Genomic DNA, 56,617 nt, shown 5'->3' with positions numbered 1-56,617 from the left:
TCGATCGTCACGACCGTGTAGTCGTACGTCGTCCCGGAGGCACCGGAGACGTCCCAGCAGACGCCGTTGATCTGCCGGTCGCCGGCGTAGTCGGGGGCGTCGCCGGTGTTCCAGGTCCAGTACGTCTTCGGATCCGTCAGCGGCAGGTCCCGCGAGTCGTTGGGCTTGCAGCCGGTCACCTGGGTGCTCTCGCCGGTCGCCCGGTCGGTACGGGTGATCCGGTAGGTGAGCAGCGGTTCGCCCTCGCCGAAGGTCCAGGGGTCGGCGCTGCTCCACTCGATCATCACGCCCTCGTCGAACCGGCCGGCGGTGGTCGCGAACGCGGGGATCGCCTCCGTCCGGTCCGTCATCGTCAGCGGGATCTCCGCCGGGGCGGCGGCGTTGCCCTTGGCGTCCACCGAGCGCACCGCGTAGCGGTAGGTGTCGGCGACCGCGGCCAGTTGGCGCGGTGCGAGGTCGGTCTCCTTCGTGGTGCCCTCGGCGGGCAGCGCGTCGAGCCAGCCACCGGTCGCCGGGTCGAGCTGGAGGACCTGGTAGGCGGCGGCTCCCGCGACCGGGGACCAGACCAGGTGCGGGACGCCCGAGCGGTACTCGACCCGGACGTCGGTGACCGGTGCCGGTGGGGTCAGGTCCGAGGTGGTGAATTTGGTGGGCGCGGAGTACGCGGACCAGTTCCCGGCGGCGTCCCGGGCCCGGCCCCGGTAGGTGACGGCGCTTCCGTCGGAGGGGTAGGTGGTGTCGCAGATCGCGCCCTTGGTTCCGGTGTGGACGGTGATCCACTTGGCGGTCGCGGTGTCGAGGCGCTGCATCTCGTACCAGGCGATGTCGGCCTGGTTCGCGGCCGTGGTGACGAGCTGCGGGGCCGCGTAGGGCGCGAGGTCCGGGCAGGAGTCCCATTCGACGAATGGGGCGGCGGGCGGGGTCCGGTCCACGGTGGTGGCGGCCGTGTCGGCGCCGCCCGCCGACTGGTTGCCCGCCTTGTCGTAGGCGCGGAGTTCGTAGTAGTACGTGGCGCCGGTCGGGGGCGGGGTGTCGGTGTACGAGACGGAGGTGGTCGTCTTCAGGGGCTGGGTGCCGAACGCGGTGCCCTTGAGGCGCCGGTAGACCCGGTACCCGGCGAGGTCCATCTCCCGGTTCTTCGACCAGGTGAGTTTCGCCTTGTTGCCCGCGGAGTCGTAGGAGACCGCCGTGCCCGTCGGGGCGAGCGGCCTGACCTTGTCGACGGTCGCCGAGGTCCGGGGCGCGTACGTGAACTTCACGGCCGCCTTGCCGGTCCAGTTGACGTAGTCGACGCGGAGGGTGTGCCGGCCGGACGGGACGGTGACGTGGACCGTCTTCTTCGCCGTCGTCGAGACGTTCTTCCACACGTCGATCCTGCGGGTGCCGTCGAGGTAGACGCGGATGCCGTCCTGGGCGGTGGCGGTGAGGGAGAAGGGGCCTCCGGAGCCGAAGTCGCGGGTCACCGACCAGCGGACGGCGAAGTTGTCCTTCGGGAGGCCGGTGGCGGGGGCGCCGGTCCAGGTCTGGTCGACGGCGTTGTCGCAGTCCGTCCGCTTCGGGGTGCCCTTGAAGGTGGTGTTCGCGAAGAACTGCCGTTTGTAGACCGGGGAATCGCAGGTCGTGGCGGCCGAGGCGCTCGCGGTCGCGCCGGCGAGCAGGCCGCCCGCGACGGAGAGGGCGACGGCGGTGGCCGTCGCGGGTCGAGCTCGGTTCATGCGTCTCCCAGTCGGATCGGACACGGCGACAGATGGCCGTTGACGATCACGACTCGCGAGGAACGGACTTGGTTGTGCTGATCTTTGCCCGTTCATGAACTCCCGTTGAGTGGAGGGTCGGTAAAGAGCGTTTGGATGGGATTCCGCAACGTCTCCACATACCAAACGGAACGTGGTGTTGCCATCTCGTTAAGTAGTTCCGCTTGACGCCGGTGGCCGCAGCCGCGTTGGCTTTTCAGTCACCTGGGTTGCAATGCTGCGCCCACGTCCGGACGGCACCAGAAGTGAGCTCACCAATGCGTCGTATCGCCATATCCGTGGCCGCGTCCTCGCTGGCCCTGCCCCTGGCCGCCTGTGGCGTGCTCAACTCGTCGGGGAGCAGCTCGGACGCCACCCCGGCCAAGGGCAACGACATCACGGTGGGCGTCCTGATGCCGGAGAAGACGAACACGCGGTACGCGGAGTTCGACTTCCCGATCATCAAGTCGACGGTCAGCGAACTGACCGACAAGAAGGGCAAGGCCGAGTACCAGAACGCGGGCGGTGTCGCGAGCGTCCAGGACAAGCAGATGCAGAAGATGATCGACCAGAAGGTCGACATCATCATCCTCGACTCCGTCGACTCGCACCTCATCCTGCCCATGGTGAAGAAGGCCAAGGCCGCCGGCATCCCCGTCATCGCCTATGACCGCCTCGCCGAGGGGCCGATCGACGCGTACGTCTCCTTCGACGGCGAACTCGTCGGCGAGGTGCAGGGCCGCTCCCTGGTCGAGGCGCTGGGCAGCGACGTGGACACCTCCGACAAGGTCGTCATGATCAACGGCTCGCCGACCGACCCCAACGCCGGGGTGTTCAAGACGGGGGCGCTGTCCGAGCTACAGGGCAAGGTGACGGTCGCCGCGAGCTACAACACCAAGGCGTGGGACCCGAAGGTCGCCCAGGAGGAGATGACCGAGGCGATCGGCAAGCTCGGCAAGGACAACATCGCGGCGGTGTACTCCGCCAACGACGCGATGGCCGGCGGCGTCATCGACGCCCTGAAGGCGGCGGGCGTGACGAAGATGCCGCCCATCACCGGCCAGGACGCCGAACTCCCCGCCGTGCAGCGGATCGTGACCGGCGAGCAGTACATGAGCGTCTACAAGCCCTACCCCGACCTGGCGGAGGCCGCCGCGAAGATCGCGGTCGCCAGGGTCCAGGGCAAGGACATCGAGTTCGACGCCCTCACCCGTGACTCGGTGGACAGCCCCACCAACAAGAAGATCCCCTCGCAGCTGGTGTCCGTGGTCGCGCTGACGAGGGACAACATCGCGTCGACGGTCGTCGCGGACGGGATCTACAAGATCTCCGACATCTGCACGACCAAGTTCAAGTCGGCTTGTGAGTCGGCCGGGCTGAAGTAGGGCGGAGGCCCGCGCCGCCACCTCGAAGGCACGGAGTTCACGCCACCCGCGTGAACTCCACCGTCACCTCCGGCGGTCCGCCCGCCACCCCCCGGTAGATCCCCTTGTGCGGGGTCACGTCGTCGTAGTCCCGCCCCCGCCCGACCACCACATGCGACTCGTCGGGCCGGGTCCGGTTGGTCGGGTCGTAGCCGCACCAGTCGCCCGCCCAGTACTCCACCCACGCGTGGCTCTGGCCTGCCACCGGGCGGTGCAACTCCGCCTCCCGTTCGGGGTGGAGGTAGCCGGAGACGTAGCGCGTGGGCAGGCCCAGGCCGCGGAGGAGGGCGATGGTGACGTGGGCGATGTCCTGGCAGACGCCCGCGCCCTGTTCCCAGGCCTCGGCGGCGGAGGTGTTCACTCCGGTGACGCCGGGGAGGTAGGACACCCGGTCGGCGACCAGCCCGGAGACCGCCACCGCCGTCTCGTGGGGGTCCAGTCCTACGGCCGCCTTGCGGGCCTTCTTCAGCAGCTTGGGCGGGACCGTCGTACGGACCGTGGGGCCGATGAACTCCAACAGGCGGGAGTTCGTGGTGCGTTCACCCACCTCCTGCCAGCTGGGCGCGGGTCCGAGCGCGTCCGCCGGGGACGTCTCGACCAGGCTCGACGCCGTGATCGTGAGGTCCGCGTGCGGGTCCATCAGGTCGAAGCCGGTGACCTGGGTGCCCCAGTAGTCCCAGTACGACCAGGTGGGGGTCGTGGGGTTCACCGTGACGCGCGCGTCCAGTGTCGTCTGGCCGGGGAGCGTCAGCGGGGTCATCCGCACCTCGTTGTGCGAGGAGACCGCCGCCTGGGCGTACGACACGCGCGTGGTGTGGCGGATGCGAAGCCTACGGGTCATCTCAGTCATCTCAGGCTCCTTCCTGGGCCCATTCGACGGGGCCCTGGTACGGGAAGAACAACTCCGCGACCGCCTCCGCCGAGGCCATGCAGGCGTGCTGCAAGTCCTTGAGGAGCGCGGGGAGTTGTTCTTCCAAGGCGTGCGAGTCCAGGTATTCGAGGCGGGTGCGGAGGCGGCCGATGGGGCGGCGGGCCGGGTCCTGGCGCTGGCGGCCGAGTGCGGTCAGGCACTCCTCGGCCGTCGTCAGCGCGTGCAGTGCCGAGCGGGGGAAGTCCCGGTCCAGGAGCAGGAATTCGGCCACGCGCGGGGTGTCGCCGAAGCCGCCGTAGACGCGCGCGTACGCCTCGTCGGCGCCCGAGGCGCTCAGCAGTGTCGGCCAGTCGGGGGCGTGGGCGGCGTCCAACACCCTTACGGACAGCAGGCGTACGGTCATGTCCACCCGTTCCAGGCTGCGGCCGAGGACGACGAAGCGCCAGCTGTCGTCGCGGCTCATCGTGGAGTCGGCGAGGCCGAAGAACAACGCGGCGCGGCGGCGGACCAGTTCCAGATAGGCGTACGGGCCCGTACGGCGGGCCGCGAGGCGTTGGTCGGCCAGCGCGTGCCAGGTGGAGTTGAGGCACTCCCACATCTCGGACGAGACCGCCTCGCGGGCGCTGCGGGCGTTCGACCGGGCCGCGCCCAGGGCGCCTTCGATGGAGCAGGTGGAGCGGGCGTCGAACGCGAGCTGGTCCAACACCTGCTGCATGTCGACGCGTTGGCCGCCCGCGTCGACCCCGAGGATCGCGTACAGGGACCGGCAGGCCACGTCCTCGTCGCGCCAGGGGTCCTCCAGCATGCGGTGGAGGTACGCGTCGAGGATGCGGCCGGTGGTGTCGGCGCGCTCGACGTAACGGCCCGTCCACGTCAGGGCCTCGGCTATCCGGGAGAGGATCACGTCGTTCACTGCTGCTGCGCCCCTTCCTGTACGACCGTGGGGTTGCCGTCGGGACCGTGCTGGCGGGGTGCCACCTCGGGCGGTCGGCCGTCCGTGGTCAGTGGCTCGGGCTGTTCGGCGGGGCCCTCGGCGAGCACCCAGGTGTCCTTGGAGCCGCCGCCCTGGCTGGAGTTGACGATCAGGTTGCCCTCCTGGAGGGCGACGCGGGTGAGGCCGCCGGGGAGGACCCAGACGTCGGTGCCGTCGTTGACGGCGAACGGGCGGAGGTCGATGTGGCGGGGTGCCATGCGTTCACCCGCGAGGGTGGGGGAGGTGGAGAGGGCGACGGGGCGCTGGGCGATCCAGCCGCGCGGGTCGGCGGCGACGGCTTTGCGAGTGCGTTCGAGGGTCTTCGCGTCGGCCTTGGGTCCGATGACGATGCCCTGGCCGCCCGCGCCGTCCACCGGCTTGACGACCAGCTGGTCGATCTGGTCGAGGATCGCCGCCAACTGGCCCGGCTCGTCAGGGCGGTAGGACTCCACGTTGGGGAGAATCGGTTCCTCGGAGAGGTAGTAGCGGATGAGGTCGGGGACGTAGGTGTAGAGGAGCTTGTCGTCCGCGATGCCGTTGCCGACGGCGTTCGCGAGTGTGACGTTCCCGGCCTGGGCGGCGTTCATGATGCCCGGGCAGCCGATCACCGAGTCGGGGCGGAAGTGCAGCGGGTCCAGGAAGTCGTCGTCGAGGCGCCGGTATACGACATGGACGGGCACCTCGCCGCGCGTGGTGCGCATCCACACCCGGTTGTTGCGGCACGTCAGGTCGTGTCCCACCACCAGCTGCACGCCCATCAGCCGGGCGAGCAGGGCGTGTTCGAAGTAGGCGGCGTTCCCCGGCCCCGGGGTGAGGACCACGACCCGGGGGTCCGTCGTTCCGGCGGGCGCTGCGGCCCGCAGTGCGGCCAGCAGCCGTCCCGCGTAGCCGTCGACGGGGACCACGTGCTGCTCGGCGAAGAGGGACGGGAAGATGCGCGTCATCGCTCTGCGGTTCTCGATGACGTACGAAACCCCGCTGGGGACCCGCACGTTGTCCTCCAGCACCCGCAACTCCCCGGCCTCGTCCCGGACGAGGTCGATGCCGGCGACGTGGATGCGGACCCCGCCCGGTGGTTCGACGCCCTGCGCGGCCCGGTGGAAATGGGCCGAGTTGAGGAGCAGCCGCCAGGGGACGACCCCGTCCTCGAAGGCGCGGCAGTGGGAGTAGGCGTCGGAGAGGTAGGCCTCCAGCGCGCGTACGCGTTGCGCCACGCCCCGCTGGATCAGATCCCACTCCAGCGCGTCGATGATCCTCGGCACCAGGTCCAGCGGCCAGGGCCGTTCCTCGCCCGCGAAGGCGTAGGTCACACCACGGTCGGTGAACGCGCGGGCCATCTGGTCCGCGCGGAAGCGCAGTTCACTCGGCTCGATCGGTTGGAGTGCCGCCAGTACCGGCTCGTAGGCGGTTCTGACCTCACCCGGCCGCACAAACATCTCGTCCCACGCATCGGCCAATGCGTATGCGTCAAATATGTCCGCCATGAGGGGACGTTAAGTGCGGTACGTAACACGACGATCTCTGAGTGATTTCCGGCAGCTCACGCGGAAAGTGATACGGCGAAGCGGCCGGCGGCCGTGGCCGGGCACCCCCCAGCTTGTTGCAAGGTAACACGCGGAGGTGGGGAGATAGTGAGCGATATCGGTGGTTTTCGGGGCCCGTTCGAAGGGGAGACGTGTTGCGGAGCAGGTCGGGTCCGCGCATAGTTGCGCTGCAAAGAGCCGGGAACCGGGGGTGGGATGGGCAATGGCCGGGCACGGGACGGACGCGCATCCACATGGTGCTGACCGACTCTGCGACGCCGGGGACCTCGTGTACTCCCGGGCCGTACGGCGGGGCCGGGTGCCGCGCACGGACGCCGAACCGGTGCCGTGTCTGCTGGAGCTCGCCCTCCTCCACCCGGACCCCGACGACATGGACTGGCTGGTGCCGACCTCCCCGCAGGAGGTCATGACCCGGCTGTTGCGCGGGGTCTACGACGAGGTCAGCGAGAGCCACCGGCGGGTGGGTTCGGCGGTCGACGCCTTCGAGCGGTACGCCGGTCTCGGCCGCCGTATCGAGGCGTCCGGGGCGCTGGAGGGCGCCGCGATCCGCGTCCTGGACGGCCTCGCCCGCATCCAGGCGGCGATGGACGCCGCGACCGAGGCGTGCACCGGCGAGGTCCTCACCGTCCAGCCCGGCGGCATCCGTCGCGAACCGGAACTCACCGAGGGTCTGCACCGCGCCCTGGCCCTGCGCTCGCGCGGGGTGCGGATGCGCGACCTGTACACCCATGTCGCCCGGCACGGCCAAGGCCTGCTGAACTACCTGGAGTTGATGGGCGACGCGGTCGAGGCCCGGACGCTGGACGAGGTAGTCGACCGCCTCATCCTCTTCGACCGCACGGTCGCCTTCATCCCCGCCAACGCCGACCACACCATGGCGCTGGAACTGCGCCACCCGGCGCTGATCGACTACTTCGTCACGGTCTTCGACCGGCTGTGGCGCCTCGCCATCCCCGTCGCGGCACCTCTCCCCGACACCGGCATCGAGGGCATCTCCCACCGCGAACAGTCCATCGCGGCCCTGCTCGCGGAGGGCCACCAGGACGCGGTGATCGCGGAACGGCTCGGCATAAGCGTCCGCACCTGCCGCGCCCACATCGCCCGGCTGTCGGAGACGCTCGGCGCGGCCAGCCGTACCCAACTCGGCGTCCGTATCGCCCAGGTGGGCCTGGACGGCGCCGCGTCACGGATGCCGGACCTGCCCGCCCAGCTCACCCCGGCGGATCGAGAATCTCCGACTGCCCTATGAGGTAGCCGAGTTGGGCGCGGCTGTCGCTGCCGAGGGTGGCGGCGAGTTTGGCGATGTGGACGCGGGCGGTGCGGATGTTCATGCCGAGGCGGTCGGCGATGACGGCGTCGGTGTGGCCCTCGACCAGCAGGCCCGCGATGGCGCGCTGGCGGGTCGTGATGCCGTTGAGGGAGGGCTGCCGGACCGCCTCGGCCTCGGGGTACAGAGGCGTGGCGAGGTGCCAGAGGCGGTCGAAGACCGTGACGCAGAAAGCGACCAGGGAGGGATGGCGGACTTCCAGGGCCAGCGTCCGGTCCGCGTTGGCGGGGAGGAAGGCGACCGTCCGCTCGATGACGATGAGGCGGTCCGGGACCACCTCCAGGGTGCGCGCCTCGACGTTGCCGCGGAGCTGTTCGTAGCGCGCGAGCACGGACGGTGCGTGGCGCAGGGTGTGCTGGTAGAGCGTGCGGAGGCGGCCGCCGCGGTCGAGCAGGGCCTGGTCGCGCGCCAGCGCGTCGACGTGGATCTCGGGGGGCGTATGGCTGGTGTGGGTGACGTGCGGCTGGATGGCGAGGACCTCGCCCGAACTCACGGCCAGTGCCTGGGTGATGGCGGAGCCGATCCGGTCCAGGCCGCTCAGCACACACAGCGTGGGGACCTGCTCCGGGCCCGCGCGGTGGCCGTCCATCCGCAACAGGGGCTCGAAGGTCTCCGCGAGCCGCTGCTCGCGCCGGCGCTCCTCTGCGACGCGGTCCTCCATGGTGCTCAGCATCCGGTGGAAGGCGACCGCGGGGGTGACCGGCTCCAGGCGCCGTGGATCCGTGACGGAGTGGGTCAGCAGCCCGAAGTCGACGAGACAGGGCGCCCGTTCGGCCTCGGAGCTGCTCACCTGCCCTTCGCTCAGGGCCTTTTCGTACACCTCGATGCCCGCCGCGCACAGGTCTGCCACGTCGTGCTCGGGGTGCGGCGGCATGTTCACTCCACCGCTCCTTCCTGTTTGAGGATTCCCGACTGCCCTATGAGGTAGCCGAGTTGGGCGCGGCTGTCGCTGCCGAGGGTGGCGGCGAGCTTGGCGATGTGGACTCGGGCGGTGCGGATGTTCATGCCCAGGCGGTGCGCGATGACCGCGTCGGTGTGGCCCTCGACGAGGAGTGTCGCGATGGCGTGCTGGCGGGCCGTGACGCCGTTCAGGGAGGGCTGTTGGACCGCCTCGGGGTACATGGGGGTGGCGAGGTGCCAGAGGCGGTCGAAGACCGTGACGAAGTGGGTGAGCAGCGCCGGGTGGCGGACTTCGAGGGCCGTCGTGCGGTCCGCGTTCGCGGGGATGAACGCCACCTGCCGGTCGATGACCAGGAGCCGGTCGGTGACCTCGTCCAGGGTGCGGGCCTCGGCGTCGCCGCGCAGGTGCTGGTAGCGGGCCATGGCGTACGGGTTGTAGCGATGGGTGTGCTGGTAGAGGGTGCGGATACGAGCGCCGCGGTCCAGCAGGGCCTGGTCGCGGGCGACAGCGATGGCCTCGGCCTTGGGGGTCAGCCGTCTGTCACGGTTGCTGCTGGGTTGGATGGTGAGCAGTTCGTCCTTGGCGTCCGCTATGGCCTCGGTGATCGCCGTGTTGATGCGGTCCTTGTCGTCGAGGACGGTGAGGGCCGGTGGGTCGGTGGCCGCCGTATCGGAGCCGTCGAGCCCCACCAGTGGGCCGAAGAAGGTCTCCAGGCGTTCTTCGCGGCGGCGTTCGTCCGCGATGCGCTCCGCGGACCTCCGCAGCAGCCGGTGGAGCACGGACGCGGGGGCTACCGGTTCCAGTCGGTCGGGGTCGGTGGCGGTGGGTTGCAGCAGGCCGTGGTCGATCAGGCACGGGGCCGTGTCGGCGTCCGCGCGGTTCACCTGGCCTTCGCGCAGGGCGAGTTCGTACAGCTGCGTTCCGGCGGGACACAGGTCGTCCACACCGTGTTCCGGATGGCGCGCGGATGTCACTCTGCCGCTCCCTCCTGCCTGAGAATTCCGGACTCCGCGATGAGGTAGCCGAGTTGGGCGCGGCTGTCGCTGCCGAGGGTGGCGGCGAGCTTGGCGATGTGGACTCGGGCGGTGCGGATGTTCATGCCGAGACGGTCGGCGATCACCGCGTCGGTGTGGCCTTCCACGAGGAGTCCCGCGATGGCGCGCTGGCGGGTGGTGATGCCGTTGAGGGAAGGCTGTTGGACCGCCTCCGGGTACATGGGGGCGGCGAGGTGCCAGAGGCGGTCGAAGACCGTGACGAAATGGGTGATCAGCGCCGGGTGGCGGACTTCGAGGGCCTTCGTGCGGTCCGCGTTCGCGGGAATGAAGGCGACCGTGCGGTCGATGACGATGAGGCGGTCGGTGACCTCGTCCAGGGTGCGGGCCTCCGCGTCGCCGTTCAACTGCTCGTAGCGGGCGAGGACGGCGGGCAGATGGCGGAGCGCGTGCGGGTACAGGGTGCGGATGCGACCGCCGCGGTCGAGGAGGCCCTGGTCCTGTTTCAGGGCGTCGAGGCTGAGTTCGAGAGACTCGGGGTTCCGTCTGCGCGGCTGGATCGCCAGCACCTCCCGGGACGCCCCGGTCATGACGTCGGCGATGGCTCCGTTGATCTGGTCGAAGGTGCTCAGGACGTTGATCGTCTCGGTACCGGTGGTGGCCGGTCCTTGGCCGTCGATGAGCATGAGCGGTTCGAAGGCCTCGGCCAGTCGCTCCTCGCGGCGCCGTTCGTCCGCGATGCGCGCTCCCGAGGTGCGCAGCAGCCGGTGGAGCGCCACGGCGGGGGCTACCGGCTCCAGCCGGTCGGGGTCCGTGGCGGTGGGTTGCAGCAGGCCGTGGTCGATCAGGCACGGCGCGGTGTCGGCGTCCGCGCGGTTCACCTGGCCTTCGCGCAGGGCGAGTTCGTACAGCCGCGTTCCGGTGGGACAGAGGTCTTCCACGCCGTGCTCCGCGTGGGGCAGGGATGTCATTCCGCCGTTCCCTCCTGTTTGAGGATTCCCGACTGCCCTATGAGGTAGCCGAGTTGGGCGCGGCTGTCGCTGCCGAGGGTGGCGGCGAGTTTGGCGATGTGGACGCGGGCGGTGCGGATGTTCATGCCGAGGCGGTCGGCGATGACGGCGTCGGTGTGGCCCTCGACGAGCAGGACGGCGATGGCGTGCTGGCGGGTCGTGATGCCGTTGAGGGAGGGCTGTTGGACCGCCTCGGGGTACATGGGGGTGGCGAGGTGCCAGAGGCGGTCGAAGACCGTGACGAAGTGGGTGAGCAGTGCCGGGTGGCGGACTTCGAGAGCCGTCGTGCGGTCCGCGCTCGCGGGGATGAAGGCGACCGTGCGGTCGATGACGATGAGGCGGTCGGTGACCTCGTCGAGGGTGCGGGCCTCGGCGTCGCCGCGCAGCTGCTGGTAGCGGGACGCGGCGTACGGGTTGTAGCGATGGGTGTGCTGGTGGAGGGCGCGGATACGGCCGCCGCGGTCCAGCAGGGCCTGGTCGCGCGCCAGCGCCTCGACATGGGCCTCCGGGGCCGTATGGCTGGTGTGGGAGACGTGCGGCTGGATGGTGAGCAGTTCGTCCGTGGCGTCCGCCAGGGCCTCGGTGATCGCCGTGTTGATGCGGTCCCTGTCGTCGAGGACGGTGAGGGCCGGTGGGTCGGTGGCCGCCGTACCGGAGCCGTCGAGCCCCACCAGTGGGCCGAAGAAGGTCTCCAGGCGCTCCTCGCGGCGGCGTTCGTCCGCGATGCGCTCCGCGGACCTCCGCAGCAGCCGGTGGAGCACGGACGCGGGGGCGACCGGCTCCAGTCGGTCGGGGTCCGTGGCGGTGGGTTGCAGCAGGCCGTGGTCGATCAGGCAGGGCGCGGTGTCGGCGTCCGCGCGGTTCACCCACCCTTCGCGCAGGGCGAGTTCGTACAGCTGGGTTCCGGGCGGACAGAGGTCGTCCACACCGTGTTCCGGATGGCGCGCGGATGTCACTCTGCCGCTCCCTCCTGTCTGAGGATTCCTGATTCCGCGATGAGGTAGCCGAGTTGGGCGCGGCTGTCGCTGCCGAGGGTGGCGGCGAGTTTGGCGATGTGGACGCGGGCGGTGCGGATGTTCATGCCGAGGCGGTGGGCGATGACCGAGTCGGTGTGGCCCTCGACCAGCAGGCCCGCGATGGCCCGTTGGCGGGTGGTGATGCCGTTGAGGGAAGGCTGTTGGACCGCTTCCGGGTACATGGGGGTGGCGAGGTGCCAGAGGCGGTCGAAGACCGTGACGAAATGGGTGATCAGGGCGGGGTGGCGGACTTCGAGTGCGAGGGTGCGGTCGGCGCTGGCGGGGATGAAGGCGACGGTGCGGTCGATGACGATGAGGCGGTCGGTGACCTCGTCCAGGGTGCGGACCTCGGCGTCGCCGTTCAACTGCTCGTAGCGGGCGAGGACGGCGGGCAGATGGCGGAGCGCGTGCGGGTACAGGGTGCGCATACGGCCGCCGCGGTCGAGGAAGATCTGGTCGCGGGCCAGGGCTTCGACGCTGAGGTCGGGAGGCTTGGCGTTCCGTCGGCGCGGCTGGATGGCCAGCACCTCCTGGGCGGCCTCGGACATGGCCTCGGTGATGGCCTCGTTGATGCGGTCGAAGGTGCTGAGGACGCTGATCGTCTCGGTGTCGGCGGTTCCCGACCGGCGGCCGTCGACGCGCATGAGCGGCTCGAAGGTCTCGGCCAGTTGTTCCTCGCGGCGCCGTTCGTCCGCGATGCGCGCTCCCGATGTGCGCAGCAGCCGGTGGAGCGCCACCGCGGGTGCGACCGGCTCCAGCCGGTCCGGGTCGGTGGTGGTGGGTTGCAGCAGGCCGTGGTCGATCAGGCAGGGCGCGGTGTCGGCGTCCGCGCGGTTCACCCGGCCTTCGCGCAGGGCGAGTTCGTACAGCTGCGTTCCGGCGGGACACAGGACTTCGACACCGTGTTCCGCATGGGGCGCGGATGTCACTCTGCCGCTCCCTCCTGTCTGAGGATTCCTGATTCCGCGATGAGGTAGCCGAGTTGGGCGCGGCTGTCGCTGCCGAGGGTGGCGGCGAGTTTGGCGATGTGGACGCGGGCGGTGCGGATGTTCATGCCGAGGCGGTGGGCGATGACCGCGTCGGTGTGGCCCTCGATGAGCAGGACGGCGATGGCGTGCTGGCGCGGGGTGATGCCGTTCAGGGAGGGCTGTTGGACCGCCTCGGGGTACATGGGGGTGGCGAGGTGCCAGAGGCGGTCGAAGGTGTTCACGAAGTAGTCGATCAGCGTGGGGTGACGGACTTCGAGGGCGAGAGTGAGGTCCTTGCTCGCGGGGATGAACGCCACCTGCCGGTCGACCACCAGGAGCCGGTCGGTGACCTCGTCCAGCGTGCGGGCCTCGGCGTCACCGCGCAACTGCTGGTAGCGGTACAGGGCGATGGGGTCGTAGCGCTGGGTGTGCTGGTAGAGGGTGCGGATGCGGCCGCCGCGGTCCAGCAGGTCCTGGTCGCGGACGAGGGCGAGGGTCCGGGCCTCGGGAGTCGGCCGGGTGTCGCGGCTGGTGCTGGGCTGGATGGCGAGCAGTTCGTCCGTGGCGTCCGCCATGGCCTCGCTGATCGCCGTGTTGATGCGGTCCCTGTCGCGGAGGACGGTGAGGGCCGGTGCGTCCGTGGCCGCCGTACCGGAGCCGTCCAGCCCCACCAGCGGGCCGAAGACGGTCTCCAGGCGCTCCTCCCGGCGGCGCTCGTCCGCGATGCGCTCCGCGGACATCCGATGCAGCCGGTGGAGTACGAAGCCGGGTGCGACGGGCCGTAGCCAGCCCAGGTCCTCGATGTCGGGTTGCAGCAGGCCGAGACCGACCAGACACGGTGCCTCGTCGGTGTCGTCGACCCGCACGCGCCCGGCTTGCAGGGCACGCACGTACAGGCTCAGGCCTGCCGCGCACAGGTCGTCCGCTCCGTGTGTGTGCGCATCGGTCACAGTGGGCCGTCTCCTCCCGGTGTCGGGTCGTCCTGGTTGAGGAGCCCCGACTGGGCTATCAGGAAGCCGAGTTGCGCGCGGCTGCCGCTGCCCAGGGCCGTGGCGAGCTTGGCGATGTGGGCCCGGCAGGTCCGCACGTTCATGCCGAGGCGGCGCGCGATGGCCTCGTCGACATGGCCCTCGACAAGGAGCTTGGCGATGGAGTGCTGGATGTCCGTGATGCCGTCGGGGGCGGTTTCGTAGGGTGCGCCGGCACTCAGCGGGACCGCGCGGCTCCACATGAACTCGAAGACCTTGATCAGGTAGCCGACGAGGCCGGGGTGGCGCAGTTCCAGGGCGACCTGCCGGTCGTCCCGGATGGGGATGAAGGCGACGGTCTCGTCGCAGATGATGAGCCGCTCGACCAGTTCGTCGATCGTGCGGTACTCCGCCTTTCCGCTGACGAAGCGGTCGACGTAGGCGAGCCGCTCGGGACTGTACCTGGCCGTGTGCTGGTAGAGGGTCCGGATCCGTACTCCGCGGTCGATCAGGGTCTTGTCGCGCCCCAGCCCTTCGATGACCCTGCGCTCGGGGTGCCGGGCGCTCGGCTGGATCGTGAGCATCTCGTTCTGGCACTGGGCCGTCGCCAGGTCGAGGGCCGAGTTGATGCGGTCGAGCCCCTCCAGCACCGTGATCGAGTGGGTGGGGGCCGCGGTCTGGGCGCTGAGCGCCATGAACGGTTCGAAGACCTCGGCCAGCTCGATCGACGTGCGCCGACGCTCGGTGATCTCGCGTTCGAGGGGGTTGAGGCGCTGGGCCAGGGCGACCGAGGGCGGCACGGGACTCAGCCAGTTCGGATCGTCGGGATCCGGATACAGGAGGGCGTGTTCCATCAGGCAGGGAACCGCCTCCGCCTCCGCGCGAGCGATACGTCCTGTGCGCAGAGCGTTCGCATAGACCCGCCCACCCTCGTCACACAGTTCAGTGATGGCGTGGGGATGTACCGCTTTAGGTCGATTCGTTGTCAAATCTCCACCCCCCAGGGTCCTGAACGTGCAGGAACATGATGCACCGATCGTGTGGCCATGATGTGCCTGAATGAGCCATCGTCTTACCTGACGGGGGATGGAGGGGACCTTCAAGTGAGGACGAAGCCGACTATGCGTAAGAGAATGCTTCGCTCGGTGCTTGTCGCCGCCTTCTTCGCCGTGGTGGCCGCGGGAACGCTGGGTGGCCCAGCCGTGGCGAAGGGTGACACGCGAGCCGACAGTATTTGGTCAGTGACGGTTGCGACTGCTGTGCCCGTCAGTGAAGGCGCCACAGTGGGCACGGACGACAGTATTTGGTCGTGACATGACTACTCCTCCAGACGACCGCAGCTTCCGCCGGGAAATGGCCACGGCCTACCGTTCCGGCTGGCACTTCATCGACCTGGCCACCGCCATCCCCCACAGCGGTGACTCGCTCATGGTGACCGTGTTCGGCGAGCCGGTCGTGGTGACGCGGGACGAGGACGAGGACGTGCGGGCGTATCGGTGTCTGCGACGGCCCCGGGGGGCGCCGCAGCCGGTGCGCTGTGCCATCCGGTACGGAATGATCTTTGTGAATCTTGACCAGCGAGACCATCGGCTGGTGGAAACGGATGCCCCCGACGTCCAGACCATCTCAGCCACCCCCCGCAGTGCCTGACGCGATTCCCCCGTCGTAACAGATCGCTCAGGTGCTTCCCCCCGCAGCGGCGTCACCGTGACCTGAACACGGTGACGCCGCTGCAGTTTGGGCGAAATGTCAGGGTATGGGACCGGCTGTAGTGGCCTGAACTGATCGCTTCAGCCCCGCCCCAGCGCCCGCGTCAACTCGATCTCGATGACGACCCGTGACGGGTTCGGCGACGGGGTCCGCCCGTAGCGCCCGGCGTACCGGCGCTCCGCCTCCGCGACCCGGTCCGGCTCCGCGCGGACGAAGGCCCGGCCCTCCAGCGTCGCCCAGCGCCGCCCGTCCACCTGGCAGACGGCGACCCGTGCCCCGAGCGGTCCTGCGGCCAGCACGTTCGCCACCTTCCTGCTCGACTTGTTCGCGATCACCCGAGCCAGCCGCGCCTCCGGGTCGTATGTCACTCCGACAGGTACGACATGCGGGCCGCCGTCGGGGCGCGGAGTCGTGAGGGTGCACAGATGCCGTTCCTGCCAGAAGGTGAGGTACGGCAGGTCTGGATCGCCCGGGTCGACCGGATGTGAGGCCATGGTCCCGGAACTTAGTCCATGGTCCCGGAACTTGGTCCCCCGATCCGCCCCGCCACCGCCTTGAGTGGAATAGACTCAACTTTGTGCACGTTGGCCGAGTCAGTCCGTGCATGAAGGCCGTAGGAGGAGGAGTACCGGAACGTGGACGCCGAGCTGACCAACAGGAGCCGGGAAGCGATCAACGCGGCCAGCAGCCGCGCCGTCACCGGGGGGCACGCCGATCTGACCCCGGCGCACCTGCTTCTCTCGCTGCTCGCGGGGGAGGACAACGAGAACATCACCGACCTGCTGGCCGCCGTGGACGCCGACCAGGCCGCCGTACGGTCCGGGGCCGAGCGCGTGCTCGCCTCGCTGCCCAGCGTGACCGGGTCGACCGTCGCACCCCCGCAGCCCAGCCGCGAGCTGCTCGCGGTGCTCGCGGACGCCGACGAGCGCGCGAAGGAACTCGGCGACGAGTACCTCTCGACCGAGCACCTGCTGATCGGCATCGCCGCGAAGGGCGGCGCCGCCGGAGACGTACTCTCCCAGCAGGGGGCCAGTGCGAAGAAGCTGCTGGACGCGTTCCAGAAGAGCAGGGGAGGGCGCCGGGTGACCACACCCGACCCCGAGGGGCAGTACAAGGCGCTGGAGAAGTTCGGTACGGACTTCACGGCCGCCGCGCGCGAGGGCAAGCTCGACCCCGTCATCGGACGGGACCAGGAGATCCGGCGGGTCGTCCAGGTGCTGTCCCGCCGCACCAAGAACAACCCCGTCCTCATCGGCGAGCCCGGCGTCGGCAAGACCGCCGTCGTCGAGGGGCTGGCGCAGCGGATCGTCAAGGGGGACGTGCCCGAGTCCCTCAAGAACAAGCGGCTGGTCTCGCTCGACCTCGGCGCGATGGTCGCGGGCGCGAAGTACCGCGGCGAGTTCGAGGAGCGGCTCAAGACCGTCCTGGCCGAGATCAAGGACTCCGACGGCCAGATCATCACCTTCATCGACGAACTGCACACCGTCGTCGGCGCGGGCGCCGGGGGCGACTCCGCGATGGACGCCGGCAACATGCTGAAGCCGATGCTCGCCCGCGGCGAACTCCGCATGGTCGGCGCGACCACGCTGGACGAGTACCGCGAGCGCATCGAGAAGGACCCGGCGCTGGAGCGCCGCTTTCAGCAGGTGCTGGTCGCGGAGCCGTCCGTCGAGGACACCATCGCGATCCTGCGCGGCTTGAAGGGCCGCTACGAGGCGCACCACAAGGTCGTCATCGCGGACAGCGCGCTGGTGGCGGCGGCCACGCTCTCCGACCGCTACATCACCTCCCGCTTCCTCCCCGACAAGGCGATCGACCTGGTGGACGAGGCGGCCTCCCGCCTCCGCATGGAGATCGACTCGTCCCCCGTCGAGATCGACGAACTCCAGCGCTCCGTCGACCGGTTGAAGATGGAGGAGCTGGCCCTCGACAAGGAGACCGACGCCGCCTCCATCGAGCGCCTGGAGAAGCTGCGCCGCGACCTCGCCGACCGCGAGGAGGAACTGCGCGGCCTCAACGCCCGCTGGGAGAAGGAGAAGCAGTCCCTCAACCGGGTCGGCGAGCTCAAGGAGAAGCTGGACGAACTCCGCGGCCAGGCCGAACGCGCCCAGCGCGACGGCGACTTCGACACGGCTTCGAAACTTCTCTACGGCGAGATCCCCACCCTGGAGCGGGACTTGGAGGAGGCGTCCCAGGCGGAGGAAGAGGCCTCCAAGGACACGATGGTCAAGGAGGAGGTCGGCCCCGACGACATCGCGGACGTCGTCGGCTCCTGGACGGGCATCCCCGCAGGCCGCCTCCTTGAGGGCGAGACGCAGAAACTCCTGCGCATGGAGGAGGAGTTGGGCCGCCGCCTCATCGGCCAGCAGGAGGCCGTACAGGCGGTCTCCGACGCCGTACGACGCACCCGCGCGGGCATCGCGGACCCCGACCGCCCCACCGGCTCCTTCCTCTTCCTCGGCCCGACGGGCGTAGGCAAGACGGAACTGGCGAAAGCCCTCGCCGACTTCCTCTTCGACGACGAACGCGCCATGGTCCGCATCGACATGTCGGAGTACGGCGAGAAGCACAGCGTGGCCCGGCTGGTCGGCGCGCCTCCCGGCTACGTCGGCTACGAGGAGGGCGGCCAGCTCACGGAGGCGGTGCGCAGGCGCCCGTACTCGGTGATCCTGCTGGACGAGGTGGAGAAGGCGCACCCGGAGGTCTTCGACGTCCTGCTCCAGGTACTGGACGACGGCCGCCTGACCGACGGCCAGGGCCGCACGGTCGACTTCCGCAACACGATCCTGATCCTCACGTCCAACCTCGGCAGCACCTTCCTGATCGACCCGCTCACCGGCGAGGACGAGAAGAAGGCACAGGTGCTGGAGGTGGTCAGGGCCTCCTTCAAGCCGGAGTTCCTCAACCGCCTGGACGACATGGTCGTCTTCTCCGCCCTGAACCGGGAGGAACTGGGCCGCATCGCAGCCCTCCAGATCGACCGCCTGGCCAAGCGCCTCGCGGAACGCCGCCTCACCCTGGAGATCACCGACGAGGCCCTGACCTGGCTCGCGGACAACGGCAACGACCCGGCCTACGGAGCCCGACCGCTGCGCCGGCTGGTGCAGACCGCGATCGGAGACCGCCTCGCGAAGGAGATCCTGGCGGGGGAGGTCAAGGACGGGGACACGGTACGGGTGGACGCGTTCGGCGACGGGTTGATCGTGGGGGCGGCGACGGGCAAGACGCTGTAGATGGCACCGTGGGGCCCTGGGCCGACCGGATCAGGTCAGCCCAGGGCGGACAGTCCCGGCAGGGGTTGCCACGCCCCTCCCCGGATGGGGGAGGATGGCGGAATCCGTACGAAGGGAAATACACGGTGAGCATCGACCCGTCCTCGATTCCGAACTTCGGGGGCCAGCCCGAGCCGCAGCAAGGACCGGCGGGCCCCGTCGTCCCGGATCAGGACCTCGTGAAGCAGCTCCTCGAACAGATGGAGCTGAAGTATGTCGTCGACGACGAGGGAGACCTCGCGGCGCCGTGGGAGCAGTTCCGTACGTACTTCATGTTCCGGGGTGAGGACGACCAGCTCGTTTTCTCGGTCCGGACGTTCTACGACCGTCCCCACGAGATCGACTCCAAGCCGCAGCTGCTGGAGTCCATCGACGACTGGAACCGCCGCACCCTGTGGCCCAAGGTCTACAGCCACACTCACGACGACGGCACCGTCCGTCTGATCGGTGAGGCGCAGATGCTGATCGGCACCGGCGTCGACCTGAACCACTTCGTCTCCTCGACGGTCAGCTGGGTGCGCGCCGCCATCGAGTTCGACCGCTGGCTCGTCGAGCAGCTCGGTCTGACCGAGGAGGTCGACGAGGCGGTCGAGAAGCCTGAGGACGAGGGAGACGAGGAGTAGTCGTAGTCCTCGGTCCTACGCCGGCTGTACGTCCTGCGTCTGCGAGAGCCCGGACCCGTACGTGACCATCACGGTCGTGTGCCGGGGCCGGGCTCTCGTCGTGTGTGGCCGCGCAGGGCCGCCAGGGCCTGGGTCACGGCCGTGGTGACCTGGTCGCCGTGGGTGGCGCGCGGGTTCAGGACCGGGGTCGGGGCGGGGGTCGTACGGGCGCCGGTGGCGCGCAGGATCGTCTCCAGGTGGTCCTCCGCGCCGTGGGAGTGGTAGCCGACGACCAGTCCGGTGGCGGGCTTTCCGGCGAGTGGGGAGTCGTCGCGGGGGCGCGAGAGCCAGTCCAGGGCGTTCTTCAGGGCGGCCGAGATGCTGGCGTTGTTGACCGGGCTCAGGACCAGCAGGCTGCCGGCCGAGGTGACCTGGGCCCGCAGGGCGGCCACGCCGGGCGGGGCCGGGTCGGTGTCCAAGTCCTCGTTGAACAGGGGGAGTTGGTCCAGGCCGGTGGCCAGGATCACCTCGTGCCCGGGACGGTCCTGCGCTACGGCCGCGTGGGCGACCCGGGTGGTGACGGCGCCGGTGCGCAGGCTGCCGGACAGGACCAGCGTGCGGTGACGGGCGAGGGACTGTGGCTGTGGCTGTGGCTGTGGCTGTGGTTGTGATTGCGGTTGTGGCATGGCGGGGGACTCCAGGGGGGAGGGCTCAGTGGTTGTCGGCGGGGGCGGCGATCGCGTCCAGCGTGCGCAGCGTCTCCGCCGACAGGCCGATCTCGGCGGCGGCGATGTTCTCGGCGAGGTGGGCGCGGGTGGACGTGCCGGGGATCAGCAGCATCGTGGGGGAGCGGTGCAGCAGCCAGGCCAGCGCGATCTGGCGCGGGGTGGCACCGAGGCCGGCCGCGACCTGTTCCAGCGCCTGGACCTGGAGCGGCCGGAACCCGCCCAGCGGCCAGAACGGCACGAACGCGATGCCCAGTTCGGCGCACTGGTCCACCAGGGCGTCGTCCTGGCGGAAGGCGATGTTGTAGTGGTTCTGCACCGCGACCACCGGCGCGATCCGCCGGGCCGCCTCGACCTGCTCCGCGCTGACGTTGCTGACGCCGAGGTCGCGGATCAGGCCCTGCTCGCGCAGCTCGGCCAGGACCGTGAACGGCTCGACGATGTCGTCCGCCGCCAGGGTGTCGGTCATCCGCAGATTCACCAGGTCCAGGACCTCCAGGCCCAGGTGGTCGAGGTTGTCGTGCACGGCCCGCACCAGTTCCGGCCGGGACAGGGCCGCGGGCCAGCCGCGGTCGGCGGTGCGGCGGGCGCCGACCTTGGTGGCGATGTGCAGGCCCTCGCGGTACGGGTGCAGGGCCTCGCGGACCAGCCCGTTCACGAGGTGTGGGCCGTAGTAGTCGCTGGTGTCGAGGTGTGTGATGCCCGCCTCGACCGCGGCGCGCAGGACGGCCAGGGCTTCGACACGGTCGCGGGGCGGTCCGTAGGCCATGGGTCCGGCCAGTTGGAGGGCGCCGTAGCCGACGCGGGTCACGGTCAGGGTGTCGGAGAGGCGCAGGGTGCCGCCGGGAAGTACGTCGTCGCTCATCGCTGGCTCCTTGCTGGGAACACACTCGGGGGTGGGTTCAACAGTGCCGTCGCGACGGCGGAGTCAACAGTCGATGCGGGCGAGAGCGGGCCGAACCTCCAGTGGAGTGGATTCGGGCTGCCCGTACTTCCGTCAGGTCGGGATCAGGTGGCCGTCGCGGAGTCGGGTGCCCGCCTGTTTGAGGCGGTGCAGGACCGGGACGACGTCGACCTGCCGTACCCCGTCGAGGGCGCCGACCTTGGTGGTGACGTAGGAGAAGAGGTCGTCCATGGTGCGGCAGGTGACGGTCACCAGGAGGTTGGCCGAACCGGTGACCGCGGCGGCGAAGGTGGTCTCGGGGTGGGCGGAGAGGAGTTCGCCGGTGGTGTCCAGCCGGCCGGGGGCGACGGTGAGCCACAGGTAGGCGGGGGCGTGGAAGCCGAAGCGCGGGTAGGCCAGGTCCACGGCGACGCGCAGGGCGCCCGCGGCGAGCAGTTCGTCCAGGCGCGCGGAGACCCGGGACTTCGACCAGCCGCAGGCGCGGGCGAGTTCGACGACTCCGGCGCGGCCGTCGCGGGCGAGTTCGGCCATCAACGGGGCGTCCTGGTCGCGGAGTTCGAGGTCGGTCGTGCTGCCGGTCGGGCTGGCGGTCGTGCTGCCGGTGGTGGCGTGCCGCTGCTGTTCGGAGGCGTGCAGCAGGGCCGCCTGGTCGTCGGTGAGCGGGTCGTCGAAGGCGAGCCACTTGGCGCCGCTGCCCAGGTACATGTGCATGACCGCGCAGGCGTCGAAGCCCAGGACCCTGGCGGTGCGGGGCAGGCGTTGCAGGACGGATCCGCCCTGGTCGCGGAGGCCGGTGTGGGTCTGGCAGACGATCTCGGAGCCGCCGGAGGTGACGCTGACGTAGGCGGTGTCCTCGCGGGCGGCCAGCGCGTCCGCGAGGGTATCGGTGGCGTCGGGGCGGCACCGGACCCGTACGAACCAGGTCTGGTCGCCGAGCCGCACGTGGCTGGGCAGGGCGCGCACGCGGACGGCGCCGTCGGCGACCAGGGCGCGGTAGCGGCGGGCCACGGTCTGCTCGGAGACCTCGGCCACGTCGGCGATCCGCCGGAAGGAGGCCCGCCCGTCCCGCAGCAGGCATTGAACGATCCGCCGGTCCGTGCGATCCATGGCGGAAGTGTAGACGCGGTGGATCGGCTGTCGTGGAACTTCGGCCGCGGTACGGCGATCTGGCTGGGAGTACGAGGTGGGCCGGGCGGACAGTGGTGCCATGACTGAATCCCCACACACCCACCAGGCCGGCGTCATGCGCGCCGTCACGTTCACCGAGTTCGGCGGCCCGGATGTACTGACCCTCGACGAGCGTCCGATTCCCGAGGTCCCCGCCGGTCACGTACGAGTCAGGGTCCACGCGGCGGCCGTACACCCGTTGGACGTGGTCGCCAGGGCGGGCCGCCTGGGCCCGATGGTGCCCCCGGGGCCGACGTACGTGCTCGGTGTCGACGCCGCCGGCACCGTCGACGCGGTCGGGGCCGGCGTGTCCGGCGTGTCCGGCGTGTCCGGCTTCGACCTCGGGCAGGCGGTGGTGGCGATGTCGGACTGGCCGGAGACCAAGGTCGGTACGCAGGCGGAGTTCGTGGTGCTGCCCGCGGCCTTCCTCGCGCCCGCCCCGGCAGGCGTGACTCCGGCCGCCGCGGCGACGCTGCCGCTCAACGCGCACACGGCGGTGCAGGCGCTGCGGATCCTCGGGCTACGGGCCGGTGACCGGATCGCCGTCACCGGGGCGGCCGGTGCGATCGGGGCGTTCGCGGTGCAGCTGGCCCGGCATCAGGGTCTGCGGGTGGTCGCCGTCGCCGCCCCCGAGGACGAGCCGTACCTCACCGGTCTCGGGGCGACCTTCGTCGCCCGTGGCGACCATCCCGCCTACGCGGTGCGCAAGGCCGCACCGGGCGGGGTGGTCGACGGACTCCTCGACGCCGCGTCGCTCGGGTCCTCGGTGATCGGGGCCGTGCGCGACGGCGGTTCCTTCGTCGCGGTGACACCGCCGAACGCACCGGCCGCGGAGCGCGGTGTCAGGGTCGGCCTGGTGCGGGCGCGTGCGGACGGCGCCGAACTCGCCGAGCTGGCGGGCCTGGTCGAGAGGGGCGTGCTGGACCTGCGGGTCGCCAGGACGTTCCCGTTCGGGCGGGTCGCGGAAGCGCACACCTTGCTGGCGAAGGGCGGTTTGCGCGGGGGAGTCGTGCTCGTCGCCGACTTCGTGTCGCCGCGGGACGCGGACACGGGTGAGCGGCGGAGTTGACGTCGAAGAGGTGTTCGGGTTCGCTGCCGGGATGCCTGGCCTTCGCATTCAACAGCCGGACGACGACGCCATGTTGAAAGACTGGCAGCACGTCCACAACGTGATCATCCCCACCCACACCCTCTCCCTGGACGACGTACGGGAACGCGCCCGGCGCCACCGCCTGGAGATCGCCTATCTCGACGGCGAAGACGGCGAAGACGGCGAAGACGGTGGAGGCGGTGGAGGCGGCGAAGACGGTGGAGGCGGTGAACTCGTGGGCTGTAGCACGGTCCGCCCGCCGACGGACGGGTCGCGGACGGCCACCGTCATCGCCCGCGTGCTCGCCCCGCACCGCGGGCGTGGGTACGGCCAGGAGCTCTACGCCCGCGGGCTCGACCGCGCCCGCGAACTGGGCGCCGAAGTGATCGAGACCGTCGTCCTGTCCTCCAACGAGGACGGACTGCGGTTCGCGCTGCGGCACGGTTTCGTCGAGACCGAGCGGTATCTGCTGCCCGGGGAGACCATTCCCTGGATCGACCTCCGGCTCGGCCCGCCGGCGCCTTGAACCGCCGTGCGGTCCGGGGCCCGGAACACTGCCGTAAATCGGTAGCGGCACGAGGGTGTCCGTGCCACATAATCCTCGCGTGTCCGAGATCCCCGTGCCGATACCGTCCGGTTCTGTTCCCACGGCCGCCGCACCCGTCTGGTCCGGCGAGGACGCCGCCCAGTGGTCGTCGGCCCGTAGCGCGTCCTGGGCACGGCCTCTGTGGTCGGTCTGGGGGCTGCTGATCACCGTGGTGTGGGCGAACGTGGCGACGCCGGACCAGCCGTGCAGCGATGCCGTGCCGTGCGGTACGGACTGGCTGGGCATGGCGGAGATGGGCCTGGCCGTGGGCCTTGTGTACTGGCTTGTCCGGCTGCCGGAACTGACGCTGATCGCCGCTCCCTGCCTGGCGGCAGTCGTGGCGTGGCTGGAGCTGCCGGGCGCGGGGCCGATGGCCCTCGTGGCGAACGTCTCCGTGCTCGTGGCCCTGGGATTCGGCTGGGCCGCCGCCCGTGAACGGATCGCCGCCCGTGGCCGCCAGCGGGGCTCGGCGGAGCGCGCGTCGCGTGTGCGGCACCCACTGCCCGACCCGGTCGGCCCACTGCGGCGCGGGACGATCCCGATCGGCGCGGGGCTGCTGCTGCTCGCGGTGGCCGTCTTCTGCGTGGCTCAGGGACTCGCCGGTGTCCACTCGTACCAGCACCGCGCGGAGCGTGCCGTGCGGATCACGGCGACGGTGGTCGGCCGGAGCGACGGGGCGGTCCGGGTGCGTACCGACGACGCGCGGAGCCTGACCGTAGGTGTGTCCTATCCGGAGGACTACCACGTCGGCGACACCGAGACCGTGCTGGAGGACGGGACGTGGCGGGGCCTTGCGGCCGAGCCGTACGACGCCTTCGGCTCGCAGGTGTCGGCCCTGGCCGCCGGTCTGCCGGGGGGCTCCATGCTGTGCATCGGTCTCCTCGCCCGACGCCGTGCCGCCGCACTGCGCCGCACGCCGGTTCCGGTCCTGCGCGTACGGGAGCGCATGGACGACGAAGGGTGGACCTGGATCTACGCGGGAGATGACACGGCCGGACGTACGCCGGTCCTCGTCGGCCGCTTCGTGGAGGACGGGCCCGACCCGGACGAGTCCGAAGCGGATGCGGAGGAGCTGTTCACCGTCGACACACGGCTGCACGAGGCCGTGATGTTCGGCTCGCCGTACGTCGGTGGCGAACTGGTCCTCGCCACCACCGGCCGGGACGCCCGGCCCGTCGTCATCCGTACGGCCGGGCCCGTCCGGCTGCCCCGCCCCGGCAGGGGGCCGTTACTCGTCACCGAAGAGATGACGGACCGGGCACTCGTCACCGAAGAGATGGCGGACCGGGCACTCGTCACCGAAGGGAGGACGGACCGGGTACTCGCCACCGAAGAGGTGACGGACCCGGTGTTCGCCACCGAGAAGGTGACGGACAACGCCACCGGGCTTCCGGGGCCGCGGTCCATGACCGGGACGGACCGTGCCTCCGGGCCCCTGGTTCCGGCGGGACAGCCGTTGCGCTGGGCACCCGGCGCCCTGGCACGCGCGAGTGGGGTGGCCTTGGCACTGTGCCTGACGGCGGGCGTCGCTTTCGTCGGCCGCTCACTCGTGACGGAGGGTTTCGGCTGGCGAGCGATACTCCTGCCCGGCCTGCTGACCTGGAGCGGACCCGCCGCCGAGCTGCTCAACTGGCGTGTCGTCGCGGACAGTTCGGGACTGTGGCTGGCGGGCGCGTGGAGGGTGCGGCACGTGTCCTGGGAACGGTTGCGGTCGATCCGTCGCACCGACGACGGGAGCGTGGAGATGACGACGGCGGACGGCGGCACCGCCTGGAGACTGCGGGGCCCGGGGCTGCCCTGGGCGGAACGCCGGCTCGGCCTCACCCCGTCGTACGTCCGCATGATCGACGAGGTCACCGACCTGCGCGCACACCCGGAACTGCGCCCCACCGAACCCGTTTCCCGCCGCGACCGCGGCTTCCCGCTGGGTCCTGTACTGCTCGTCCTCACGATCCTCGTGGCCGGTGCCTGGATCTTCCACTGAGCGCCGCGTGATGTGCCGCGTGCTGCGGCGCGTGCTGCGGCGCGTGATGCGGCGCGTGCTGCGTCGCGAACTCAGGGTGCGAGCCGTCGCAGCCGATCGGCCGCCTCGGTGAGGACCTCGTCCTTCTTGCAGAACGCGAAGCGCACCTGACTGCGGCCGGCGTCGAGATCGTCGTAGAAGACGGAGTTGGGGATGGCGACGACGCCGCAGCGTTCGGGGAGGGCTCGGCAGAAGGCGTGGCCGTCCTTCTCGCCGAGGGGGGTGATGTCGGTGGTGATGAAGTAGGTGCCCTGGGGCAGGTAGACCTCGAACCCGGCCGCGCGCAGGCCGTCGGCGAGCAGGTCGCGCTTGCGGCGGAGGTCGGCACGGAAGCCGTCGAAGTACGCGTCGGGCAGCGCCAGTGCCTCCGCGACCGCGTACTGGAAGGGTCCCGACGCCACGTACGTCAGGAACTGCTTCGCGGACCGTACGGCCGTCACCAGGTCCGGGGTTCCCGTCACCCACCCGACCTTCCACCCCGTGAACGAGAACGTCTTGCCCGCCGAGCCGATCGACACCGTGCGCCCCCGCATCCCCGGGAACGACACCAGCGGGATGTGCTCGGCCGTGTCGAAGACCAGGTGCTCGTAGACCTCGTCCGTGATCACCAACAGGTCGCGTTCCACGGCGAGTTCGGCGATCGCGGTGAGTTCCTCGCGGGTGAGGACGGTGCCGGTGGGGTTGTGCGGGGTGTTGATCAGGAGGAGGCGGGTGCGGTCGGTGACGGCGGCGCGCAGTTCGTCCAGGTCGAGGCGGAACGCCCCCTCGTGCGGGCGGAGTGTGACCGGTACGCGCGTGCCGCCCGCCATCGCGATGCAGGCGGCGTAGGAGTCGTAGTACGGCTCGAACGCGATGACCTCGTCGCCCGGTTCCACCAGGGCCAGCAGCGCCGCGGCGATCGCCTCTGTCGCGCCCGCGGTGACCAGGACCTCGGCGTCGGGGTCGTAGGACAGGCCGTAGCGGCGCTCCTGGTGGGCGGTGATCGCGGTGCGGAGTTCGGGGACTCCGGGGCCCGGCGGGTACTGGTTGCCGCGTCCGTCGCGCAGCGCGCGGACCGCCGCCTCGCGGATCTCCTCGGGGCCGTCCGTGTCGGGGAAGCCCTGGCCGAGGTTGATCGACCCGGTCTTCAGGGCGAGGGCGGACATCTCGGCGAAGATCGTCGTTCCGAACTCGGCGAGCCGGCGGTTGAGGAGGGGGCGTGCGCTGGAGGTCATGCCCGTCATCCTGCGCCCAAGCTCTGGACTTCCTCAACTCTGCTTTGGCTGGTGAGACGGCCGGGCATCCCTGCTTCACGCAGCACACGAGGCGCCCACGGGGGGCCGCTTCGGGGGAATCGGAAGGAGGGTGACGCCATGTTCGGCATTCTCAGTGGAGACATGTTCTTCTTCGTCATCCTGGCGGTGATCGCGGTCGCTTTCGTGGGGGCCCTGGTCCGCGCGGGCCGCAGGAACAGGATCGGCAAGGGGTCGGGGCGCCGGGCCGGGCTCCGCGGCGGGGGAACCGCGGCCGGTACGAGCAGCTGGTGGGCCGGGGACGGTGGTTCGTCCTCCGGGGGAGGACACGGCCACCACCACTCCTGCGGCGGGCACTCCTCCTGCGGAGGCGGCTCGTCGTGCGGCGGCGGGTCGTCCTGCGGGGGTGGAGGCGGCTGCGGCGGGGGCAGCTGACCAGCGCGAGGGGGGCCGGAGCGCCCGCCGGGAGTCCGCTCCCGGCGGGCGCTCCGGCGCGCGCTCGACACGCCTGGGCGTACGCCTTGGTTGAACAGTTGAGCTGTTGAGCCCCCTGAGGGATGGAAACCCCACGAAGTTGGGTAAAAACACTGTGGTGGCGCCACCGTTCATGATTCCCTCTAAATCACCAACGCGGCCCCTCGGAAGCCCGCAGACACCTTCTCCTGACTGGGCTGACCGGGCCGATCCCCCGGTGTCTACCGGGGTGCGCCGGACCCACACCTCCCCTTTCTTTGCGTGCTAGCGGAGCCGATCCATGCTCACGACCCTTCAGACCTCCTACACCGACACGCGCGCGGCCGACCTCGCCTGGACCCTGGGGCGTGAGCCGCTGCCCGCGCTGGCCACACTCGACCTGGAACTCGCCGGTGCGCGGCTTCAGTTGAGACTGCTCGGCGCGTCCCACCAGGTTCTCCTGGACGAGGAGCGGGGCAGCTGTTCGGAGACGGTCGCGTGCATCCCGGGTTCCAGTACGCCGCTGCCGCTCGGGGTCGCCAAGCGGGTCGGCGACTGGGAGTACGAGTTCGCGGCCCGGGTCGAGGTGCTGTCCCCGGGGCAGTTCGCGGGCCGCGCCCAGGAACTGCTGGCCCTGGTCGCCGACCATCCCAACGGTCTGGCGGGCGTCTTCCCCGGCAGCCCGCACGCCTTCACCGCGATGCTCGCCCAGCGGTACGAGGGCCAGGTGCACTGGCGCACCTGGCACGCCTATCCGCAGGACGGCCAGCTGGTGGCGACGCGGACGAGGGTGGGGGTGCGGGTGCCGGTGGGCCATCCGGTGCCGTCCCCTGTCTGAGGATTCGGTGTCGTCTCCTGTCTGAGGATTCGGTGTCGTCTCCCGTCCGACGATCCGATGCCGTTTCCCGTCCGACGATCCGGTGCCGTCTCCCGTCCGAGGATTCGGGGCCGCGGGGATACGACACCGGTCCCCGCCGTCGTAAACACATTCCACACGTGTGGGTGACGAAGCGTGCCCGTCGCGTGACGTAACGTCGCAGCGTGATCGAACCGCACGCGCCGGCCCGGCCGGGTACCCAGCCGCCGTGGGCAGGCCCCGCGCGGCTGCCCGTACGGCCGGGCACGGGCCGGTTCCTGGTGCTCGCGGGGGTCTTCGTCTGCGCGGCCTGCGGACTCGTGTACGAACTCGAACTCGTCGCCCTCGCCTCGTACTTGATCGGCGACTCGGTCACCCAGGCGTCCGTCGTCCTCTCCGTGATGGTCTTCGCGATGGGCATCGGCTCCCTTGCGGCGAAACGGCTGCGCTGGCACGCGGCGGCCGGTTTCGGCGCGGTCGAGGCGGCCCTCGCGCTGATCGGCGGGTGCAGCGCGATGGCGTTGTACGCGGTCTTCGCCTGGACCGGGAACTGGGGCGGCCTGTGGGCACAGGGCCCGCGCTGCCTCCTCGTCGCCTTCTCCCTCGCGATCGGCCTGCTGATCGGCGCGGAGGTCCCGCTCCTGATGGAGCTGATCCAGCGCATCCGCCGCCAGGACGCGGGCGGCGCGGTCGCCGACCTCTTCGCGGCGGACTACGTCGGCGCACTGGTCGGCGGCCTCGCGTTCCCCTTCCTGCTCCTCCCCTTCCTCGGCCAACTGACCGGCACCCTGCTCACCGGCACGGTCAACGTCGTCGCCGGCGGCTGTCTGGTCCTCGGCCTGTTCCGCCGCGACCTCACCCGCCGGGGCCGCTGGCTCCTGGTGATCACCAACCTCACCGTCCTCGGCCTGCTCGCCTCCGCCGCCGTACTCGTCGACGACTTCGAACGGGCCGCCCGGCACGCCGTCTACGGCAAGGACGTCCGCGTCGCCCTCCAGACCGACGTCCAGGAGGTCGTCCTCACCGGCGGCGACCACGGCCGCCCCCTCGACCTCTTCCTCGACGGCCGCCTCCGTGTCAGCGGACGCGACGAGCGCCGCTACCACGAGGCCCTCGTCCACCCCGCGATGGACGGCCCCCACGCGCGCGTCCTCGTCCTCGGCGGCGGCGACGGACTCGCGGCCCGCGACGTCCTGCGCAACCGGGGCGTGCGCCGCGTCGACATCGTCGAACTCGACGCCGAGGTCGTCCAGTTGGCCCGCCACGACGCCGCCCTGGCCGCGCTCAACGACCACGTCTACGGCGACCCGCGCGTCCACGTCACCACCGGCGACGCCTTCGACCTGCTGCGCCGGGTCCACCCCGGGACGTACGACGTGGTCATCGCCGACCTCCCCGACCCCGGCATCACCGCCAGCACCAAGCTGTACTCCCAGGAGTTCTACGGCCTCGCCCGCCGCGCCCTCACCGAGCGAGGCCGGCTGGTCGTGCACGCGGGGCCGGTCTCCTCCCGGCGCCGCGTCTTCTGGACGGTGGTCTCCACCCTCCGCGCGGCCGGTCTCCACCCCGTCCCCTACCGCGTCGGCGGCCGGGTGTCGGGCTTCGCGGCGGGCCCCGACCGTACGGCCGGAACGTCCCGCTCCCCGGGCGACTGGGGGTTCGTGCTGGCGGCGCGCGGGGCGGTGCCCGCGGAGCCGGGGCTGGAGAGCGACGAACGGGCGGCGGAGCGGACGTGGTTGGCGGGGCTGCCGGCTTCTACGCTGGTGCACCCGCGGTACTGAGGGCTCCTGGTGGCAACACGGCGCTGATGGCAACACGGCGCCACTTCCGCGCAACGCCAGGTGTACCCCCGCCCAACCTAGGTAGGCTCCGCAAGCATGGAGCTTGAGGTGCACGTTCCGGTTTCGCCCGAGCGGCTGCGATCCGCGCTCGGTGACCCCGCCCGGGTCGCCCGCGCCGTCCCCGGCCTCCAGCAGGACGCCGGCACCGAACCCGTCGCCGGCCGCCTGAAGGTCCGCGTCGGCGGCCACTCCATCACCTACCGCGGTGCCGTCCGCGTCTCCGCCCGGGACGACGGCTCGTACGCCGTCGAGGGCGACGCGACCGAGGCCCGCGGCACCGGCTCCGTCAAACTCGCCCTCACCGTCCGCGTCCGCGCGTCCGACGGCGGCTCGACGATCACCTTCGACGGTACGGCGACGGCGGACGGCCGCGTCACCGAGCTGCCCCCGGACGCGGTGAGCGCCGCGACGACCAGGCTGCTGGAGCGGTTCGCGGCGAACCTGGGGGCGGAGGAGGAGCCGGAGCAGGCGGAAGCCACGGACGACATCGGCGACACCGACGGCACCGACGGCACCGGCGACATCGATGACATCGACAACGTGGACGATGTCGACGACGTGGATGTGGACGAGGTGGTGGGCGCCATCGAGGAACTGCACGTCTCCGAGACCTTCGCCGAGAACCCGCAGCCCCCCGCCGAGGCCGCGCACGCGCGCCGCACGATGATCGGCCGCAGCGCGGAGGAGGTCGACCACGCGCCGCCGCGCGGGCGTTACGCCCCCGTCCCCGCGCCGCAGACCGTCTCGGCGAACGCCACGCTCCGCTGGGCGGCCCCCGCCGCCGCGCTGGTCCTGGCGTCGGCGATCGTGGTGAACAGGGTGCTGCGCAAACGCCGTTGAGCGGCCCAGTAGGGTCGTGCCGTGAGTAACGAAGAGATCACGCTGACCGCGGGCGACGCGGAAGTGACGGTGCAGCCGGGCAACGGCGGCCGTATCGGAGGACTTCGCGTCGGCGGCACCGAACTGCTGCGCCAGGGCGAGCGGTTCGGGTGCTTCCCGATGGTCCCCTGGTGCGGGCGGATCCGCGACGGCCGTTTCCTGGACGGCGGGACCGTCCACCAGATGCCCCTCAACTCCCCGCCGCACGCCATCCACGGCACCGTCCGCGACGGCGTCTGGCGCACCGCCCGCCGGACGGCCGACGAGGCGGTCATCACGTACGACCTGGTCGAGCCGTGGCCCTTCCCGGGCCGCGTCACCCAGGCCGTCGCGCTGACCGCCGACTCCCTGACGCTCACCATGGCGATCGAGGCGCACGGCGACTCGTTCCCGGCGCAGATCGGCTGGCACCCGTGGTTCCACCGCAACCTCGGCGGCGAGGACGTGCTCGTCGACTTCAGCCCCGCCTGGCAGGAGGAGCGCGGCGACGACCACCTCCCCACCGGCAACCGCATCGACATGAAGCCCAGCCCCTGGGACGACTGCTTCGGCATGCCGGACGGCGTCGACGTCACCCTGACCTGGCCGGGACAGCTGGCGCTGAAGGTGACGAGCCCCGAGCAGTGGGTCGTCGTCTACGACGAGCAGGAGGCCGCCGTCTGCGTGGAACCGCAGACCGGCCCGCCGAACGGCCTCAACACCCTGCCCCGGCTGGTCACCCCGATCGAGCCGCTGGAAGCCACGATGACCTGGGCCTGGACGCGCTTCTAGGCCGGTGGACATCGCCTCTAAGCTGGGCGCCATGACGGACGTACGCGGCGCGCTGCTGTCGCAGATCAAGGACAAGGCCGTGGTGCACGGCAAGGTGACCCTGTCGTCGGGTCTGGAGGCGGACTACTACATCGACCTCCGCCGCGTGACCCTCGACGGGGAAGCCGCCCCGCTCGTCGGCCAGGTGCTGCTGGACCTCACCGCGGACCTCGACTTCGACGCGGTCGGCGGCCTGACCATGGGCGCCGACCCGGTCGCCACGTCGATGCTGCACGCCGCCGCCGCGCGCGGACGGAGGCTGGACGCCTTCGTCGTGCGCAAGGCCGCGAAGGCGCACGGCATGCAGCGCCAGGTGGAGGGCCCGGAGATCGCGGGCCGCCGGGTCCTGGTCGTCGAGGACACCTCGACCACCGGCGGTTCCCCGCTGACCGCCGTCGAGGCGGTGCGCGCGGCCGGTGCCGAGGTCGTCGGCGTCGCGACCATCGTGGACCGGGCGACCGGTGCCGCCGAGAAGATCGAGGCGGGCGCGGGAGTGCCGTACCTCTTCGCGTACTCCAAGGACGACCTGAACCTGGACTGACCGCCCGCCCGACCATCCGGCCGCGTCTGGAAAGATGGGGACGACGATGACGTCGCACCCCAGGTCTAGGTCAGGGCCGTAGTACGCAGATCGCGAAGATCGCCAACCCGCAGATACCAAGGAGCGGACACATGCCCATCGCAACCCCCGAGGTCTACAACGAGATGCTCGACCGGGCGAAGGCAGGCAAGTTCGCCTACCCGGCCATCAATGTGACCTCGACCCAGACCCTGCACGCTGCGCTGCGCGGCTTCGCGGAGGCCGAGAGCGACGGCATCGTCCAGATCTCCACGGGTGGTGCCGAGTTCCTGGGCGGCCAGTACGCCAAGGAGATGGTCACGGGTTCCGTGGCGCTCGCCGAGTTCGCGCACATCGTCGCGCAGAAGTACCCGGTCACGGTCGCGCTGCACACCGACCACTGCCCCAAGGACAAGCTCGACGGCTACGTCCGTCCGCTGCTCGCGGTCTCCGAGGAGCGCGTGAAGGCGGGCGGCAACCCGCTGTTCCAGTCGCACATGTGGGACGGCTCGGCGGAGACCCTCGCCGACAACCTCGCCATCGCGCAGGAGCTGCTGGCCCGCGCCGCCGCCGCGAAGATCATCCTTGAGGTGGAGATCACCCCGACCGGCGGTGAGGAGGACGGCGTCTCGCACGAGATCAACGACTCCCTCTACACCACGGTCGACGACGCGATCCGTACGGTCGAGGCCCTCGGCCTCGGTGAGAAGGGCCGCTACCTGCTGGCCGCGTCCTTCGGCAACGTGCACGGCGTCTACAAGCCGGGCAACGTCGTGCTCCGCCCCGAGCTGCTCAAGGAGCTGAGCGACGGCGTGGCCGCGAAGTACGGCAAGGCGTCCCCGTTCGACTTCGTCTTCCACGGCGGCTCCGGCTCCACCGAGCAGGAGATCGCCACCGCGCTGGAGAACGGCGTGGTGAAGATGAACCTCGACACCGACACCCAGTACGCGTTCACGCGCCCGGTCGCGGACCACATGCTGAAGAACTACGACGGTGTCCTGAAGGTCGACGGCGAGGTCGGCTCCAAGAAGACCTACGACCCGCGCACCTGGGGCAAGCTGGCCGAGGCGTCGATGGCCGCGCGCGTCACGGAGGCGTGCGGGAACCTGCGCTCGACGGGCACGAAGATCAAGTAACCCCTGCGGTCTGCCGCGACCCCGGTGCTACGGCACCGGGGTCGTTGTATACCTGGGGGCATGTCCTCCGATGTGCGCCTCGCCTCGCCCCAGGGCAGGTGGATCCTGCTCACCACCGTCCTCGGCTCCAGCATGGCCATGGTGGACTCCACGGTCGTCAACGTGGCCCTGCCCCGCATCGGCCGCGACCTGGACGCCGACCTGGCCGCCCTCCAGTGGACGGTCAACGCGTACATGCTCACGCTGGCCGGGCTGATCCTCCTCGGTGGCTCGCTCGGCGACCGTTACGGCCGCCGCAAGATCTTCGTCCTGGGCGTGGTGTGGTTCGCGGCGGCTTCCCTGCTCTGCGGCCTGGCCCCCAACGCCGGGGTCCTGATCGCCGCCCGCGCGCTCCAGGGCATCGGCGGCGCACTCCTCACCCCCGGCTCCCTCGCCCTCATCCAGGCGTCCTTCCACCCCGACGACCGGGCCAGGGCGGTCGGCCTGTGGTCCGGCTTCGGCGGTATCGGCGCGGCGATCGGCCCGTTCCTGGGCGGCTGGCTGGTGGACGGCCCCGGCTGGCGCTGGGTGTTCCTGATCAACGTCCCGATGGCGCTGGTGTGCGCCCCCATCGCCGTACGCCACGTCCCCGAGTCGGCGGACGGCCGCACCCACGGCCGCTTCGACGTACTGGGCGCGGCACTCGGCGCCATCGCACTCGCCCTGGTGACGTACGCGCTGATCGAGGCGGCCGACGGCCCGCTCCCCGTCGTGATCGTCACCGCCGTCGCGGGCGTGGCCGCGGGGGTCTCCTTCGTCTACGTCGAGAAGCGCAGCCCCGATCCGATGATGCCGCCGGGCATCTTCGCGTCCCGCCAGTTCACGGCGGTCAACCTGGTCACGCTCTGCGTGTACGCGGCCTTCAGCGGCTTCTTCTTCCTGACGGCGCTCCAACTCCAGGTGGTGGCAGGCTATTCGGCGCTCGCAGCGGGCACGGCACTGCTCCCCACGACCGCCCTGATGCTCCTCTTCTCGGCCCGCTCCGGCGAACTGGCCCAGCGCATCGGCCCCCGCATCCCCCTCACCGTCGGCCCTCTGCTGTGCGCGGCGGCGATGCTCCTGATGCTGCGGGTCGGCCCCGACGCCTCCTACCTCACCGACGTCGTACCCGCGCTCCTCGTCATGGGCGCAGGCATGGTCATCCTGGTAGCCCCCCTCACGGCCACCGTCCTCGCCTCCGTCGACACCGCCCGCGCGGGCCTGGCCAGCGGCATCAACAACGCGGCGGCCCGCGCGGCCGGCCTCATCGCGATCGCCGCGCTGCCGCTGCTCGCGGGGATGGGCTCGGAGGCGTACCGCTCGGCGACCACCTTCGACCACGCCTTCGACCGGGCGATGGGGTGGTGCGCGGGGGTACTGGTGGTCGGTTCGGCCCTGGCTTACACAACGGTCCGCCGCCCACCCCCGGACTGCCGCCGCCCGGAGTGCGTCACCCACGGCTCGATCACGGCCCCGCCACTGGAGCCACGGGCGGGGAAGGGGCGTCTCGACGCCGGGTAGCGGGCGGATGCCTGTCAATCGCCGCCCCTGGGGGAGACTGGAACCCATGACGATTCACGAGAACCTCCTCGGGGGACCGCCCCCGACCCATCTTCCCGAAGACCCCGGGCCGCGCGACCTTCTCGCGAGCGGGGCGACGCCCGCCGATGTCGCCGCGAAGTATCCGACCTCCTCGCTCGCGTGGGCCCTGCTGGCCGATGACGCGTTCGAGCGGGGCAGCGTCGTGGAGTCGTACGCCTATGCCCGTACGGGCTATCACCGCGGGCTCGACTCGTTGCGGCGCAACGGCTGGAAGGGGCATGGTCCGGTGCCGTGGGAGCACGAGCCGAACCGTGGTTTTCTGCGTGCGCTGCACGCCCTCGCGCGGGCCGCGCAGGCGATCGGGGAGCAGGAGGAGTACGCGCGGTGCAGCCAGTTCCTGAAGGATTCCTCGCCGACGGCGGCCCAGACGCTGGGCTAGGGCCAGTCCCGTAGTCCGGGTGTGGTGATGCGGGTCCGCCTGGTGTGACCGGGCGGACCTTGCGGTTTTGCGGGACGATTGTGCAGGATGCCCGGTGGGGACCGGGGCCCCCGTGTCGGAATTCGGCAGGGGCGGACCGCTACCCGGAGTACGCATCAGGAGACAGCGATGTCCCAGCAGGCTCAGGAAACGCAGGAGCCCGAGGCCCCGCATCTCGACTTCCAGGGAACGACCCCCTACGAGGACTATGTCCAGGCGGACGTCCTCACCCACCTCCAGCACACCCGCTCCGACGACCCCGGCGAGATGGTCTTCCTGGTCACCACCCAGGTGATGGAGCTGTGGTTCACGGTCATCGTGCACGAGTGGGAGACCGCCGCGCGGGCCCTGCGCGAGGACCGGGTGCCGGTCGCGATCGACGCGCTGAAGCGTTCCGTACGGGAGTTGGAGGCGCTGAACGCCTCCTGGCGGCCCCTCGGACAGCTCACCCCGGCGCAGTTCAACTCGTACCGGGCCGCTCTCGGCGAGGGCAGCGGCTTCCAGTCCGCGATGTACCGCCGCATGGAGTTCCTGCTCGGCGAGAAGTCCGCGTCCATGCTCGTCCCGCACCGCGGCGCACCGCGCGTGCACGCCGAGTTGGAGAAGGCACTGCACGAACCGAGCCTCTACGACGAGGTGTTGAGGCTCCTCGACCGGCGCGGGCACACGGTCCCCGAGGCCGTGCTCGCGCGTGACGTGTCGCTGCGCTACGAGCCGTCGGCGGAGGTGGAGGAGGTGTGGACCGCCCTCTACTCCGGTGACCCCGGCGACGAACTCGCCCGGCTCGGCGAGGCGTTGACCGATGTCGCCGAGCTGGTGTGGCGATGGCGGAACGACCATCTTGTCGCCACCCGGCGCTCGATGGGCGCGAAGACCGGGACCGGTGGCTCCGCGGGCGTCGCCTGGCTGGAGAAGCGCGCGCAGAAGAACGTGTTCCCCGAGCTGTGGACGGCGCGCTCCCATGTCTGAACTAGCGCTCAAGGCGGAGAAGTTGGACGCCGCCGACGAACTCGCGGGCGTGCGTTCGCAGTTCGTCCTCGGTGACGATGTCGTGTACCTGGACGGGAACTCGCTCGGCGCGCTGCCGGTGGCGGTCCCCGGCCGGGTCGAGGACGTCGTACGGCGGCAGTGGGGCGAACTGCGGATCCGGTCCTGGGAGGAGAGCGGGTGGTGGACCGCGCCCGAGCGGATCGGCGACCGGATCGCCCCGCTGGTCGGGGCCGCGGCCGGGCAGATCGTCGTCGGCGACTCCACAAGTGTCAATGTGTTCAAGGCGGTTGTGGCGGCCGTGCGGATGGCGGGCGGCTCGGGGCGGGACGAGATCGTCGTCGACGCGACGACTTTCCCCACCGACGGGTACATCGCCTCGTCGGCGGCCCGGATGACCGGCTGTACGGTGCGGCCGGTGAACCCGGCCGAGGTGCCGGGCGTGCTCGGCGACCGTACGGCGGCGGTGCTCCTCAACCACGTCGACTACCGCACCGGCCGGCTGCACGACCTGCCCGCGCTCACCGCCGCCGTACACGCGGCGGGTGCCGTGGCCGTCTGGGACCTGTGCCACAGCGCGGGCGCCCTGCCGGTCGGACTCGACGAGCACGGGGTGGACCTCGCGGTCGGCTGCACCTACAAGTACCTGAACGGCGGCCCGGGTTCACCGGCGTACCTGTATGTGCGGTCCGATCTCCAGAGCCGTTTCGACTCCCCGCTCCCGGGCTGGAACTCGCACGCCGAACCCTTCGGCATGCGGCCCGCCTACGAACCGGCGCCGGGCGCGCCGCGCGGCCGGGTCGGCACCCCGGACATCCTGTCCATGCTCGCCCTGGAGGCGGCCCTCGACGTGTGGGACGCCGACGGCGTCTCGGTCGGGGCCGTGCGGGCCAAGTCCCTCGCGCTGACGGACTTCTTCCTGGAGTGCGTGGCGTCGTACGTGCCGTCCGGGCGGGTGGAGTCGGTGACTCCGGTCGCCCACGCGGAGCGGGGGAGCCAGGTCGCGCTGCGCTGCGCGGACGCCGGTGAGGTGATGCGGCGGCTGATCGAGCGGGGTGTGGTCGGCGACTTCCGGCACCCGGACGTGCTGCGGTTCGGATTCACCCCGCTGTACGTCGGGTTCGGGGACGTGGAGCGGGCGGCGCGGGTGCTGGGGGACCTGGTCGGTTAGGACCTCTGGAAGCCGTGTACCTCGACCTAACCGTCGTAGAAAGCTGGAGTGGTTAGGTCGCAGTGGACTGCCGGCGATGTGCCGGTGACGTGCACCGCAGAACCGTTTACGCCTCACCGAGCGTGACAACCGCGGTCCGCGTGCACGTCACTGGCCTGGTAGCGTCCCGGCCGACGGCCGAATTTCTTCGTGTGTTTCGCTCCTGGTCGCCATATCCCGTCACATCCCGATCCGTCCAAGTCCTTTTCGTCGCTGAGAGGTTGGAGCATGCCGGACGACGCCGCTGCCGCACGTGCCGCCGCAGCCGCCGTGGAAGAGGAGTCGGCCTTCTCGCACCCCGCCGTGGAACCCGACGGCACCGCGGCGTACGGCGACCACCCCGACCAGGTGATCGACTTCTACGCCCCGCACGGCGAGCGCGTGCCGGGCGAACCGGCGCCGCTGGTCGTCGTACTGCACGGGGGTGCCTGGCGGACGCCGTACGACCGCCGGCACGTCACCCCGTTCGCGGACTTCCTGGCCCGCCGGGGGTTCGCGGTGGCCAATGTCGAGTACCGGCGGGGGGCGGCGCTGCCCGCGCAGGGCGGCACGGGCCCGGTCGCGGGCCGCTGGCCGGACACCTTCGACGACGTCGCGGCGGCGCTCGACGCGCTGCCCGCCCTCGTCCGGGAGGCGCTTCCGCAGGCCGATCCACGCCGCACGGTGCTCACCGGCCACTCGGCGGGCGGTCACCTCGCGCTGTGGGCGGCGGCCCGGCACGTCCTCCCCAAGGACGCCCCCTGGCGCACCGACGCCCCCGCCACGCTGCGCGGTGTGGTCGCCCTCGCCCCGATCGCCGACTTCACTGTCGCCGAGAAGCTTGCGGTGTGCGGTGGAGCGGCGGGTCAACTCCTGGGTGGAGAGGCCAAGTTCGCGGAACGGCTGCCGTACGCCGATCCGACGCTCCTGCTGCCCACCGGCATCGCGACCACGCTGGTCCAGGGTCGCGCCGACCTCGAAGTCCCGCAGGCGGTCGCCGAGTCGTACGCGGACGCGGCGGCGAAGTCCGGCGAGGTCGTGGGCCTCACGCTCCTCGAAGACGTCGGCCATTTCCCCCTGATCGACCCGGCGGCGGACGCGTGCGCGGTGGTGGCGGAGGAGATCGCACAACTGGCGTGGTGAGCCTCCGACTTAGGTCGGCCTCTCGTCCACCCCGGTCATACCCGTAGTACCTGAGAGCTACGTCGCAGGTGAGTTCCCTGGCGGGACGCGGACGACGTGCGCGGATCCGTAATTTTCCTTCCAGTTCGGCCCGACGGCGGCCGTGCGGGAGGGGAGACGGACATGGGGCTGGGTACGGGGGTGGCGGGCGCCGTCGCGGTAACCGACGCGGTGGGGAGCGGTCCGTCACGGGAAACCGAGGCGCCACGCGCCGGCCACAACAGACGGCTCCGGACCGGCAGTTGGCGCCGCGCGCTCCTTGCCGCGCTCGTCATAGGTGCCGTCGTGATCCCCCTCTCGGCCGCTGCCCGGCCCGAGATCCCGGCCCCCGCACCGGCCGCGCTCGCGCCACTCACCGCGGCCACGTTGGCCGAGACGTACGCGGCGAACGGCGCCAACGCCGCCGAGGCGTCCCGCATGGCAGGCGCCGACGGCGACGAGCGCCGCGCCGCGACGGACCGCGCCATGGCCGACCCGGCCCGCCACCTCCTCGCCTACGACGGCCGCGGCCCCGGCCTGGCCACGGAGGTCCTCGGCGACCTGGCCCACGCCGACCGCATCGCCGTCCTGGTCCCCGGCTCGGACACCTCGCTCGACACCTACGACCGCTTCCGTGCCACCGCGCTGAACCTCCGCCGCCAACTGACCCACGACGCCCCGAACTCCCGTACGGCGGTGGTCTCCTGGCTCGGCTACGACACCCCGCGCACGGTGAGCACCACAGTGCTGACCGCGAGCAGAGCCGACCAAGCGGCCCCGCGCCTACGGGAGTTCATACGGCAGCTGCACGCCGTCACCGGCCGCACGGCGCGGATCGCGCTGCTGTGCCACTCGTACGGCACGGTCGTGTGCGGCCGGGTCGCCGCAGGCCTGGACGTGTCCGACCTCGTCCTCGTCGGCAGCCCCGGCACGGGCGCCGACTCCGTTGCGGGACTGGGTACTTCGGCCCGCGTCTGGGCGGCGCGCGGCGCCGACGACTGGGTGGGCGACGTCCCGCACGTCAGCGCTGACCTGTTCGGCACGACCGTCGGCTTCGGTACGGATCCGGTGTCCCCGGAGTTCGGCGCCCGCGTCTTCGCGGCCGGGGACGGCGGCCACAGCGACTACTTCGCACCGGGCTCTGCCTCCCTGGCCAACCTCGCCCGGATCGTCCTCGGCGAGACCACGGAGGTGACCCATGCGTGAGCGCCTCCGCCGGGCCGCCGTCCGCCTCGACACCGCGACCCCGCCCGACCGGGACCGGGCCGTGGACGCCCTGCGTGCCTTCGCGATCCTCGGTGTCGTCCTGGGCCACTGGCTGGTGACGGCCCTGGTCGCGGACGGCGGCACCCTGCACACGGCGAGCCCCCTGCGGGACATGCCGTGGCTGGCGCCCATCTCCTGGGTGTTCCAGACGCTGGCGGTGTTCTTCCTGGTCGGCGGCCATGTGGCCACCCGGGGTTACGCCTCCGCACGCGCCCGGGGCACGACGTACGGCCAGTGGCTGGCCGCCCGGCTGGCCCGGCTGTTCACTCCGGTCGCCGCGGTCCTCGTCGTGTGGACGGTGACGGCCCTCGCGCTGCTCCTGTCCGGCACGGACTTCGACACGGTCCGCGCCCTGGTCAAACTGGCGTTGTCCCCGATGTGGTTCCTGGTCGTGTTCGCGGGCCTGACGGCGGCCACCCCGCTCCTGACCCGGCTCAACCCGCTGTGGCCGCTGGCCGTCGTCCTGCACGTGGACCTGATCCGTTTCGGACTCGGCGGCCCCTCCTGGCTCGGCTGGGTCAACGTCGCGGCGGGCTGGCTCGTGCCCTACACCCTCGGCGCGGCCTGGACCCGGGGCGAGTTGGACCGGGCCAGGGCGGGCTGGGTCCTGCTGGCCGGAGGTACGGCGGCGACGGCGGCCCTCGTCCTGTGGGCGGGCTACCCGGCGTCGATGGTCGGCGTCCCCGGCACCACGATCTCCAACCTGGACCCGCCGACCCTGGCCGCTGTCACCTTCGGCCTGGCCCAGTGCGGCCTGGCCCTGCTGCTCCGGGACCGGTTGCGCCGCGCACTGCGCCGCCCCCTCGCCTGGTCGGCGGTGGCCCTGGTCAACCTCTCGGCGATGACCGTCTTCCTCTGGCACCAGACTGCCCTCATGGCCACCACGGCCGCGACCCTGCCCGCCGGCCGCCTGCCCGGCCTGCACACCCGCCCCGACGACCTGACCTGGGTGGCGGCCCGACTGGCCTGGCTCCCGGTGTTCGCGCTGACGCTGACCGTCTGCTGGGCGGCGTTCCGGGCCTACGAACAGGGCCCGCGGCACCACCCGTCGCGCCACCCGTTCCACCATCCGTCCCGCCGCCCGTCCCGCCGCTCAGGGGTCGCCCGCGCCCACACCCGCGCCGACACCCACCCGCCCCACCCGGCAGCGAAGAGCCCTCGCCGTGCCTAGGGTTGACCAGGTGAACGCAGTCGCCGACGGTGCCGGGCCCCCGCACACCGCACCCGTCCTGTTCCCCGGACACCGCTGGCTGCGGTACATCACGTACGCCCTCGTCTCCCTCGCCGCGCTCGGCCTCTCCCTGGCCGGCACGGACGAGATGATGAGCGGGTACGAACTGGGTGTGTTCCAGGGCCTGTTGGCCGGTTTCGCGCAGGGCGTCGCCCTGGTCCTCGCCCTGCGCCGCCCCGTCCCCGCCTGGGCCCTGTCCCTCACCGCCACGGCCTTCACCGCGCTGACCGCGCGTGCCGCCATGAATCCCCTCCCCACCATGAATCCCCTCCCGGGCCCGCCCCCCGGCCCCAACTGGCCCTGGAGCACCACCGAAGTAATCGTCCAGGCCGCCGTCCTGCTGCTCGTGGCCCTGCGCGTGCCCACCCGCAAGGCTCTCGCGGCGCTGGCCGCGACCGCCCTGACGACGTTCGTCATCCAGGGTCTGGTCGGCGCCCAGCGCTACTCCTCGACGGGCATGGTCGCGGTGGCCGTCTGCGCGGTGGCCGTCCTCATCGGCACCGCCCTGCGCGGACGCAGCGAGGCCCGTACCCAGCTCGTGGAGCAGGTCACGATCACGGCGGAGGAACGCAACCGCCGCACACTCCTGGAGGAGCGCAGCCGGATCGCCCGCGAGCTGCACGACGTGGTCGCCCACCACATGTCGGTGATCTCCATCCAGGCCCAAGTGGCGCCCCTCCTGGTCGAGAACCCGTCGGAGGAACTCAAGGAGAACCTCGCCGGCATCAGACAGAACGCCCTCGAAGCTCTCGCCGAACTGCGCCGGGTCCTCGGAGTGCTCCGCTCGGAGAACCCGGAGTATCCCGACGACCCCTACGCCCTGGGCGGCCCCGGCACCGGTGCGGCCCCCGACGCCCCGCAGCCCACCCTCGACCGCCTGGACGCCCTGATAGAGAACACCAAGGCCGCCGGTCTCGATGTGCGCGGCGACGTCAGGGGCGAGGCGCGCCCGCTGGCACCCGGCGTGGAGCTGTCGGCGTACCGCATCGTCCAGGAGGCCCTGAGCAACGCGCTGCGGCACGCCCCCGGCTCCACCGTCGCCGTCGAGGTCGCCCACGACCCCGACGGACTACGGCTGATCATCACCAACTCCCGCCCGCAGCAGGCCGCCCCGCCCTCCCCGGGCGCCGGACACGGCCTGCTCGGCATGCGGGAGCGCGCGGCGATGCTCGGCGGACACCTCACCGCGGGGAACACGTTCCAGGGCGGCTTCGCGGTCGTCGCGTTCCTCCCCAGAGACGGCGTCGCACTCCCCGACGAACCCGACGAACCCGACGAACCCGACGGATCCAACAGACCCGACGGCCCGGACAGCGCCGACGGACCCGCCGCCCCCAGCACCTCCGCATCCGCCGCCTCCGGCACATCCGCCCCCGGCACATCCGCCTCCGCATCCACCACCCCCGACAGACCCGCCGCCCCCGAGATCATCTTCCCGACAGGAGACGACACCCCATGACGAGCGGCACCATCCGTGTACTCATCGCCGACGACCAGCAGATGGTCCGCCAGGGCTTCACCGTGCTGCTGAACGCCCAGCCCGGTATCGAGGTCGTCGGCCAGGCGGTCGACGGCCTGGACGCGGTGGCCAAGGTCGCCGAACTCGCCCCGGACGTCGTCCTCATGGACATCCGCATGCCCGAGCTCGGCGGCATCGAGGCCACCCGCCGCATCACGGACGCGACCCCGCAGATAAAGGTCCTGGTGCTCACCACCTTCGACCTCGACGAGTACGTGTACGAGGCGCTGCGCGCCGGTGCCTCCGGTTTCCTCCTGAAGGACGCGTCCGCTGAGCAACTGGCCGAGGCGGTACGGGTGGTGGCGGCCGGCGACGCACTGCTCGCGCCGGGTGTCACCCGCCGTCTGATCGCCGAGTTCTCCCGGCTGAACGGCACACCACGCACCCCGCTCAAGTCACGCGTCGGCGACCTCACCGAACGCGAGACGGAGGTGCTCGCGCTGATCGCGCAGGGCCTGTCCAACGCGGAGATCGCCGAGCACCTGGTCGTCGCCGAACAGACCGTGAAGACCCATGTCGGCCGCATCCTGGTGAAGTTGGGGCTGCGGGACCGTACGCAGGCGGCGGTGTTCGCGTACGAGTCGGGGTTGGTGCGGCCGGGCGGGGGCCGCTGAAGCCCGGCCCTCGGGCATACCCGTAGTACTTGAGAGGGACGCCCCAGGACCCTTCTCACAGGTGACGACGACTACCCGCCCCTCCGCCTACCGTTTTGAATGTGACCGAGACGACCCAGCAGTTGCCGCAGACGGGCGGGGCCAAGCCGCGCAGCCCGGAGTTCAGGCTTGCCGCGGACGCCCTGCGCGGACTGCGGCAGGACCTGTTCCACGACGCCTTCGCCTACCGCCCGTTGCCTCCCTCCACCGCCGACGGCCCACTGACCCGGAGTCTGAAAGGGCGGGCGCGGGAGTACGTGGCCTGGAGCCCGCACGCCCTGATCACCGCGGCCGGCCTGCTCGGGATGTTCGTCGCGACGAACGACGAGGCCCGCGGCGCGGGCAGCAACGTGATCCTCGGCCTGCTCGCCCTGGTGCCGGTGCTGCTGACCATGGTGCGGCCGGTCGGCGCGTTCTGGCTGTCCATGGCCGCGACCCCGGTCGCCACCGCCCTGGCGACCGAGTTCGACGACGAGTGGCCGTGGCGGAACGGCAGCTTCATATGTCACCTGTCCGTGCTCGCGATCGTGGCGATACGCACCCGACCGCGCACGGCCGCCTGGATGTGGGCGCTGACGGCGGTCTACGGCATCGGCGCCACCAGCTTCGCCGGCGGCCACGCCTTCGGCTCGGACAGCGCGCAGATGCTGTTCCTCTCCGCCCTGATGCTGCTCGGCGTCGCCGTCTGGCAGATACGTCGCGAGGCCCGGCAGGAGGTGACCGCGCAGCAGTCGGTGACGGCGCACGAGCGGTCCCGGCGCACCCTCCTGGAGGAACGCACGACGATCGCCCGTGAGCTGCACGACGTGGTGGCCCACCACATGTCGGTGGTCGCCATCCAGGCGGAGGCCGCGCCCTACCGGGTGGAGAACCCGCCGCCGGAGCTGGAGCGCGCGTTCGTCACCATCCGGGAGAACGCGGTGGCGGCCCTGACCGAACTGCGCCGCGTCCTGGGCGTGGTGCGCGCGGAGGACTACGAGGCGCCGGACGCCCCGCAGCCCACCCTCGCCGACATGGACGCGCTGCTGGCCAATGTGCGCGACGCCGGCCTGAGCGTCGACAAGGCGGTGACGGGGGCGGTGCGTGAACTCCCGCAGGGCGTCGAGCTGTCGGCGTACCGGATAGTGCAGGAGGCGTTGAGCAACACCCTGCGGCACGCGCCCGGCGCGAGTGCGCGGGTGGAGATCGGTTATGTGCTGGGCGGGTTGGGCCTGCGGATAGTCAACGGCCCGATACCCGAGCCGAGTCTGGTGAAGCCCTCGCCCGGCGCGGGCCACGGCATCACGGGGATGCGGGAGCGGGTCTCCATGCTGAACGGCGAGATGACGGCGGCCCCGGCGGACGGCGGCGGCTACGAGGTGACGGTGTTCCTGCCGGTCCCGAGTGCGAGTGAACCGGTGCCGAGCACGGGCGAACCGGCGCCGGGCGCCAGGGAAGGTGACGCATGACGATCCGCGTGCTGATCGCGGACGACCAGATGATGGTGCGCGAGGGCTTCTCGGTCCTGTTGGGCGCGATGCCGGACATCGAGGTCGTGGGCGAGGCGGTGAACGGACGGGACGCGGTCGAGCGGGTGCGTGAACTGGCCCCGGACGTCGTCCTGATGGACATCCGGATGCCCGAGATGAACGGCATCGAGGCGACCCGGGAGATCGTCGCGGCGGACAGCGCGGCGAAGGTGCTGGTGCTCACCACCTTCGACCTCGACGAGTACGTGTACCAGGCGCTGCGCGCGGGAGCCTCCGGCTTTCTGCTCAAGGACGCCTCGGCACGCCAACTCGCCGACGGGGTAAGGGTGGTGGCGGCCGGCGAGGCGCTGCTCGCCCCCTCCGTGACCAGGCGGCTGATCACGGAGTTCTCGAAGCTGGCCGAGGCGCCCCGGCTGATACCGGCCGCGCAGCAGGTGGCGTACGGAGATCTGACCGAGCGGGAGACGGAGGTGCTGGTCCTCATCGCGCAGGGGCTGTCGAACGTGGAGATCGCCGAGCGGCTGGTGGTCGCCGAGTCGACGATCAAGACCCATGTCAGCCGTGTCCTGGTGAAGTTGGGGCTGCGGGACCGCACGCAGGCGGCGGTGTTCGCGTACGAGGCGCGGCTGGTGACACCGGGGTAGCGGCGGGGTCGCGGGGTACCGCCGGGTACGGGCGGACTCTGAGGAGACTGTGACGAAACGCCGATGCGATTCTGTGCCGGGCTCTGAGGGGACGTTGATCAGCGGCGGAGGATTCCGTCCGAGAGTGGTGCGCAGCAACTGGTGCTTCCACCGAACTTCCCCTCTCGATGGAGTGATCCATGGCATTCGCCCCGCGCAAGAAGAAGTCCTCCCGATCCCTCTCCCCCCGTGCGCTCGGCGTGCTCGGCGCGCTCACCGTGGGTGCCTCGCTGCTCACGGCTCCGCAGGCCCTCGCCGCCGACACCCCCACCAACGCCGAACTGCTGAAGGCCTGCAACTGGGCGAGCTTCTGCAAGTTCCGCCCGCAGAGCTACTGGAGCTACACCGGCCCGGCGCACCAGGTCGGCAGCACCGCGTACAACTGCGGGTCCCAGACCAACCAGCACCGGATCGACTGGTCGGACACCACCACCGCGGGCAACACGGTCGGCGTTTCGGTCACGGCGGGCTACAAGTTCGCCGAGGTCTTCGAGGTGTCGGTCGAGACGAGCTACAGCCACACCTGGCAGAACTCCCACACCGACACCGAGTCCAACACGGTCAACATCCCCTCGGGAAGCTACGGCTGGATCGAGCGCGGTACCTCGAAGCAGCAGGCGAAGGGCTGGTGGGAGATCCAGTTCAAGGACAAGTACTACGGCCACTACGACTGGTACGTCTACGACTACCAGGAGTCCGGTTTCAACAGCGACAACCCCAGCTACGGCTATGTCACCTTCAAGGACAAGCCGATGAGTTCGGCGGACCGCGGTCGGCACTGCTGACGGGCGGGGTGTGATGTTCCGTACCGTCGCCGCGGTGGTCGGCTCGCTGCTCCTTCTCTCCGGGTGCGCGACCGCGAACGCCCAGGGCACGCACGTCGGTTACGCGGACGGTGCGGGGCCGACGGTGATCGGCAGCGACGGTTCGGCCCGGAGCCGGGTCGTGGCGGCGCTCTACGGCGAACTCCTCACCGGGGCGGGGCGGAAGGTGCGGACGGCGGGCGCCTCGTACGCGTCCCCCGTCGACTCCGCCCAGGCCGTGGTGGACGGGCGGATCGGCATCGCGCCCGCCTACGAGTCGACCCTGCTGCGGGCGATGCCGGGCGGGCAGACCATGCCCGGGAACATGGAGGCGACGCTGAGCATGGCGTTGCCGCCGGGGATCGTCGCGTTGCCGCCGGCCGCGGCGCAGGGCGGGGTCGTCCTCGCGGTCACCCGTTCCACCGCCGGACGGTACCGGCTGAGCGGTCTCGCGGACCTTCGCGGGGCGGGCACCGGGCTGACGCTCGGCGGTTCCGCGTCCGGCGATCCCGACGCCCCGTCCGTCGCCGCCCTGAAGCAGGCCTACGGCGTCACGCTCACCCCGGCGAAGGAAACGAAGGAAACGAAGGAAACGAAGGGAACAGGGACGGCGGACGTGCTGGTGTTGCGCAGTACCGACCCGGTGATCGCCCGGGACGGGCTGGTGGTGCTCACGGACCCCGAGTCCGTCGTACCGCCCGAGCATGTCTTCCCGCTGATCAGCGCCCCCTCCGTGGACCTGGCCGGCCGGACGGCACTGGCCCGGGTCAACACACGCCTGACGACGGCCGAGTTGGCGATGCTCACCGCGTCCGTCGAGGCGGGCGAGACCCCCGCCCGGGCGGCCAGGGCCTGGCTGCGCGCCAAGGGCCTGCTGCGCTGAGCCGCGGAGGGCCACTTCCCCCCCACCCACACACACGACCAACTCACTTACGAAAGAAGGTAGTTCTATGCGCACGGTCAGACGCAAGGTGGTCATGGTGATGCTCGCGGCAGCCGCCGCCGTCGGTGGTCTCGCGGCCCCCGGGACGGCCTCCGCGGCGAGCGACAAGTTCGTGACCCTCAGGGTGTGCAGCGGGTCCACGGAGACGGTGAAGTTCTACTTCGTCGGGGAGAACCAGTACGGCGACTGGGGCGGCTCGCAGTTCTGGGAGATCGCGCCCAAGGGCTGCACGACGGCGAGCGGTTACTGGTGGAAGGCCGGGCAGTCGGTCGAGTTCCACCACCGCAAGCCCAGCACCGGCTGGCGCTGGGAGCCCCGGCTGATCTCCTACAACGACACCAAGGACAAGGCCGTCTACGACCTCTGGATCGGCTGACGGAGATCGGTGCCGGCGGGGCCGGGCTGGTCTGGCAGGTCGGGCTGCACCAGGTAGCCCGCGCCCCGCACGGTACGGATGAGGGACTGCCCGGAGTCGTCCAGCTTGCGGCGCAGGTAGTAGACGTAGGTCTCCACGACTCCTGACTCGCCCTGGAAGTCGTAGTTCCAGACGCTGTCGAGGAGGCTGCCCTTGGAGATGACCCGGCCGGCGTTCTCCATCAGGACCTTCAGCAGGGCGAACTCGGTGGCGGACAGGCGCACCGGCCGGCCGTGCCGCCAGGCCTCGCGGGTGTCGACGTCGAGTTCGACGCCGCCCGCGCGCAGGCGACGCGGGGCGGCGGGCGTGTCGTAGGCGATGGCCCGGACGGGGGCGGGTGCGGGGGGTGTGGTGCGGGAGCGGCGGATCAGGGCGCGGATGCGGGCGCTGACCTCGGTGAGGTCGAAGGGCTTGGTGACGTAGTCGTCGCCGCCCAGGGCCAGGGCGCGGCACTTGTCCGCGACCGAGTGGCGGGCGCTGAGGAAGAGCACCGGGGTGTTGTCGCCGGAGGCGCGCAGCAGTCGGCAGACCTCGGTGCCGTCGAGGTCGGGGAGCATCACGTCGAGGAGTACGGCGTCGGGCCGTAGCGCGCGGACGGCGGTCAGCGCCTCGGTGCCGGTGGCGACGGTGTGCGCGTCGAAGCCGAGGAAGCCCAGGGCGGTGACGAGGGGCGCGGAGATACTGGCGTCGTCTTCCACGACGAGGACGCGGGGGTGGTCGGGGGAGCGTTCTCGGGTCACGTCTGACGCACCTTCGGTCACTTGGGTCACTCGATCACCTCGGTCAGGGGGATCTGTCGGGCCTCACCCCAAGACTGGCGAGCGCGGAGTTGTCCACGTAGCCCCTTCCATCACTCCAGACAAACAATTACCGCTGTTCACAGGTGTTCCGGTAGGGCGCGTCGGGGATGGCGGCCCGCCACTGGGCACGTGTCAGCGTGGTGCCCGCGCGGGCGCAGACCTGGGTGAGGGCGGCGGACACGGAGACGGCGTAGCGCTGTAGCGGGACGTAGGCGCCGGCGACGTAGAGCGTGCCGCTGTCGGGGCTGAAGGCCAGGGAGCGGATGCCTTCGCCGGGGGTGGGCAGGGCGCCGCCGAGTGGTTGGCGGGTGGCGGTGTCCCAGAGCTGGACGGTGCCGGCGTCACCGGCGACGGCGAGGGTGCGGCCGTCCGGGCTGACGGCCAGGGCGGTGACGGCCTCGGGGGTGTCGAGGGCCGGGCCGGGGAAGACGTTGGGCAGGATGCCCGCGCGCCGGTGGAGGTCTCCGTCCCAGAGGGCGACGCGGCCGGTGAGGTCGCCCGCCGCGAGCAGGGAGCCGTCGGCGCCGAACGTCAGCGCACCGATCTGCCCGCTCTGGCCCAGCGCCCGCGCGCGGACCGGCCCGGTGGGCAGCGCGGCGCTGTGGCCGCTGCCGACGAGCAGTCGGCCGTCGGGCCGTACGGCGAGGAGGTGGCTGTCGAAGCCCCGGAGCACGGCTTTTCGGCGGTGTCGGGCGACGTCCCAGACCTCGTCGGTGATCCGCGGGGTGCCGGGGGTGCGGGCGGCCAGCAGGGTGCGTCCGCCGGGGCCGAGGGCGAGTCCGAGGGCCGTACCGGCGGCGGACGAGGTGATGTCGAGTGTCGTCCGTTCGCGGTCGGCGGTGACGTCCCACACGGTCAGCCGTTGCGGGGCCGCGTCCCGGCCGGGTGTGGACACCCCGTAGGCGAACGCCTCGCTGTCGGGGCTGAACGCCATCAGGGCCATGGTGTCCCGTGGCACGACCGGCGCGCTGCCGTCGACGGCCACCGGGAACGGCGGCGGGCGCAAGGTGCGCAGCAGTCGTCCGTCGGCGGTGTCGCGGAGCTGGAAGCGGTAGTGGCGGCCGGTCCGCCGGGCGGTGGCGAGGGTACGGCCGTCCGGGCTCAACAGCGTTCCGTCCAGCGGCTGTTGGTGCCAGCGGAGGGTGAGGGGCGCGGCCACGTCCAGGGTGTGGACGGTGGAGCCTTCGAGGTAGCGCAGCACCGGTCGGCGCGGATCCCAGGCGAGCGGGGCGGAGGGGAGCTGGCCGCCCAGGGGGTAGCGGAAGACGGGTGCGGAGTACCGCAGGGCGGCCGTGGACAGCCGCCAGATCCTGATCTCGTCGCGGCAGGAGGCGGCGAGGAACCTCCCGTCGGCGCTGAGCGCGGCGTACTGGACGTCCGGGTAGTAGATGTCGGCGAGTTGGCGGCCTGTGCCGGTGTCCCAGGCGCGGATGCCGTTGCCGGACAGGGCGGTGAGCCGGTCGCCCGGACCGAACCGCAGCAGCCGGTCCGGGTCGTCGCAGAGATCCCGGGCCGACTCCCAACCGCCGTGCAGCGTGCGGTGGTCGGCCAGGTCCAGGACGGCGGGCGCGTGTCCCGCCCGGCACACGGCGACCCTGCGGTCGTCCGGGCTGGGCGCCAGGTCCGGCTCTTCGGTGCCCGAAGTCCCGTACAGCAGGCGGTTGTTGGTCACCGACCGCAGTTCCGTCCGCCCGTGCTCCGGGTCGCTGCGCACATAACCGCCGTCGCTCGCACCGAAGTCGAGGGTGTACGACGACGGCAGCGCCCGCGCCGGACCGGTCCACCGCCCCGCCGTCACGTCCCACAGCCGCTGCCCGCCGGGCACCTGGAGCACGAGGACGCGGGCGTCGGGGCCGGCGGCGAGCACGGTGCCGTAGGGCAGTCGTCCGGACGCGGTGCGGCGGTGGGTGGCGACGTTCCAGGTGCGCCAGGTGCGGCCCTCGGTGCTCAGGACGGTGCGGCCGGAGTCGGCGAGGAAGCGCGGGCTGTCGCCGTCCGCGCCGGGTGCGGTGAAGGCGTCCACCTGCGGCTGGGTGAGCGCGCCGAGCAGGGCGGAGCGGCTCTCGGGGAGCGGGGCCGTGCGCCAGGCGGCGACGCTGAGCAGCATCGCGGTCCTGGGGTCGGTGGTCCGCATCGAGGCGGCGACGGAGGCGATCCGGCGGGCGGCCGTGTCGGTGTGCTCCCGCTCGCCGTTGCTGTGCAGTTTCCAGGCGGCCAGCGCGGTGACCAGCGACAGGGTCACGGCGACGGACAGCGAGACGGTCAGCCGCCGGGCCCGGCGGGCGGTCCGGGTGGCGGTGCGGTGTTCGTGCGCGCGGGCGTCGAGGGCGGAGGTGAGGAAGTCCCGTTCCAGCGTGTTGAGTTCGGGGGAGACGCCGGACGAGAACAGTTCCTCGGCGTGGGCGAGGCGGGTGCCCCGGTAGAGGGTGCCGGTGTCGCGGCCGTGCTCCTCCCAGGTGTGGGCGGCCTGGGTGAGGCGCCGGTGGTGGCGCAGCCGTTCGCGGTCCTCCTCGACCCAACTCCGCAGCCGGGGCCAGCAGTTGATGAGCGCCTCATGGGCCAGCTCGACGCGGTGGGCGTCCACGGTGAGCAGCCGGGCGCGGGTCAGCCGTTCGACGACCTCGCACAACTCCGGGTCGGAGGGCTCCAGTTCGCCGCGCCGGACCGGGCGCCGGGTGTCGGTGGTGCCCTGCCCGGGTTCGATCAGCCGGAGCAGCACCCGCCGGACCGTGCGGGCCTGGGCGGCGGAGAGGTTGCCGTACAGGCGCTCGGCGGTCGCGGCGATCGCGCCCTGCACGCCGCCGGCCGCCTCGTACGCGGCCGTCGTGAGCGTCCGGCCGTGGCGCCGGTGCCAGGTCTCCAGCAGGGCGTGGGACAGCATCGGCAGCGCGCCGGGCCGGTCGACGACCTCGTCGATGATGCGGGCGGTGAGTTCCCGCTCGACCAGCAGCCCGGCCGCCGCGGCCGGCCGTACGACCGCTTCCCGCAGCTCGGTGGCGTCCATCGGCCCGACCAGCAGATGGGCTCCGCGCACGGCGTCCACGAGTCCCCGGTGCTCGGCGCAGCGGGCGTAGAAGTCGGCGCGTACGGCGATGACGACCCGGAGCCTGTTCTTCCGGTCCCGGGCGGCCAGCAGCAGATCGATGAAGCGGGCGCGTTCGGCCGGGTCCCGGCAGAGGGTGAAGACCTCCTCGAACTGGTCGACGATCACCCAGCTGTCCGGCTCGCCGTCCGCGGGGGCCAGCAGCCGGCCGTGCGTCGCCGCCGGGGTGGCCCCCGGGGTGAGTACCCGCAGCACCGCCGCGCAGCCCTCCTCCTCCACCCGCCGTCGCAGCCGGGGTATCAGCCCGGCCCGCAGCAGCGAGGACTTCCCGCTGCCGGACGCGCCGAACACCATCGCCAGCCGGTTCTCGGCGACCAGCTCCAGCAGCTCCCCGACCAGCCGGTCCCGCCCGAAGAACAGCTCCTCGTCACCGGGTTCGAACCGCACCAGCCCGCGATACGGCGGCTCGTCCGCACCCCCGCCGCCGGCGCTCTGCCGGGCGGCCAGGTCCTCCTCGGCCGCCGACTTCCAGCGCGCCTCCCACTCCCCGGGATCCGCCCCGCAGGCCCGCGCGTACGCCGCGACCACGGCCCGCGACGGCAGCCGCTCCCCGCCGGCCGCCTGCGCGAGGGTGGCCGCCGAGTAGTGCGCGCGCCGGGCCATCACGCGGTACGACGGCCCGCCGCACGCGGCGCGCAGTTCCCGCAGCTCGTGCGCGAGCCGCTGCACGGGACCGGCCTCGGGGTCCACCGGCCGCTCGGGACGTCCCATCGCACCACCAATCGCCTGTTCCTGGACCAGGTCCGTTCTTGGACACAGCCCTCATCTGGACGGGGTACCAGTGATTGAAACATCAAGAAGAGAGACGGGGTAGAGGCTGTGGCGCCCAGCGCCCCAATGTTCACCACAAGTCCACGCGGTTAGCGACAAAACCCGATACGCCCCTGGTCAGCAGCCCGTCCAGCGGTTAGCGTCCGTCCATGGCTGCTGCTGACGACCTCGCCTTCGACCCCTGGGACCCCGCGTTCGTCGCCGACCCGTACCCCGCCTACGCCGAACTGCGCGACCGGGCCCGGGTCACGTACTACGAGCCCACCGACCAGTGGCTAGTCCCCCGCCACGCGGACGTCTCGGCCCTCCTGCGCGACCGCCGCCTCGGCCGCACCTACCAACACCGCTTCACCCACGAGGACTTCGGCCGTACGGCACCCCCGCCCGAGCACGAGCCCTTTCACACCCTCAACGACCACGGCATGCTCGACCTCGAACCCCCCGACCACACCCGCATCCGGCGCCTGGTCTCCAAGGCGTTCACCCCGCGCACGGTCGAGCAACTCAAGCCGTACGTCAGCCGGTTGGCCGGTGAACTGGTCGACGGACTGGTGGCGAAGGGTGGCGGCGACCTGTTGACGGATGTGGCCGAACCCCTCCCGGTGGCCGTGATCGCCGAGATGCTCGGCATCCCCGAGTCGGACCGCGCCCCGCTGCGCCCCTGGTCGGCGGACATCTGCGGGATGTACGAGCTGAGCCCGTCCGAGGACACGGCGGCGCGAGCGGTCCGCGCGTCGAACGAATTCTCCGCGTATCTACGCGAGTTGATCGCGGCCCGGCGCAAGGAACCCGGCGACGACCTCATGTCCGGCATGATCGCGGCCCACGACGAGGACGACGACCGCCTCACCGAACAGGAGCTGATCTCCACCGCCGTACTGCTGCTCAACGCGGGCCACGAGGCGACGGTGAACGCCACGGTCAACGGCTGGTGGGCGCTGTTCCGCAACCCGGACCAGCTGGCGGCGCTGCGCGCGGACCACTCGCTGATCCCGTCCGCCGTCGAGGAGTTGATGCGCTACGACACCCCGCTCCAGCTCTTCGAACGGTGGGTGCTGGACGAGATCGAGATCGACGGCACGGTGATCCCGAGGGGCGCGGAGATCGCGATGCTGTTCGGCTCCGCCAACCGCGACGCGGCCGTCTTCGCGTCCCCCGACCGCCTCGACCTCACCCGCGCCGACAACCCGCACATCAGCTTCAGCGCGGGCATCCACTACTGCATCGGCGCGCCCCTGGCCCGTATCGAACTGGCCGCCTCCATGCGGGCGTTGCTGGAACGGGCCCCCACGCTCACCCTGGCCGCGGACCCGGTCCGCAAGCCGAACTTCGTGATCCGGGGGCTGGAGGGGCTGAGCGTCGAGATGGGGTGAGTGAGGCCGGACCTACGTCGCCGCCCCGCCGCGCGGCCCCGGTGACTGGCGGCCGCCGGTTCGGGTGGGGCGGGACGCGGGGATTTCCCTCAGCCGTTCGACGTGTCCCTGTTGGACGTCGCGGGTGAAGGTGAGGTAGTCGATGACCACTTCGAGCTGCTCGGGGGTGTAGCGCTCGCGCACCCGCCGGCCGGCGTCCTCGATGAACGGGCCGATCAGGCCGTAGGCCTGCTGCGCGGCCTCGGGGGTGACGCGGACGAGGGTCTTGCGCCGGTCGTCGGGGTGCGGGGTGCGGGTGAGATAGGCGAGCTTTTCCAGCCGGTCGAGCATCGTGGTGACGCTCCCGGTGGTGAGGCCGAGCTGTTGGCTCAGTTCGCGCGGAGTGATCTCCGGCACCGAGAGAAGGATCTCCAGGCAGCGCAGATCGGTCTCGTTGACGCCCATCAGACGGGCCAGCTCGCGGTCGAAGTCGTCGACGGTGCCCTGATAGGCCTGCACGGCCGCTCCGAGCCGTGCTTCGACCGACCCCGAGTCCGTTCCGCTTGACATTCGAGATATCTCCCTTCATTGTACTTCTCGGCAGCCATTCGCTTGAAAGTCAAGATATATGAAAGTCAAGCTGAACCGAGGAGTCACCGCCATGTCGTCCAGCACGACCAACACGAGGAACGTAGCCGCTGACGGCGGCGGAGGGGCGGCGCCCTATCCGAAGCGATGGGCCGCGGCGTTCGTGATGATCCTCGCCGCGCTGCTCGACATGATCGACGGATCGATCGTGAACACCGCGCTGCCGTCCATCGGCAAGGGCCTGAAGGCCACCCCCGCCGACCTCCAGTGGACGGTCTCGGCGTACATGCTCGGCTTCGCCGCCACGCTGATCATCGCCGGGCACCTCGGCGACCGCTACGGCCGCAAGAAGCTGTTCCTGTTCGGCGTCACGGCGTTCGCGCTGACGAGCCTGGCCAGCGCGCTGGCGACCTCGGCCGGGGTGCTCGTCGCCTCGCGCGGCCTCCAGGGCGTGGCCGCGGCCGTGATCATGCCGCAGATCCTCGCCTCGTTCCGCACGATGTTCGACGGCGAGGAACGCGGCAAGGCCTTCGCCCTGTACGGCGCGATCGCCGGCGTCTCGACAGCCGTAGGCGTGCTGCTGGGTGGCGTACTGACCGACTGGGACCTGTTCGGCTGGGGCTGGCGCACGATCTTCGTGATCAACCTCCCGCTGGCCGTGCTCGTCCTGGTCCTGGGCGTCAAGTGGATCCCCGCTTCGAAGGACCACGCCTTCACCGGCCGCATCGACCTGCCCGGCAACCTCGTGCTCGCCGCGGGCCTGGTCGCGATCGTGCTGCCGCTGGTCCAGGGCCGTTCCAACGGCTGGCCGCTGTGGGGCTGGATCTGCCTGGCCGCGGGCGTCCTCGCGATAGTCGCCCTGACAGCTTCGGAGAAGCGGCGAGGCATCGAACACCCCCTGCTCCCCACGGACTTGTTCAAGAAGCCCGCCTTCAGCGCCGGCCTGCTGGTCCAACTCCTCTTCTACGGCGGCATGTCCGGCTTCTTCCTGGTCTTCACCGTCTGGCTCCAGTCCGGCCAGGGCTACACCCCGACCGGGGCCGGTCTGCTGATGGTCGCCTTCAGCGCGGGCTCGATCCTGTCCGCCCCGGCGGTCGACCCGCTGGTCGCGAAGTTCGGCCGGAGTGTGCTGATCCTGGGCGCGCTGGTGATGGCGGGCGGACTGTTCTGGGTCCGGCACCAGGCCCAGGAAGCTGCCCAAGTGCACACCGGTGCCTGGCCGTTGGTCCCCGGACTGTTCCTTGCCGGGGTCGGCCTGATCTTCCTGATCATCCCGCTGGTGAACACCATCCTGAGCACCGTGCCGGGCGAGTTGGCGGGCGGCGCCTCCGGAATCCTGTCCACGGCCCAGCAGTTCGGCGGGGCGCTCGGCGTCGCCGTCATCGGCAACGCGTTCTTCTCCCACGCCGACAAGGGCCTCACCGACGCGATCGTCCACGCGGGGCCGTGGGCCATCGCCGCGTATCTGCTGTGCGCGGCCCTGTGCCTGGCCCTGCCCCGCAGGGCGGTCGGCAACCAGGCGGAGGCGGCCCTCTAACAAGCCTTTCCCCTACGGCAGTTCACGCCCCCCCCCGCACGGAAACGAAAGAGAGCACGCCCATGTCCGAGAAGACCACCCCCGCCGAGATCCTGACCCCCGACGACAAGCTCACCCTCCAGACCGCCGCCCACGGTGTCGTCGCCCTGATGGCGGCGGCCGACCCCGGCCCGATCTCCTCCACCCGCTCCGGGATGGCAGGCGGCAAGGCGCTGTCCTCGGCGACGGGTCTGGTCGGCCGAGTCCTTGCGGACCGGCCCAAGCACCTTGACCTGGGCGGCAGTTCGACCGCCGACCTGGCCGACCGCGTCTTCGCCGCACTGACCGACTCGGTGACCCTCCTCAAGGCGAAGGCCCCGGAGGAGGCGGCGAACTTCCGCGCCACGATCACCACGATCACGGACGCGGCCTCCCGCGCCCACAAGGGCGGCCCCGGGCCCGCCGAGACGGCCATGATCGGGAAGATCACGGCGGCGCTCGACGCGGCCTGACCCGGCTCCGGTCCCCGGCTGTCCGCCGCGTCGGACCAGCGCCCAG

The 56,617-nt window shown here is 71.3% G+C and carries 51 protein-coding genes (1 of these 51 cut by a window edge); 32 read left to right on the top strand and 19 right to left on the bottom strand.

Annotated features, from left to right (window positions below):
* Positions 1 to 1,715: the 5' portion of a PA14 domain-containing protein gene (locus ACWIHT_RS26365; RefSeq protein WP_456170722.1), read on the bottom strand. 700 nt of this gene lie to the left of the window's left edge; 1,715 of the gene's 2,415 nt are visible here — the first part of the coding sequence; it begins with the start codon at positions 1,713 to 1,715; the stop codon falls past the left edge of the window.
* Between the two features lie 296 nt (positions 1,716 to 2,011).
* Between ACWIHT_RS26365 and ACWIHT_RS26360 the strand changes: the two genes are divergently transcribed.
* Positions 2,012 to 3,118, top strand: coding sequence for a substrate-binding domain-containing protein (locus tag ACWIHT_RS26360; protein WP_456170721.1), 1,107 nt, complete (start codon positions 2,012 to 2,014; stop codon positions 3,116 to 3,118).
* 37 nt (positions 3,119 to 3,155) lie between these two features.
* On the opposite strand, the gene ACWIHT_RS26355 is transcribed toward ACWIHT_RS26360, so the two are convergent.
* The 3 genes from ACWIHT_RS26355 to ACWIHT_RS26345 are packed head-to-tail and all read right to left on the bottom strand — an operon-like array spanning position 3,156 to position 6,485.
* Entirely contained in the window at positions 3,156 to 3,998 is an 843-nt protein-coding gene (locus ACWIHT_RS26355) for a transglutaminase family protein (protein WP_456170741.1), read from the bottom strand.
* 10 nt (positions 3,999 to 4,008) lie between these two features.
* Positions 4,009 to 4,941 (bottom strand): alpha-E domain-containing protein, encoded by a 933-nt coding sequence (locus ACWIHT_RS26350; protein WP_456170720.1) that lies wholly within the window; start codon positions 4,939 to 4,941, stop codon positions 4,009 to 4,011.
* The gene (locus ACWIHT_RS26345) at positions 4,938 to 6,485 is read right to left on the bottom strand and encodes a circularly permuted type 2 ATP-grasp protein (protein WP_456170719.1); all 1,548 of its coding nucleotides are present in this window, start codon (positions 6,483 to 6,485) and stop codon (positions 4,938 to 4,940) included. The genes ACWIHT_RS26350 and ACWIHT_RS26345 overlap by 4 nt, the downstream gene beginning before the upstream one ends.
* Before the next feature lie 262 nt (positions 6,486 to 6,747).
* Here ACWIHT_RS26345 and ACWIHT_RS26340 point away from each other — a divergent pair, with 262 nt between their 5' ends.
* On the top strand, positions 6,748 to 7,794 hold the full coding sequence (locus ACWIHT_RS26340; RefSeq protein WP_456170718.1) for a LuxR C-terminal-related transcriptional regulator: 1,047 nt from the start codon (positions 6,748 to 6,750) through the stop codon (positions 7,792 to 7,794).
* On the opposite strand, the gene ACWIHT_RS26335 is transcribed toward ACWIHT_RS26340, so the two are convergent.
* Genes ACWIHT_RS26335 through ACWIHT_RS26305 form a run of 7 tightly spaced genes read right to left on the bottom strand, consistent with a single transcriptional unit; the run spans position 7,757 to position 14,716 of the window.
* Positions 7,757 to 8,746 (bottom strand): helix-turn-helix transcriptional regulator, encoded by a 990-nt coding sequence (locus tag ACWIHT_RS26335; RefSeq protein ID WP_456170740.1) that lies wholly within the window; start codon positions 8,744 to 8,746, stop codon positions 7,757 to 7,759. The two genes, ACWIHT_RS26340 and ACWIHT_RS26335, sit on opposite strands and share 38 nt — an antisense overlap.
* A gap of 2 nt (positions 8,747 to 8,748) precedes the next feature.
* The gene (locus ACWIHT_RS26330; protein ID WP_456170716.1) at positions 8,749 to 9,747 is read right to left on the bottom strand and encodes a helix-turn-helix transcriptional regulator; all 999 of its coding nucleotides are present in this window, start codon (positions 9,745 to 9,747) and stop codon (positions 8,749 to 8,751) included.
* Positions 9,744 to 10,736 carry a helix-turn-helix transcriptional regulator gene (locus ACWIHT_RS26325; protein ID WP_456170715.1) on the bottom strand — a complete coding sequence of 331 codons (993 nt, stop codon included), beginning with the start codon at positions 10,734 to 10,736 and terminating at the stop codon, positions 9,744 to 9,746. The genes ACWIHT_RS26330 and ACWIHT_RS26325 overlap by 4 nt, the downstream gene beginning before the upstream one ends.
* Positions 10,733 to 11,731, bottom strand: coding sequence for a helix-turn-helix transcriptional regulator (locus ACWIHT_RS26320; RefSeq protein ID WP_456170714.1), 999 nt, complete (start codon positions 11,729 to 11,731; stop codon positions 10,733 to 10,735). Before ACWIHT_RS26320 ends, ACWIHT_RS26325 begins: the two co-directional genes overlap by 4 nt.
* Entirely contained in the window at positions 11,728 to 12,720 is a 993-nt protein-coding gene (locus ACWIHT_RS26315) for a helix-turn-helix transcriptional regulator (RefSeq protein WP_456170713.1), read from the bottom strand. The genes ACWIHT_RS26320 and ACWIHT_RS26315 overlap by 4 nt, the downstream gene beginning before the upstream one ends.
* Entirely contained in the window at positions 12,717 to 13,709 is a 993-nt protein-coding gene (locus ACWIHT_RS26310; RefSeq protein WP_456170712.1) for a helix-turn-helix transcriptional regulator, read from the bottom strand. The genes ACWIHT_RS26315 and ACWIHT_RS26310 overlap by 4 nt, the downstream gene beginning before the upstream one ends.
* On the bottom strand, positions 13,706 to 14,716 hold the full coding sequence (locus tag ACWIHT_RS26305) for a helix-turn-helix transcriptional regulator (protein ID WP_456170711.1): 1,011 nt from the start codon (positions 14,714 to 14,716) through the stop codon (positions 13,706 to 13,708). The genes ACWIHT_RS26310 and ACWIHT_RS26305 overlap by 4 nt, the downstream gene beginning before the upstream one ends.
* A gap of 325 nt (positions 14,717 to 15,041) precedes the next feature.
* Between ACWIHT_RS26305 and ACWIHT_RS26300 the strand changes: the two genes are divergently transcribed.
* Positions 15,042 to 15,377 (top strand): Rieske (2Fe-2S) protein, encoded by a 336-nt coding sequence (locus ACWIHT_RS26300; RefSeq protein ID WP_026178811.1) that lies wholly within the window; start codon positions 15,042 to 15,044, stop codon positions 15,375 to 15,377.
* Positions 15,378 to 15,517: 140 nt separating this feature from the next.
* Here ACWIHT_RS26300 and ACWIHT_RS26295 read toward each other — a convergent pair whose 3' ends face one another.
* Positions 15,518 to 15,931, bottom strand: a complete 414-nt coding sequence (locus ACWIHT_RS26295) for a pyridoxamine 5'-phosphate oxidase family protein (protein ID WP_456170710.1) — start codon at positions 15,929 to 15,931, stop codon at positions 15,518 to 15,520.
* A gap of 141 nt (positions 15,932 to 16,072) precedes the next feature.
* Between ACWIHT_RS26295 and clpB the strand changes: the two genes are divergently transcribed.
* Positions 16,073 to 18,670: an ATP-dependent chaperone ClpB gene (clpB, locus tag ACWIHT_RS26290; RefSeq protein WP_456170708.1), complete on the top strand. Its 2,598-nt coding sequence runs from the start codon at positions 16,073 to 16,075 to the stop codon at positions 18,668 to 18,670.
* 125 nt (positions 18,671 to 18,795) lie between these two features.
* Entirely contained in the window at positions 18,796 to 19,332 is a 537-nt protein-coding gene (locus tag ACWIHT_RS26285; RefSeq protein WP_200711395.1) for a type III secretion system chaperone family protein, read from the top strand.
* Positions 19,333 to 19,400: 68 nt separating this feature from the next.
* On the opposite strand, the gene ACWIHT_RS26280 is transcribed toward ACWIHT_RS26285, so the two are convergent.
* The 3 genes from ACWIHT_RS26280 to ACWIHT_RS26270 all read right to left on the bottom strand — a co-directional run bounded on the left by ACWIHT_RS26280 (position 19,401) and on the right by ACWIHT_RS26270 (position 22,047).
* Entirely contained in the window at positions 19,401 to 19,997 is a 597-nt protein-coding gene (locus ACWIHT_RS26280; protein WP_456170707.1) for an NADPH-dependent FMN reductase, read from the bottom strand.
* Positions 19,998 to 20,022: 25 nt separating this feature from the next.
* Entirely contained in the window at positions 20,023 to 20,901 is an 879-nt protein-coding gene (locus ACWIHT_RS26275) for an oxidoreductase (RefSeq protein WP_456170706.1), read from the bottom strand.
* 132 nt (positions 20,902 to 21,033) lie between these two features.
* Complete coding sequence (locus ACWIHT_RS26270) at positions 21,034 to 22,047, bottom strand: Lrp/AsnC family transcriptional regulator (protein ID WP_456170705.1); 1,014 nt, start codon at positions 22,045 to 22,047, stop codon at positions 21,034 to 21,036.
* 100 nt (positions 22,048 to 22,147) lie between these two features.
* Between ACWIHT_RS26270 and ACWIHT_RS26265 the strand changes: the two genes are divergently transcribed.
* From ACWIHT_RS26265 to ACWIHT_RS26255, 3 genes are all read left to right on the top strand, one after another.
* Positions 22,148 to 23,176 (top strand): NADP-dependent oxidoreductase, encoded by a 1,029-nt coding sequence (locus ACWIHT_RS26265; protein WP_456170704.1) that lies wholly within the window; start codon positions 22,148 to 22,150, stop codon positions 23,174 to 23,176.
* Between the two features lie 31 nt (positions 23,177 to 23,207).
* Positions 23,208 to 23,723 carry an N-acetyltransferase family protein gene (locus tag ACWIHT_RS26260; protein ID WP_456170702.1) on the top strand — a complete coding sequence of 172 codons (516 nt, stop codon included), beginning with the start codon at positions 23,208 to 23,210 and terminating at the stop codon, positions 23,721 to 23,723.
* A 79-nt stretch (positions 23,724 to 23,802) separates the two neighbouring features.
* Positions 23,803 to 25,767: a hypothetical protein gene (locus ACWIHT_RS26255; RefSeq protein WP_456170701.1), complete on the top strand. Its 1,965-nt coding sequence runs from the start codon at positions 23,803 to 23,805 to the stop codon at positions 25,765 to 25,767.
* Positions 25,768 to 25,838: 71 nt separating this feature from the next.
* Here ACWIHT_RS26255 and ACWIHT_RS26250 read toward each other — a convergent pair whose 3' ends face one another.
* Positions 25,839 to 27,029, bottom strand: coding sequence for a pyridoxal phosphate-dependent aminotransferase (locus ACWIHT_RS26250; protein WP_456170700.1), 1,191 nt, complete (start codon positions 27,027 to 27,029; stop codon positions 25,839 to 25,841).
* Positions 27,030 to 27,158: 129 nt separating this feature from the next.
* Between ACWIHT_RS26250 and ACWIHT_RS26245 the strand changes: the two genes are divergently transcribed.
* From ACWIHT_RS26245 to ACWIHT_RS26145, 21 genes are all read left to right on the top strand, one after another.
* Positions 27,159 to 27,473 carry a hypothetical protein gene (locus tag ACWIHT_RS26245; RefSeq protein WP_456170698.1) on the top strand — a complete coding sequence of 105 codons (315 nt, stop codon included), beginning with the start codon at positions 27,159 to 27,161 and terminating at the stop codon, positions 27,471 to 27,473.
* A gap of 319 nt (positions 27,474 to 27,792) precedes the next feature.
* Positions 27,793 to 28,329 (top strand): DUF2617 family protein, encoded by a 537-nt coding sequence (locus ACWIHT_RS26240; protein ID WP_456170697.1) that lies wholly within the window; start codon positions 27,793 to 27,795, stop codon positions 28,327 to 28,329.
* A gap of 203 nt (positions 28,330 to 28,532) precedes the next feature.
* On the top strand, positions 28,533 to 30,128 hold the full coding sequence (locus tag ACWIHT_RS26235) for a polyamine aminopropyltransferase (RefSeq protein WP_456170695.1): 1,596 nt from the start codon (positions 28,533 to 28,535) through the stop codon (positions 30,126 to 30,128).
* Between the two features lie 96 nt (positions 30,129 to 30,224).
* Positions 30,225 to 31,028, top strand: coding sequence for an SRPBCC family protein (locus ACWIHT_RS26230; RefSeq protein ID WP_456170694.1), 804 nt, complete (start codon positions 30,225 to 30,227; stop codon positions 31,026 to 31,028).
* A 21-nt stretch (positions 31,029 to 31,049) separates the two neighbouring features.
* Positions 31,050 to 31,838 (top strand): aldose epimerase family protein, encoded by a 789-nt coding sequence (locus ACWIHT_RS26225; protein ID WP_456170693.1) that lies wholly within the window; start codon positions 31,050 to 31,052, stop codon positions 31,836 to 31,838.
* Between the two features lie 31 nt (positions 31,839 to 31,869).
* Positions 31,870 to 32,418: an orotate phosphoribosyltransferase gene (pyrE, locus tag ACWIHT_RS26220; protein ID WP_456170692.1), complete on the top strand. Its 549-nt coding sequence runs from the start codon at positions 31,870 to 31,872 to the stop codon at positions 32,416 to 32,418.
* Between the two features lie 131 nt (positions 32,419 to 32,549).
* Positions 32,550 to 33,572 (top strand): class II fructose-bisphosphate aldolase, encoded by a 1,023-nt coding sequence (fbaA, locus tag ACWIHT_RS26215; RefSeq protein ID WP_456170691.1) that lies wholly within the window; start codon positions 32,550 to 32,552, stop codon positions 33,570 to 33,572.
* A gap of 60 nt (positions 33,573 to 33,632) precedes the next feature.
* Positions 33,633 to 35,111, top strand: a complete 1,479-nt coding sequence (locus tag ACWIHT_RS26210; protein ID WP_456170690.1) for an MFS transporter — start codon at positions 33,633 to 33,635, stop codon at positions 35,109 to 35,111.
* 46 nt (positions 35,112 to 35,157) lie between these two features.
* Complete coding sequence (locus ACWIHT_RS26205; protein WP_033284811.1) at positions 35,158 to 35,571, top strand: DUF3151 domain-containing protein; 414 nt, start codon at positions 35,158 to 35,160, stop codon at positions 35,569 to 35,571.
* Positions 35,572 to 35,739: 168 nt separating this feature from the next.
* A complete protein-coding gene (locus ACWIHT_RS26200; RefSeq protein WP_456170689.1) occupies positions 35,740 to 36,579 on the top strand; it encodes a tryptophan 2,3-dioxygenase family protein in 840 nt (279 codons plus the stop codon).
* Complete coding sequence (gene kynU, locus ACWIHT_RS26195) at positions 36,572 to 37,768, top strand: kynureninase (protein WP_456170688.1); 1,197 nt, start codon at positions 36,572 to 36,574, stop codon at positions 37,766 to 37,768. The genes ACWIHT_RS26200 and kynU overlap by 8 nt, the downstream gene beginning before the upstream one ends.
* 267 nt (positions 37,769 to 38,035) lie before the next feature.
* Positions 38,036 to 38,929: an alpha/beta hydrolase family protein gene (locus tag ACWIHT_RS26190; protein ID WP_456170687.1), complete on the top strand. Its 894-nt coding sequence runs from the start codon at positions 38,036 to 38,038 to the stop codon at positions 38,927 to 38,929.
* A 162-nt stretch (positions 38,930 to 39,091) separates the two neighbouring features.
* A complete protein-coding gene (locus ACWIHT_RS26185) occupies positions 39,092 to 40,153 on the top strand; it encodes an alpha/beta hydrolase (RefSeq protein WP_456170686.1) in 1,062 nt (353 codons plus the stop codon).
* A complete protein-coding gene (locus ACWIHT_RS26180; protein ID WP_456170685.1) occupies positions 40,146 to 41,384 on the top strand; it encodes an acyltransferase family protein in 1,239 nt (412 codons plus the stop codon). The genes ACWIHT_RS26185 and ACWIHT_RS26180 overlap by 8 nt, the downstream gene beginning before the upstream one ends.
* A gap of 10 nt (positions 41,385 to 41,394) precedes the next feature.
* Entirely contained in the window at positions 41,395 to 42,903 is a 1,509-nt protein-coding gene (locus tag ACWIHT_RS26175; RefSeq protein WP_456170684.1) for a sensor histidine kinase, read from the top strand.
* Positions 42,900 to 43,577 (top strand): response regulator, encoded by a 678-nt coding sequence (locus tag ACWIHT_RS26170; protein WP_262061290.1) that lies wholly within the window; start codon positions 42,900 to 42,902, stop codon positions 43,575 to 43,577. Before ACWIHT_RS26175 ends, ACWIHT_RS26170 begins: the two co-directional genes overlap by 4 nt.
* Positions 43,578 to 43,678: 101 nt before the next feature.
* On the top strand, positions 43,679 to 45,064 hold the full coding sequence (locus ACWIHT_RS26165) for a sensor histidine kinase (RefSeq protein ID WP_456170683.1): 1,386 nt from the start codon (positions 43,679 to 43,681) through the stop codon (positions 45,062 to 45,064).
* On the top strand, positions 45,061 to 45,729 hold the full coding sequence (locus ACWIHT_RS26160; RefSeq protein ID WP_456170682.1) for a response regulator: 669 nt from the start codon (positions 45,061 to 45,063) through the stop codon (positions 45,727 to 45,729). Before ACWIHT_RS26165 ends, ACWIHT_RS26160 begins: the two co-directional genes overlap by 4 nt.
* Before the next feature lie 179 nt (positions 45,730 to 45,908).
* Entirely contained in the window at positions 45,909 to 46,553 is a 645-nt protein-coding gene (locus tag ACWIHT_RS26155) for a hypothetical protein (protein WP_456170681.1), read from the top strand.
* Between the two features lie 13 nt (positions 46,554 to 46,566).
* Positions 46,567 to 47,454, top strand: coding sequence for a glycine betaine ABC transporter substrate-binding protein (locus tag ACWIHT_RS26150; RefSeq protein ID WP_456170680.1), 888 nt, complete (start codon positions 46,567 to 46,569; stop codon positions 47,452 to 47,454).
* A gap of 67 nt (positions 47,455 to 47,521) precedes the next feature.
* Positions 47,522 to 47,890 carry a hypothetical protein gene (locus ACWIHT_RS26145; protein ID WP_456170679.1) on the top strand — a complete coding sequence of 123 codons (369 nt, stop codon included), beginning with the start codon at positions 47,522 to 47,524 and terminating at the stop codon, positions 47,888 to 47,890.
* Here the strand turns inward: ACWIHT_RS26145 and ACWIHT_RS26140 are convergent.
* Positions 47,869 to 48,669, bottom strand: a complete 801-nt coding sequence (locus tag ACWIHT_RS26140) for a response regulator transcription factor (protein WP_456170677.1) — start codon at positions 48,667 to 48,669, stop codon at positions 47,869 to 47,871. The two genes, ACWIHT_RS26145 and ACWIHT_RS26140, sit on opposite strands and share 22 nt — an antisense overlap.
* A 127-nt stretch (positions 48,670 to 48,796) precedes the next feature.
* Positions 48,797 to 52,543, bottom strand: a complete 3,747-nt coding sequence (locus ACWIHT_RS26135) for a WD40 repeat domain-containing protein (RefSeq protein WP_456170675.1) — start codon at positions 52,541 to 52,543, stop codon at positions 48,797 to 48,799.
* A gap of 209 nt (positions 52,544 to 52,752) precedes the next feature.
* On the opposite strand from ACWIHT_RS26135, the gene ACWIHT_RS26130 reads away from it, so the two are divergent.
* The gene (locus ACWIHT_RS26130) at positions 52,753 to 53,976 is read left to right on the top strand and encodes a cytochrome P450 (RefSeq protein ID WP_456170674.1); all 1,224 of its coding nucleotides are present in this window, start codon (positions 52,753 to 52,755) and stop codon (positions 53,974 to 53,976) included.
* A 12-nt stretch (positions 53,977 to 53,988) separates the two neighbouring features.
* On the opposite strand, the gene ACWIHT_RS26125 is transcribed toward ACWIHT_RS26130, so the two are convergent.
* Positions 53,989 to 54,525 (bottom strand): MarR family winged helix-turn-helix transcriptional regulator, encoded by a 537-nt coding sequence (locus ACWIHT_RS26125; RefSeq protein ID WP_456170673.1) that lies wholly within the window; start codon positions 54,523 to 54,525, stop codon positions 53,989 to 53,991.
* 91 nt (positions 54,526 to 54,616) lie between these two features.
* On the opposite strand from ACWIHT_RS26125, the gene ACWIHT_RS26120 reads away from it, so the two are divergent.
* On the top strand, positions 54,617 to 56,080 hold the full coding sequence (locus ACWIHT_RS26120; RefSeq protein WP_456170672.1) for an MFS transporter: 1,464 nt from the start codon (positions 54,617 to 54,619) through the stop codon (positions 56,078 to 56,080).
* Between the two features lie 62 nt (positions 56,081 to 56,142).
* The gene (locus ACWIHT_RS26115) at positions 56,143 to 56,571 is read left to right on the top strand and encodes a hypothetical protein (RefSeq protein WP_456170671.1); all 429 of its coding nucleotides are present in this window, start codon (positions 56,143 to 56,145) and stop codon (positions 56,569 to 56,571) included.
* The last annotated feature ends 46 nt before the right edge of the window (positions 56,572 to 56,617 follow it).

The organism is Streptomyces sp. NPDC002276 (assembly GCF_053891435.1).
The sequence above is the reverse complement of the archived record's forward strand: the minus strand, read 5'-3'. Positions and strand labels throughout refer to the sequence as shown.

Excerpts from the sequence above, each read along its gene's own strand:
- ACWIHT_RS26360 (WP_456170721.1), top strand. The coding sequence starts at position 2,012 with ATGCGTCGTATCGCCATATCCGTGGCCGCGTCCTCGCTGGCCCTGCCC.
- ACWIHT_RS26355 (WP_456170741.1), bottom strand. The coding sequence starts at position 3,998 with ATGACCCGTAGGCTTCGCATCCGCCACACCACGCGCGTGTCGTACGCC.
- ACWIHT_RS26345 (WP_456170719.1), bottom strand. The coding sequence starts at position 6,485 with ATGGCGGACATATTTGACGCATACGCATTGGCCGATGCGTGGGACGAG.
- ACWIHT_RS26340 (WP_456170718.1), top strand. The coding sequence starts at position 6,748 with ATGGCCGGGCACGGGACGGACGCGCATCCACATGGTGCTGACCGACTC.
- ACWIHT_RS26335 (WP_456170740.1), bottom strand. The coding sequence starts at position 8,746 with ATGCCGCCGCACCCCGAGCACGACGTGGCAGACCTGTGCGCGGCGGGC.
- ACWIHT_RS26325 (WP_456170715.1), bottom strand. The coding sequence starts at position 10,736 with ATGACATCCCTGCCCCACGCGGAGCACGGCGTGGAAGACCTCTGTCCC.
- ACWIHT_RS26300 (WP_026178811.1), top strand. The coding sequence starts at position 15,042 with ATGACTACTCCTCCAGACGACCGCAGCTTCCGCCGGGAAATGGCCACG.
- ACWIHT_RS26295 (WP_456170710.1), bottom strand. The coding sequence starts at position 15,931 with ATGGCCTCACATCCGGTCGACCCGGGCGATCCAGACCTGCCGTACCTC.
- ACWIHT_RS26280 (WP_456170707.1), bottom strand. The coding sequence starts at position 19,997 with ATGCCACAACCGCAATCACAACCACAGCCACAGCCACAGCCACAGCCA.
- ACWIHT_RS26275 (WP_456170706.1), bottom strand. The coding sequence starts at position 20,901 with ATGAGCGACGACGTACTTCCCGGCGGCACCCTGCGCCTCTCCGACACC.
- ACWIHT_RS26270 (WP_456170705.1), bottom strand. The coding sequence starts at position 22,047 with ATGGATCGCACGGACCGGCGGATCGTTCAATGCCTGCTGCGGGACGGG.
- ACWIHT_RS26265 (WP_456170704.1), top strand. The coding sequence starts at position 22,148 with ATGACTGAATCCCCACACACCCACCAGGCCGGCGTCATGCGCGCCGTC.
- ACWIHT_RS26260 (WP_456170702.1), top strand. The coding sequence starts at position 23,208 with ATGCCTGGCCTTCGCATTCAACAGCCGGACGACGACGCCATGTTGAAA.
- ACWIHT_RS26250 (WP_456170700.1), bottom strand. The coding sequence starts at position 27,029 with ATGACGGGCATGACCTCCAGCGCACGCCCCCTCCTCAACCGCCGGCTC.
- ACWIHT_RS26245 (WP_456170698.1), top strand. The coding sequence starts at position 27,159 with ATGTTCGGCATTCTCAGTGGAGACATGTTCTTCTTCGTCATCCTGGCG.
- ACWIHT_RS26240 (WP_456170697.1), top strand. The coding sequence starts at position 27,793 with ATGCTCACGACCCTTCAGACCTCCTACACCGACACGCGCGCGGCCGAC.
- ACWIHT_RS26230 (WP_456170694.1), top strand. The coding sequence starts at position 30,225 with ATGGAGCTTGAGGTGCACGTTCCGGTTTCGCCCGAGCGGCTGCGATCC.
- pyrE (WP_456170692.1), top strand. The coding sequence starts at position 31,870 with ATGACGGACGTACGCGGCGCGCTGCTGTCGCAGATCAAGGACAAGGCC.
- fbaA (WP_456170691.1), top strand. The coding sequence starts at position 32,550 with ATGCCCATCGCAACCCCCGAGGTCTACAACGAGATGCTCGACCGGGCG.
- ACWIHT_RS26210 (WP_456170690.1), top strand. The coding sequence starts at position 33,633 with ATGTCCTCCGATGTGCGCCTCGCCTCGCCCCAGGGCAGGTGGATCCTG.
- ACWIHT_RS26205 (WP_033284811.1), top strand. The coding sequence starts at position 35,158 with ATGACGATTCACGAGAACCTCCTCGGGGGACCGCCCCCGACCCATCTT.
- ACWIHT_RS26200 (WP_456170689.1), top strand. The coding sequence starts at position 35,740 with ATGTCCCAGCAGGCTCAGGAAACGCAGGAGCCCGAGGCCCCGCATCTC.
- kynU (WP_456170688.1), top strand. The coding sequence starts at position 36,572 with ATGTCTGAACTAGCGCTCAAGGCGGAGAAGTTGGACGCCGCCGACGAA.
- ACWIHT_RS26190 (WP_456170687.1), top strand. The coding sequence starts at position 38,036 with ATGCCGGACGACGCCGCTGCCGCACGTGCCGCCGCAGCCGCCGTGGAA.
- ACWIHT_RS26185 (WP_456170686.1), top strand. The coding sequence starts at position 39,092 with ATGGGGCTGGGTACGGGGGTGGCGGGCGCCGTCGCGGTAACCGACGCG.
- ACWIHT_RS26180 (WP_456170685.1), top strand. The coding sequence starts at position 40,146 with ATGCGTGAGCGCCTCCGCCGGGCCGCCGTCCGCCTCGACACCGCGACC.
- ACWIHT_RS26170 (WP_262061290.1), top strand. The coding sequence starts at position 42,900 with ATGACGAGCGGCACCATCCGTGTACTCATCGCCGACGACCAGCAGATG.
- ACWIHT_RS26160 (WP_456170682.1), top strand. The coding sequence starts at position 45,061 with ATGACGATCCGCGTGCTGATCGCGGACGACCAGATGATGGTGCGCGAG.
- ACWIHT_RS26155 (WP_456170681.1), top strand. The coding sequence starts at position 45,909 with ATGGCATTCGCCCCGCGCAAGAAGAAGTCCTCCCGATCCCTCTCCCCC.
- ACWIHT_RS26150 (WP_456170680.1), top strand. The coding sequence starts at position 46,567 with ATGTTCCGTACCGTCGCCGCGGTGGTCGGCTCGCTGCTCCTTCTCTCC.
- ACWIHT_RS26145 (WP_456170679.1), top strand. The coding sequence starts at position 47,522 with ATGCGCACGGTCAGACGCAAGGTGGTCATGGTGATGCTCGCGGCAGCC.
- ACWIHT_RS26135 (WP_456170675.1), bottom strand. The coding sequence starts at position 52,543 with ATGGGACGTCCCGAGCGGCCGGTGGACCCCGAGGCCGGTCCCGTGCAG.
- ACWIHT_RS26130 (WP_456170674.1), top strand. The coding sequence starts at position 52,753 with ATGGCTGCTGCTGACGACCTCGCCTTCGACCCCTGGGACCCCGCGTTC.
- ACWIHT_RS26125 (WP_456170673.1), bottom strand. The coding sequence starts at position 54,525 with ATGTCAAGCGGAACGGACTCGGGGTCGGTCGAAGCACGGCTCGGAGCG.
- ACWIHT_RS26120 (WP_456170672.1), top strand. The coding sequence starts at position 54,617 with ATGTCGTCCAGCACGACCAACACGAGGAACGTAGCCGCTGACGGCGGC.
- ACWIHT_RS26115 (WP_456170671.1), top strand. The coding sequence starts at position 56,143 with ATGTCCGAGAAGACCACCCCCGCCGAGATCCTGACCCCCGACGACAAG.